The following is a 56,335-nucleotide window of genomic DNA, read 5'->3' as shown; positions in this document are numbered from 1 at the left end:
CGCCGAGCTGCGGGGCGGGCGCGAAGCGGGAGACCTCGGCGAGCTTGGCGTCGGCGCCGATCAGACCGCCGAACCAGTAGCCGTTGCAGCTCATCGCCATCCGCTTGGCCTGGTAGGTGGGGCCGTCCCAGCCGTCCGGGTTGGGGTTGACGACGCTGGGGCCTATGTCGGCCTTCGCGTAGTCCAGGTACCACTGCAGTGCCTTCCGCGCCTCCGGCGAGGAGAAGTCCACCGTGGCCAGGTCCTCGGCGAACAGGCTGCCGCCGGCGGAGGCGGTCATACCCATGAGCTGCGGGAAGACGCCCATGCCGGTGGCGTTCAGGCCGTACACCTTGACCTTGCCCAGGCGGCGCTTGACCAGCTGCTTGCCCAGGTCGAGCCACTCGTCGTAGGAGATCGGTTCGGTCGCGCTGGGCGCGTCCAGCTTGGCGGCCTCGAACAGGTCGGTGCGATACCAGAACATGGAGTCCTGGGAGTAGTCCTTGGCCATGCCGTAGCGCGGGCCGGCGCCCTGCTTCTTGCCGTCGTAGCGCCACAGGTCGTTGACCGGGTCGAGGTCCGAGGCCTTCAGCACGGAGCTCTTGGCGAAGTACGGGTCCAGGTCGGTCATCAGGCCGCGCGCGGCGTAGTAGGAGGTCTCGGTCGCGCCGAAGCCGCGGACCACGTCCGGCGCGTTCTTGGCGGCCAGCATGGCGTTGAGCTTGGTGGGGTCCCAGATGATGACGTTGATGTTCATCCCCAGCGCCTCTTCGGCGGCCTTGAGGGCCGCCTTGTCCGGCCACTCGTTCTCCACCGTCATCACGGTGAGCGTCGTCTTGCCGCTCCCCGATCCGCCCGTGCTGTTGCCGGCGGTGCCGGCGCAGGCGGACAGACCGGTCGCGGCGAGCGCGGTTCCGGCGGAGAGGGCGAGGAAGCGACGTCTGTCAAGAGATGTCGTCGTTGACACGGGCATGCTGGTGGCCTTTCGTGGCGGACGTACGCGGCTACGGGACGTACGACGGGGTCCATGGCGGCATGAGGGATTGCCGCGATGAGCGAACGGAGAGGTACGGCGGCCGGTGGAACACCGGCTCGCTCGGCAGTGGTGTCGATGCCCTGGACCGAGCGCATCCGTCTGCATGGACGAGTGCGCGCACCAGTTCAGCGGACCGCGGGTGCGACGGTGGTCGCGTCGGCGGTGAGCCCGGGCATCCATCGGCCAGCTGACTCCACGTCAGATCTGGCCGATAGCTAGCGGTGTTGTTATGACCGGTTGCGATGGCTCTGCGTAGACCTATCGCATATTTCCGTCTGGGGAAACCGGTTGACTGAAACTTTCGCGAACGTTAAGTTGCGTTTCCAGAACGTGTCAAGAGCTACGAACAAGTCACTCTCGGCCCGCACCAGTGGACCAGGGCGACACCTACGGGAGGGGGAGCGCGTGCCGGAACAGCCCGTCCGTGCCAGGCTCGTGGATGTGGCACACGCGGCCGGGGTCTCCAAGGCCACCGTGTCCAAGGTGCTCAACGGCCGGCAGGACCTGTCCGTGCGGCCGGAGACACGCCGACGCGTCCATGAGGCCGCCGAGGAACTCGGCTACCGGCCGCATTCCGGGGCCCGGGCCCTGGCCGGAGCCAGCACCCACGCAGTGGCCCTGCTGATCCCCGCCCTCGCCAACCCCACGTACGTCACCATCGCCCGCGGCGCCTATCAACGTGCCCGCGAGCTGGGCTACCTCTCCCTGCTGGCGGAGGACTTCGACGGTCAGGAGGCCGACGGCTCCTTCAACGACCTGGTGCAGGAGGGCAGGGTCGACGGGCTGCTCATCGCCTCCGCCCGCCCCGGCCACCCCCTGCTGGAGACTCTGAGCCACAGCACGGTCCCCCACGTCTTCCTCAACCGCTCCGTGGAGGGATCCGGCCGCAACGTCACCATGGACGTCGCCCGCTCCAGCGTGACCGCGCTCGACCACCTGCATGGCCTCGGCCACCGCAGGGTCGGCCACATCGCGGGTCCTGCCGGGATCACCCCCAGCGAGGTCCGAAAGGAGGCGTTCGTGCGCCACTCCGACGCGCTGGGGCTGGACGCGGCTCCGGTCGCGTCCGGGGACTTCACCGAGGACGGCGGCAGCTTCGCCGCGCGGGAACTGCTGCGTCCCACCGCCGGGAGCGCGCGTCCGCCGGTCACCGCCCTCTACACCAGCTCGCTCGCCCAGGCGATAGGCGCCATGGCCGCGATCAGGGACCTGGGCTTCAGGATCCCGCAGGACGTCTCCGTGGTGGGCAACGACGACCTGCCCGTGGCCGCGCACCTCCATCCCCCGCTGACCACCGTGGCGATGCCCCTGTACGAGCTGGGAACCGCCGCCGTGGACGCCCTGGTGGCCACCATCGAGGGCAGGCCGGTGGGAGACGTCGTCGTACCGACCGAGCCGCGGCTGGTGCTGCGGGGCTCCACGGCCAGACCGGCAGGACCAGGAGGAACGCCATGACCGTCGCCGCCGCACCGGCACGTTTCACCGGCCGGACGGCCCTGCTCACCGGGGCCGCCTCCGGCATCGGCGCGGCCACCGCCCGCCGGCTGGCGGCCGAGGGGGCGTCCGTCCTCGTCACCGACGTGGACGCCGAGGCCGCCCATCGCGTGGCCGAGGAGATCCGCGCCGGGGGCGGGCGGGCACAGGACCGCAACCTCGACGTCACCTCCCCGGGTCAGTGGGCCGCGGCCGTCGCCGAGGCCGAGTCCTGGACCGGGCGTCTCGACGTGCTCCACCTCAACGTGGGCCGCAATCTGCCCGGAGCGGCACACGAACTCGACGACGCCGCCTGGCACGACCAGCTGCGGCTCTGCCTCGACTCGGTGTTCTACGGCGTCCGGGCCGCGGTACCCCTCCTCGGGACGGCCAGGGGCGCCGTGGTGATCACCTCGTCCGTGCACGCGGTCATCGGCTTCAAGGGCTTCCCCGCGTACGCGGCGGCCAAGGGCGGGATCGACGCCCTCGTACGCCAGCTGGCCGTCGAGTACGGGGGTCGGATCAGGTTCAACTCCGTCCTGCCCGGAGCCGTGGTCACCGCCCTGTGGGCCGAGGTGCCCGAGGAGTACAAGGCGCAGACCGCCGCGCGCACCCCCGTCGGCAGGCTCGGAGTCCCCGAGGACGTCGCCGCCGCCGTGGCCTTCCTCGCCTCGGAGGACGCCTCTTTCGTCACCGGCCAGAACCTGCTCGTGGACGGTGGCCGCAGCATCAGCTCCCAGGAGTAGGCCACCGGCCTCGCCGGACCTCGCCCGTCCCGGGCGACCGGCCGCCCCGCCCCCTCCGAGAACGACCCGAGCGCCGCAACACCCCGAGCGGACACCCCGCCGCACGCGCCGCACAACAAGCCCCCTCGCAACACCCCTCCTCTCTCCCCCGAGAGGGCATTCCCCCGCGCAAGGCCGCACACCGCACAGGACCCGGAGGTCCACAACATGAAGATCACTGGATACGAGCTCTTCCTCGTCGAACCGCGCTGGCTCTTCCTGCGCGTCGACACCGACGAGGGCATCTCCGGCTGGGGCGAGCCCATCGTCGAGGGCAAGGCCCACACCGTCGCCCGCTGCGTCGAGGAGATGTTCGACTACCTTCTCGGCCAGGACCCGGCCCGGATCGAGGAGCACTGGCAGGTGCTCGCCAAGAGCGGCTTCTACCGCGGCGGCGTCGTCCTGAACAGCGCCCTGGCCGGAATCGACCAGGCGCTGTGGGACATCGCGGGCAAGACCCACGGTGTCCCGGTCCACCAGCTCCTCGGTGGTCACGTGCGCGACCGCGTGCGCGTCTACGGCTGGGTCGGCGGCGAAACCCCCGAGGAACTGGGCGAGTCGGCGGCCGCGCAGGTCGCCAAGGGCATGACGGCGGTCAAGCTGAACCCCTGCGGCCAGCTGGAGCCGCTCGCCACACCCGCCGCGATCGATGCCATCGTGGCCGGCGTGACCGCGGTCCGCGAGGCCATCGGGCCGGATCGCGACCTGGCGCTGGACTTCCACGGCCGGTTCAGCGGCGCGATGTCCCGCCGTGTGCTCCCCTTCCTGGAGCCGCTCCTGCCTCTCTTCGTCGAGGAGCCCGTGCTGCCCGAGTTCTCCCGGGACCTCGGCGCCGTGGTGCGCTCCACCTCGATCCCCATCGCCACCGGCGAACGGCTGTACTCGCGCTGGGACTTCCGCTCGGTGCTCTCCGACGGCATCGCCGTGGCCCAGCCCGACATCAGCCACGCCGGCGGCATCTCCGAGACCCGCCGGATCGCCGCGATGGCCGAAACCTACGACGTCCTGGTGGCACCGCACTGCCCGCTCGGCCCGATCGCCCTCGCCGCCAGCCTCCAACTCGACTTCGCCATCCCCAACTTCCTCATCCAGGAACAGGCACTGGGCATCGGCTACGGCGACAGCAGCGGCCTGCTGGACTACCTCGCCGACACCACACCCTTCACGTTCCGCGACGGCTACATCGACCGCCCGACAGCGCCCGGTCTCGGCATCACCATCGACGAGGACGCCGTCCGCGCCGCCGCCGAACGCGGCCACCGCTGGCGCAATCCGCTCTGGCGAAACACCGATGGCTCACTGGCCGCCTGGTAACCGCACCCAGCACCACCAGCCGGCCCGACGTTGCTCGACACCTCGAAGCGTGAAAAACGGCCGTCCTGCTGTCTCACGAACAAGCCGGGATCAGCAGGTCAGGTGACCCGGCGAGGTTGAACAAAAGGCTTAGAGCTCCGAACAAAAGTGGAGCCCGGCTCGCGGCGTCTGGCACGCACGCTCGCCGCGTTGCCGAAAGCCCCTAGTAGCTCTGCTACGAGGAGCTTTCGGCGCCTTGCGATCGCACGCACCAGACGCCGCGAGCTGATCGGACTCCACTTTTGTTCGGAGCTCTAAGCCCGGACGCTTTCCCAGTGCCGTGTCAGGGCGGCGGCGACTTCCCGCGGCTGCTGGAGTTGCGGCCAGTGACCGCTGTCCAGCAGGACAAGGTTCGTGGCCCTGACGCTCTTTGCGAGACCGTCGGCGTACTCCACCGGCTGGTACTGGTCGTCTCTGCCCCAGAACACGAGGGAAGGGCTGGTGACGTTCGCCAGACCGGGCTCCCACTCCGCCCCCGTATGGATTCCCGAGCGGACAAGGCGAAGGAGACTGTCCGTGGTTTCCATGGGTTGCTGCGGGTCGGGCTTCACCGCGGAGATCGCCGACGGCCAGGCGCCTGCCGGGAGACCATCGGCGAAGGGCGGCGGGACGCCTGCCGCCCTTCGCCGAAGCCATCGCGGCCGCGGTCGGCGTCCTTGCTCACCGGCGCAACCGCTCGGCCGGCTCCTCTGCCGCTTCCTGTCAGCCCGGGACCACCGGCAGGACGATGCGGGAGGGCCGGGCGGAGTAGTGGAAGACCTGCTGGCGGGCCACTCGGGCGGTGGTCGCGCTCTCCTCGGGTTCACCCGTGTTGAGGTTGCGGTCCCAGCGCGGGGTGACCGCGGCGGTCTCGGGAGGCTTACGCCACCGCGTTCAGCAGGTCGGCCAGCACGTCGGGCCGTTCCAGGGCGATGAAGTGGCCGGCCTTGGGCACCTGTGTGAAGTCGGCGGCCGGCAGCAGCTTCTTGTTGGCCTGCCGGTCCGAGGGCCGGGACCAGTCCTTCTCGCCGTAGACGAGGTGGATGGGAGCCTTGACCTCGGGGTAGCGCGAGCGGGCCGCGATGAGACTGGGCAGGGCCTGGTACACGCCCCGGGCGACGGTCGGGTAGCCGGGGCGCTGGCCCACCTGGAGCAGCTCGTCCACGTAGTCCTCGCGCAGTGCGCTCTTGTCGCCCAGGCCGCCCTGAAGGATCTTGCTGAGCGCGGGCTTGGGCTCCACCCCGGCGATCACCGGGCCCACCCCGGGCATGAGGACACCACTGACCACCACGCGGGCGAGGAGGCTGGAACGGGCGATCCCACCGCGGAAGTCGTACGTGTTCACCGCGACGACGCGCCGTACCCGCTCCGGGAGTTCGGCCGCGGCGGTCAGGGCGAGCACCGCCCCCATGGACTCCCCGACCAACGTCACGTCGTGGAGGTCGAGTTCGGTGAGGAGCCGCTCAACGCCCGTGCGCATGGCCGACTCGTCGTACGACGCGCCGGGCACGATCTCGGAGTAGCCCATCCCCGGCAGATCGAGGGCGTACACGGTGTACCGGTCCGCGATCAACGGGATGAGGAGCCGGAAGTGCTCGGCCTGGGTGCGCACGGTGTGCAGCAGGATCAGGGGCGCACCGCTGCCCGCCTTGAGGTAGCGCAGCGTTCCCTCGCGGCTGTGTCCCGCCCGCGGGGCGATGGTGTGACTGGTGGTCCCCGCGATGTGAATCGTGGGACGTGATTCCTGACTGGGCATCTCTCTGTGTCTCCCTGTTCTACTTGGCCAGCTGTGGGTACAGGCCGGCCAGGTCGCCGGCGAGGCCCGCCTTGACCTGCCGTGTGAGGTCGTCGCCGAGGACCTCGTGGGCGCCGGTTTCGATGCCGTCGAGGGCGAGGGTGGCGATGTCACGCGGGTCGGACTTGGGTGCGTCGACGCCCGCGGTCAGGTCCGTGTCCACGTATCCGACGTGCAGTCCGGTGACGGAGATGCCGCGCGGCTGGAGTTCCAGGCGCAGGGAGTTGGTCTGCGACCACAGGGCGGCCTTGGAGGCGCTGTAGGAGTTGCCCAGGGCCAGCCAGGAGAGCACGGAGTGCACGTTGAGGATGTGGCCGCCCCCGTTGCGCTCGATGACCGGCACGAAGGCCCGGGCGAGAAGCAGCGGGCCGTAGAAGTTGGTCTCGAACTCCCGGCGTACGTCGTCGACCGGGGAGCCGAGGAAGGAGGCGCCGACCGACGCACCCGCGTTGTTGATCAGCACGGTGACGTCGTCCGCCTGCGCGGCGGCCGCCGCCACGGACGCCGGGTCGGTGACCTCCAGCGCCACCGGGACCGCGTCGGGGTGCGTCACCGTGCGCGGGTCGCGGGCCGTGGCGTAGACCTTGGCGGCACCGCGCACGTACAGCTCTTCCACCAGCGCCTTGCCGATGCCCCGGCTGCCGCCGGTGACGAAGACGTTTGCGCCCTTCAAAGCGGTCATGACTGCCTCACAAGAATCAGAAACCGATCGGTTTCCATCACAGTAAACTGATCGGTTTCCTGGCGCAAGCTCATCGCGGGAACCAGTCGCGTGGGGCCGGCTTCAGGGTGTCGTTCCGTATCCGTGGATCCCCGGGATTGTGAGCGCGCCACCTGTCTGTCCGGCCTGGTCGATGTCGGTGTCGTTCAGGCTGAGTTGGAGCTTGAGGCCGAGTTTCCCGACCGTGTCGAAGAGCCACTCCGGAACGGTGTCGGGGGTGAGACGGAGGCGGAGGACGGGAGGCAGGGGAATCCCTTCGGCGCTGGAGAGGGTGCCCGTCAGGCTCTCGACGTACATGGTGATGCGGTCGCCTCGCAGCGTGGACGTCGAGCCGGGCGCTCCGTCGATGTGCTGGATCTGCGGGCCGACAGGCACGGCCATCTTCAGGTCGCGGATCGTGACACCGGCCGCGGAGAACTTGAGCACCCGCTTGGGGCCGGCCGCCGTGTCCACGGTCACCACCCCGCCGAAGACCACATCGCGCAGTTCGAGACGGCTTCCCTTCATGTTCCACGACTCGGCGGCGAATCGACCTGCGCTCTTGTCCTCGGGGGCCGCGAGATCGCTGATGTCGCAGGTGCGGTCGGTTCCCCGGGGTGACTCCGTGGACTGCGGGTGGGGTGATGGGTCGGTGGTCCGTTGGCCGGGGGAGGGGGATACGTGGGGACTGGCCGGTGGCAGGTCCGAGGGTTCCGTGGCCGTTGGCGCCGGAGCGGCCGAGGTCGGCGAGGGACTCGCGTCGGGTACCGGACTCTGCTGATCGGTGTAGCCGTGGAAGAGGGGGCCGAGGAGGCCCGCAAGGCCGGTGGAGGAGGAGGTCGCGCTCGGAATGGCGGAGTGCGCGCTTGGCGATGCGGTCGGAGCCGGGGTGAGGCTCGTTTCCTCGTCGGTCATGTGCTCCGACGGTTTGACGGACTCGTCGCTCGTAGGGGCACTGGGCGTGCTGCGAGCGGCGGACGGCGTCGGCGCTGCGGCAGGAGCCGACGGGTCGTCGGAACGGGCGCAGTCGACCCCGTCGTCGGCCGCCTCTTCGGGAACGGAATGCGCCGCGGTGGCACTCGTGTCGACGGCGGGCGGACGCTGACTTCCGAGGACGAGAGCGGTCGGTAGCGCCGTCAGTGCGAGCGCCTTCCCGAGCGGCAGGCGCAGGCGGGTCAGCGCGGACGTACGGGGAACCGCGTGTCGGCCCCTCGACTGCCGCACGAAGCGGGCTTCTACGGCCTCGCCGCGGATGTCGGACGACGGCTCAGACATTCCCCGGCTCTCCCTCCGAGCCGACGGTGCCGCCGGGCAGGTCCGCATCCACCGGGCCCCATGCCAGAGCGAGGAGTCCACCCGTGGCCGCGAACAGGGTGCCGACGAAGAATCCGCCGAAGTTCGAAATGGGAAGCGACAGCACGCCGAGGAAGACGGCGACGCATCCGGCGAAGAACCTGATGATCGGCTGGAACCAGAGGAGTCCGCCGAGCACGATCAGTGTCAGGCCGATGGCCAGGGAGCCAGCGCCCGCGGTGGTGGACATCGCCACGGACAGGGCGCCCAGGGAGAGGTTGAAGTACGGGAAGTAGGTGATCGGCGCGGCGGCCAGGAGCACCAGGAGGCCCGCCCAGAAGGGGCGGGTGCGCCGCCAGGCCCGGAAGGCCCGGCGGGCGTTGGCGAAGCCGCTGTCACTGTGGGGGTGCGCGGGTGCGCCGGCACTCGTCATGGGGAAGCTCCCAGATCGTGAACGGGTGGGGGAGGGGTGGGAGCGAGGGTCAGAAGCAGTCGTGGCGGCCGGCCGCGATGTTCATGTGCAGGCCTGCCAGTTCGAACGTCCCGGCAGAGGTGGCCCAGACCCTCTGGTGGGCGTCGATGATCTCGATCGAGTCCGCCTGCTGGGCATAGCCGTCGGGATCGACGTGATCCTTGGGGTTGACCTGGCCCTTCGTGATGGAGCCGGTGGCGACGCCGATGTCGACGTTCTTGAATGTGCCGGACTTGGCCTGGAGATCGGTCATGTCGATGTACAGGTCCTTGGCCTTGACCGCCGTACCCGACCCACCGGCCTTGAGCGTCATCGTGTAGGTCCCGAGCACGGGAATGTCCACCGGCACGGACTGGCACATGTCGGTGATCTTCGCGTTCTCGAGGGCCGAGACGGTGACGGGTATGTGCTTGCCGTTCTTGGCGACGTCCACCGTGGCGTAGTTGGCGAATCCGCTGCCGCTCAGGGAGCCGGCCGAGACCTTGAAGTCGGAACCGGAGATGCTGAACGAAGCGGCCAGCGCGCCCTGAGCCATCGAGACGGCGACCGCCGCCGTGGCGGCCACCGTCGGCACCGCACCCACGGCGAAACGCTTCCAGTGGGTTTTGCCGATTCGCTGGGACATGCGTGGTCCTCCGTTGTCGAGGCGTACGAGGGGAGAGGCCGGGTGCGGAAGAGGGCACACCGGGGCTGAACTCGATAGCTCCACTATCGAGTGCCCGATAGTGGCACTATCGGGCTCGGTGGGGCAACCCTCGGTAACGCGATACTGGAGGGACAGTCGAGCGTGAGGGAGTGCATGAGGATTTCAGAGCTCAGCCAGCGGTCCGGGGTGCCGGTGGCGACCATCAAGTACTACCGGCGGGAGGGGCTGCTCCCCGAGGGGCGTGCGCTGAACCCGACCACGGTCGAGTACGACGAGGAGCACATCCAGCGGCTCCGTCTGATCCGTTCCCTCATCCAGCTCGGCGGGCTGTCCGTCGCCCGCACCCGTGAGGTGCTCGAAGCCGTCGACTGTCCGCTGGACGCGTTCGAGACCCTGGGCGTCGTTCACCACGCCCTGCCCGTTCCTTCCGCGGAGACGAACGAGAAGAAGGACGAGCAACTGGAGGGCGCCGTCGGCGAAGAGGCGTCCTGCGGAGCCGCCGTGAGGGTCGAGGCTCTCATCGAGAACATGGGCTGGCAGATCTCCGACGCCTCACCGCACCGCCCTGCACTCGCCCAGAGTCTCGCGGCGCTGAGCCGCCTCGGTACGGACTACACGGCCGACGACCTCATCCCCTACGCACGGCTCGCCACCGCCACCGCGGACCTGGACTTCGCGCAGTTCGAAGGGATCGAGGACCGCATCGCCCTCGCCGAGCGGGCGGTGGTCCTCACGGTGCTGTTCGAGCCGGTCGTCAGGCTGCTGCGGCGCCTGGCCCAGGAGGACGCGAACCATCGTCGGCATGATCGCCGTGCCTGCGGGCGGGGGGAGCAGCCCGGGGAGTGAGTCCCGGAGCGGCTGGCGGCGTGAGTCCCCGGCGGGGTGCCCGTGCGCCCACCGGCACCCGGCTCGCGGCAGTCAGCCCGGCGGCGACGGGGACCGGCTTGGTCGTACTGCTCCTGCATCCAGGACACCAGGATTGCCTCGTAGTCCATGGAGAGTCCGAAGATCAGCGCGAAGAGCATGGTCGGCATCATGCAGAATCCGTGCTCGCGGCGGTCCGTCGTCATCGGCTGGCAGCAGAAGGGCCTCAGAGTCGAACGCCGTACGTTCCGGTAGACCGGCGGCCATCAGTTGATCGTCGCTGCCGAACAGCTGGTATGCCCAACGCGTTGACGCCCCGGCGGCGCGGCACGACGTGTCGACGCCGATATGGATGTCCTGTTGGCAGAACAGCTGCGCGGCGACGTCGAGCACCCGGTCGCGCGTTGAGGCAGCACCGGCGGTCGGCGCGGGCGTCGGCGTTGTCGGGTCACTCACAGGCCAGAGGCCAACCCGTTCACTTGCGCCGTGGAAACCGATCTGTTTTCCTAGGGGGAAACAGATCGGTTTCCGGCCGGTGTTCTGCCTATGACCAGCGATAAAGGGAAAAGATGACTGCCACCTTCGACCGTGGGGCGCCCGCCTCCGGGAAAACAGACTCGGGCCGGCGCGGCTCGCATGCCGTGCGCTGGTGGGTGCTTGTCGTGCTGGGCACGGCGCAGCTCATGGTCACGCTCGATGCGACCGTCGTGAACATCGCGCTGCCCGCGGCGCAACATGACCTCGGTTTCAGTGACGGCAGCCGGCAGTGGGTCATCACGGGCTACGCCCTGGCGTTCGGCAGCCTGCTGCTGCTCGGTGGCCGGCTCGGTGACCTGTTCGGCCGGCGCAACACCTTCCTGCTCGGCCTGATCGGTTTCGCGGGCGCATCCGTCGTCGGTGGCGCAGCGGGCAGTTTCGACATCCTCGTCGCGGCACGCGTGGCCCAAGGTCTCTCCGCCGCGCTGCTCGCGCCCGCAGCACTCTCACTGGTCAGCGTGACGTTCACCGAACCGGCCGAGAGGGCGAAGGCGTTCGGCATCTTCAGTGCGTTGTCCGGTGCGGGCGGCGCGGTCGGGCTGCTGCTCGGCGGCATGCTCACGGAATGGATGTCGTGGCGCTGGGTGATGTACGTGAACGTCGTCTTCGCGGCCTTCGCGCTGGTCGGTGCGGTGCTGCTGTTGGCCAGGCAGGCGGTCACCGAGCGGCCCAAACTCGATATTCCGGGCACGATCGTGGTGAGCGCTGCGCTGTTCGCCATCGTCTACGGGTTCGCGCACGTCGAATCCACCAGTTGGACCAACCCGGTCACCCTCGGCTCCATGATCGCCGGCGCGGTGCTGCTCGCGGTGTTCGCATGGCTGGAGCTCAGGGTCGCGCATCCGCTGCTGCCGCTGCGAGTCGTGCTGGACCGGACCCGAGGTGGTTCGTTCCTGGCCGTGTTCGTCATAGGCATGGGAATGTTTTCGATCTTCCTGTTCCTGACCTACTACCTTGAGGCCAGCATCGGTTACTCGCCGATCAAGGCCGGTCTGGCGTTCCTGCCGATGGTCGGGGGAATCGTCACTGCGGCGACCACGGCGCCTTCGCTGCTGCTGCCCAGGGTCGGCCCGAAGATCGTGATCAGCGCCAGCTTCCTGGTCGCCGCATCCGGTATGGCCCTGCTGACTCAGCTCAGGCTGGACAGCACCTACGTCGCCCACATCATGCCCGGCATGATCCTGCTGGGGCTCGGCCTCGGTGGAGTGATGACCATCGCGTTCCAGGGCGCGACGGCCGGCATTCATCACGAGGATTCGGGCGTCGCCTCGGCGCTGATCAACACCGGCCAGCAGGTGGGTGGATCGGTCAGCACGGCGCTGCTGACCACCGTTGCCTCATCGGCCGCGACCGACTACCTGTCCTCGCACAAGCCCGGGGCGCTGACCGTGGCGCAGGCCGGAGTCGAGGGCTACACGGCCACCTTGGCGTGGGGTGCCGGGTTCTTCGTGGTCGGTGCTGTGCTCGCGGCGTTCCTGATACCGAACGCGGCTCTGGCGCCGTCGGAGGGCGAGCCGGTGATCGCCCACTGAGTCTGAACCCACCGCGGATGCGCGGTGGATCACAACGAGCGGACAGTGAGAAATGCCCTGCTACCTGCGTTGACTGGTGTTCTCGAGGCGCAAGTCAGCGAAGGAAGACAGGGCTTCTCCGGGATCGTGCGTACTTCTACGGGCGCGATCCGTCCTCAGTAAACTGATCATCGCTGGTACCGGGCACCCGCAGTGTGGTCTGAATTTCCGAGGCTCGCGGGTGTGCTGGTCATGGCGGCCACGGTCGGCCTCACGGGGATGGACCACGAGCATGGGCGGCGTCGAAGATCACTCCCCGACAAGCGCCGTAAACCGATCGGTATTCAGTTGGCGGGATTCGAGTTAACCTCACAATATGGCCACCGAGGCGAAGTCAAGTCCCCGAGAGCGGCTGCTGGAGGCAGCGGCCATGCTCACCTACCGAGACGGGGTCGGCATCGGCGTCGACGCGCTGTGCAAGGCGGCTGGGGTGTCGAAGCGTTCCATGTACCAGCTTTTCGAGAGCAAGGACGAACTGCTGGCGGCAAGCCTGGAGGAACGCGCCTCCGCCTACGTGGCGACGCTCCTGCCTCCGGCGGACGACAACCGTTCACCCCGCCAGCGCATCCTGCACGTCTTCGACCAGTTGGCATCACAGGCGGCTGCGCCCGACTTCCAGGGCTGTCGGTACCTGGTTGTGCAGATCGAGCTCAAGGACCAGAACCACCCTGCGAGCCGGGTGGCCCACCAGGTCAAGGAGAACCTGACAGGTTTCTTCCGTGCCGAGGCCGAACGGGGAGGCGCGAGCGACCCGGATCTGCTGGCCCGACAGTTGATCCTGGTCTTCGACGGCGCCAGCGCCCGCGCGGGAATCAAAGCCGACATGCCGACAGGACTGGTCGCTCCCACGGTGACCACCCTGCTCGATGCGGCGGGCATGCGCTGACGCATCACGTTGGCGAGCAGTCTCGGTGGGCGATGCGCTCCACGAGTCGCTGCCGGCCTCCGGCGGCCCGGGCACGGCTGCCCCTTCCTTGCCGCGCAGATCGAGCTCAAGGACCAGAGCCACCCCGCGAGCCGGACGTCGGGGGCAGTTAGACCGTCATGCAAAAAGACGGGCGGGGGTGTGGCGCGGTCGTTCGGGTTCAACCGCGCCGTACGCGATGAGCTGTTGCGATGGAGAGGGCGCTTGGAAGGCGCTTGAGCGGACCATCGGATGGGCGGGCCTGACCTGGCCCTTTCCGGGCGGGGAGTTCGGACGTTCGGCGACCTCGACATTCGACAGACGAGGATGCGAACGTGCGTCGACTACGCCCGCGCACCCCGGGTGCATCGGATGTCAGCGGAACAGCTGTGGCACTGGGCAGGCGTCCAACGGTTCCTCCGGCCGGTCGGCCCAGCCCCACCAGACATGCCGACCGGCACACCTCCAGAGCGACCGGCAGACCCGCCGGCCGTCGTCCTCCCGCCTGGACAGTACAAAGCCACCGGACTCCATGGGCTGGCTGCAGTCAGGGCAGACCGGGGCGTCGTTGGTCATGCGGCGCACCCTAACGCAGCGACCGCTTCGTCCCGAACAAACCTTGTTGGGCGCTTTACCCCGTGCTGGTATTTCTCTCACCTGCTGCGACGGTCCGCAGGCGTCCGCGGTTGTTCGCCGCTGTTCGTCGGCGTTGTCACGCAGTTGGACACTCACTCGGCTGACGAGTCATCCCGCACATGTCCCGAGACGTGGCGCTCACGTAGTCGGTGCGCGGCCAGGACCACTCGGATCAGCCTTCCTCCCGGCTGAATTCGTGCGTGCACCCCCCAGTCACGTCCCGAGTGAAGCAGGCGATGAAGGAACCCGGGGAGCCGTAGAAGGCCAATTTCATGTCCTCGCAGTCCACGCCGTCGAAGGTGACCGTGCCATACGTTCCGGAGGGAGACCAGGTTCCATGTTGCCGGTCGGCGAACCCGGAGCACCCCCAGCCAACGACGTCCGCCTTGTCCAAGCCCTTGGCCGTGAACGTGCCGTCGTCCTTGAACTCAACTGTCGCCCCGGTCCAGTCCGACCACACGCCCGTCAGCTGATCAACGGTGTTGACCTCGACTGGGTAGACGGAACAGGAGGCCAACAGGAATGTCACCGCACATCCCAACGCAGCGCCCATGAATGCACGTCGTATCCGCTGATGCTGGTTGGCAGCCATACGGCCCTGCCTCTCGTGTCTCGCACATGCCCGGGAGCGACGCCTCAAGGAAGCGGCGAACATCATCTTGAACGTGTTCAAATCCTGGTGTCAATGGGGCCGGGGCGCGCTTCCGCGATTACGGTCCGTGCGCCTGACAGCGAAGGTCGGCATGGAGAGACTCTGGGCGGGAGCTGCCATGGTCCGAGGGCCTGCATCTTCGCTGACCTGGGTCGGAGCCTTGCTGTCCCCGTGGTTCCCCCCAGCTTCCCGACGGATCGGGCACGCGAGGGGCACGCACCCCAGCCACAGCCTGCCCCGCTGTCATCCCGTGTGCCGTCGACCCACACGTATGTGGAGCGGGCGCGGGTCCTGGCGTCCAGGTGGAGCGCGCCACTGTACGAACGACCTGCACGCCAGGAAAGACCCTGTGCACCGCGCGCCGGCGCTTCCTTCCCGTTCGGCAGCAAGCAGTGATCATGTGGACGGGCCCCGCTGGAGGTGATGTGGGCCTCGTCGCCCCACCGCCGTGCAGCCGGGGGTGCCCGCCCTGGGGGCGCAGTGCAGTCGTCGTGAAGTCCACGCTGCTGCCGAGGAGGACGCTGGTCGTGCGTGACGCCGGCGAGCACGAACGACGGGTGCGCGACCTGCCGGGACCGAGACACGGATCGAGCATGGCTCGATCCGTCCGGAACCTATTGGTTACGGCAGGCACCCTTGATCATTTTCGGGAACCAGTTGGGGATCAGCGCACCTGACTGAAGTGAAGCGCACCTTGACCCGGTGGTGGGGTCGGCGCCACGACGGCGCGTGGGTCAACCATCTCGAGGTGTTCTGCCTGTCCGGGAACGTACGCAGGATGGCAGCGCATGCCGGCCGGTGAACGATGTCGGTAAGCCGTGTGCTCGAGAAGCGCATGCACACTTTGACGGGCGGGGGCTGGAAACGGAGCCCTCACAGGCGACCGCGCCAGTCCCCGAACCCACTGAAAGACGATCGCCCTCAGGAACCCTGGGGGCGATCGCTGTTCACATGTGCCTGCGGATCAGTCGCCGATCAGTCGATGCTGTCGCTCAGGCCCAGTACCTTCGGGTCGTCGCTGGGGAAGTCCCTGGGCATACCCCCTACGTGGATGGTGCGCCCGTACACACCGGCCAGGAACTCGACGGCACCGACCTGGAACTCCATCCAGTCGCCGTTGTCTCCGCGGACGACCACAGGCCATGCGTCCGGATCCGCGGGGCTCGTCCTCCAGTAGAAGGAGTCTCCCGAATTGGACGACGCCCATTCGATCAGGCCTCCCGGCTGCGGGTAGGGGACGTAGTCCTCGGTGTCGCCCATCTCGTACAGATCCTGAAGGATCTCGTCCTCTCTGGCCTCGGACGCCCACAACGCCTCGGTGCCGGGCCGGGGAACGGACACGCTCAGGAAGTCGTCGATGACCAGCGCCGGGTACGCCTCCGCCAGAGCGCGGAAGTCCGAGGGCAGCGCCGTCCCGAGGACCGCCTCAAGGGCGGCCCAGTCCACGTTGTGTCCCCCGCGCACACGCCACCGTGTCATCGACGGAAGCGCGGCCTCCAGCTCCTCGATCCTCAGCATGTCGTCTGCCAATCCGTGCTGTTCTGGACCACGACATTATTCACGGCGACGACGGACACCACTGTATGGATGAGGCAGCCCCGCTGCGGATTGCCAGCGGATCATGGACGTGGTGGGGCGGACTGATGGGCCGGTCTGGTCAAGCAGGTCTGCACCGAGCTGGGGATGTCCCCCGAGCCGGCCCGCACGGAGGCGATGCGGCGAAGCCGAAGCGGCTCGCCGAGCGGGGCCGGCCACGCGAGCTGGTCGACGGGAACCACCGGAAGTTGGCCCACGAGTAGGAACGACCGATCACCCGAAGAAGTCGGCACTGGGCTCTCGGGCTGGGGTCTGCCGACACAGGCAGACCCGCTGAACGCGTGCGTGTGACGCGTTGTGGCGACATGACTGCCCATGCCAGGGCCCGTCGATATCGGTGACAAGCGCGTGCGCCGTGCTGCCGGCTGAGAAAAACGCGTGGAATCCCCGGGTGCAGCCGCGGGACACTTCGATTCCTGGCCTCCCCGTACGCGCATGTCGGCGTCGACGTCGGCGCGAGCTGCGCGGGGGCTCCGTCGTCGCGCCCCGCGCGTGATGGGCCGGCGCACGACACCACGGGGTGGGGGATGGAATCGCCTGAATCGCGCGAGGTTCCGCGGAGCAAGGGCTCGGTGCTCCTCGCGCTTCGTTACTACGGACGGGAGTTGTCCCGGCTCCGGTGGCTGACGGTGCCCGCGATGCTGCTGCCGGCGCTGGGCACCACCGGCATCAACTACATCGCGCCGCTCGTCGTGGCGAAACTCGTCGGCCATATCGCCGGCGACTCCGGTATCACCCTCGGCTCGGCGCTGCCCTACGTCCTCGTTTTCGCCGGCGTCCTGCTGTTCGCGGAGACGCTGTGGCGCGTCGGCCTGCACTTCCTGAACCGCCTTGCCGCCTTCGGCGTCGAGCACCTCTACGTGATCGGCATGGACGAGCTGTTCGCCAAGGACGCCGCGTTCTTCCACGACAACTTCGCCGGAGCGCTGACCAAGCGGGTCCTGAGCTTCGCCTCCCGCTTCGAGGAGGCCGTCGACACGCTGACGTTCCAGGTCGTGGCCAGCCTCGCGCCGCTGCTGTTCGGCTCGGTGGTGCTGTGGCGCTACGAACCGCTGCTCGTCGTCGGGCTCCTGGTGATGATCGCGCTGACGGCGCTGTGCGTGGCCCCCCTCATCCGTCGCCGCCAGGCGCTCGTCGATCAGCGCGAGGAGGCGATCGCCCGGGTGTCGGGGCACGTCGCCGACAGCCTGATGAACATGGACACAGTCCGGGCGTTCGCGGCCGAGGAACGCGAGGCCGCCGAGCACCGGTCCCGCGTCGCGGAGTCACGGCGGCTCACGCTGAGGTCGTGGGACTACGGCAACCTGCGCATCGACACGCTGGTGGCGCCGATGTCCGTACTCACCAACGCGCTGGGCCTGCTGCTCGCGGTCGCGCTCGGAGGGGGCAGGCTCGGCGTGGAGGCGATCGTGGTCGCCTTCACGTACTACAACAACGCGACGCAGATCATGTTCGAGTTCAACCAGATCTACCGCCGCCTGGAGAGCTCGATGACGGAGGCCGCGCAGTTCACCGAGCTGCTGCTGACGCCGCCGACCGTGCTCGACCCGGAGTTGCCGGAGCCGCTGCTGCCCGGCGCCGCCGACGTCCGCTTCGAGCGGGTGACCTTCGCCCACGCGGGCGCCGACCTGCTCTTCGAGGGCCTCGACCTGGCCGTGCCCGGCGGGGCGAAGATCGGGCTCGTCGGCCGGTCCGGCGGCGGCAAGACCACGCTCAGCCGACTGCTGCTGCGGATGACGGACATCGACGCCGGCCGGATCCTGATCGGGGGTCAGGACATCAGCCGGTTGCGCCAGGCCGACCTGCGCAGTCTGATCGCGTACGTGCCGCAGGATCCGGCGATGTTCCACCGCACGCTGCGGGACAACATCGCGTTCGCCCGGCCGGACGCCACCGAGGCCGAGATCCGCCGCGCGGCCGAGGCGGCGCACGTCACCGAGTTCGCCGACGCGCTGCCGGACGGCTTCGACACCATGGTGGGCGAGCGTGGTGTCAAGCTGTCCGGCGGCCAGCGGCAGCGGGTCGCTCTCGCCAGGGCGATCCTGCGCGACGCGCCGATCCTGCTCCTCGACGAGGCGACCAGCGCCCTGGACTCCGAGAGCGAGATCCTCGTTCAGGAGGCGTTGTGGCGGCTCATGGAGAGGCGGACGGCGCTCGTGGTGGCGCACCGGCTGAGCACGGTCGCCACCATGGACCGGCTCGTCGTCCTCGACCGCGGACGGATCGTGGAGCAGGGCACGCACCAGGAGCTGCTCGCGTCGGACGGCGCCTACGCGAAGCTGTGGCAGCACCAGTCGGGCGGCTTCCTCGACGACAGCTCCGCCGACGACAGCCCCGCGCGGGCCGACCTGCACTGAACACGAGCCGTAAGGTGTGGCCCTGGGCCCGCCGGGCAGGTACGGGTTCGACTCGCCACTCCGTACCCTCGAGACGTTCGCCGCACACCGCGACACCCCTGGAGTACGCCATGCCCCGTTCCGAAGCCCGCGTCGTCACCGACCGGCCGCAGCGCTACGCCAAGCAACTCGCCTCCCACCTCGGCCGCCGCAGTGAGACCAGCTGGGACGAGGAGACCGGCGAGGGCCGACTCCTCTTCCAGAACGGCACCGGCGCGCTCACCGCCGTCGACGGCGCCCTGCTGCTCTCCGTGGAGTCGGAGACCGAACACCTCGACCTCCTCGAAGACGTCGTCGGCCGTCACCTGGTCCGCTTCGGCACCAAGGACGAGCTGGTCGTCGAGTGGCGACGCGACACGGGCGAGCCCGGCACGACCCAGCGCAAGGCCGAAGACCCGGAGTGACCTTGCGCGTCGGCCCGCACCGGCGACAGTGACCGACACGGCCGTCGGACCGCTCAGACCGAGCAGCCCACGTGCGCCAGTGCCTGCTTCAGCAGCACCCCGTGCCCGCCCGGCATCTCGCTCTGCATCGCGGGCGACAGGGCGTCCTGCGGGCTGAACCAGACCAGGTCGAGGGCGTCCTGGCGGGGGCGGCAGTCGCCGCTGACCGGGACGACGTAGGCGAGGGACACCGCATGCTGACGGGGGTCGTGGTACGGCGTGACGCCCTGGGTGGGGAAGTACTCGGCGACGGTGAAGGGCTGCAGGGAGGACGGGATCCGGGGCAGCGCCATCGGGCCGAGGTCCTTCTCCAGGTTGCGCAGCAGGGCGTCGCGGACCCGCTCGTGGTGCAGGACGCGGCCGGAGACCAGAGTCCGGCTGACCGTGCCGTCGGAGCCGATGCGCAGCAGCAGGCCGACGCTGGTGACTTCGCCGCTGTCGTCGACGCGCACGGGCACGGCCTCGACGTACAGGATCGGCATCCGGGCGCGCGCCATCTCGAGCTCGTCGGAAGTGAGCCAGCCGGGCGTGGTATCGGTCATGTCAGACATTGCTTGATCATACTTTCCGGGAATCGCGAACGCTCAGTCGCAGGGGCGGTCGGTGCTGGGCGGGTGGGTATCGGTGTCGGTCGGGGGGAGTCCGTAGAGGCGGCGGGCGTTGTCGCCGCCCGCCCACGCCGCGATCCGCAGCGCGTCCGGCAGACTCAGCTCGTCGGCGTCCACCCGCTCCTGGAGCAGGCCGGCCAGGCCCTGCCGGAAGGCCAGCGCGCCGAGATGGTAGAACTCGGCCACACCGTACGCGTCGGAGCTGTACAGCAGTTTGCGGAACGGCGTGATCTCCGTCGCCTCCGCCAGGACCGCCCCCGCCCGGGCGGGACCGACGTGGTGCAGGGTGAGCCCCACATCGAGGTACACCTGTTTGAACACGGCCGCCAGGTAGGCCGCCTGGCGCTGGTAGGGCCAGCAGTGCAGCAGGAGCACGGGGATCGTGTCGGCGGTCAGGTGCAGCCAGTCGGTCAGGTGGGTGGGGTCCACCCGGTGCAGACGGATGTCCGCGTCGCCGAAGCCGGTGTGCAGCTGGAGGGGCAGCCCCAGATCCACGGCGGTCCACAGCAGCTGCCGTACGAGGACCGGATCGGCCAGTCGGCCGCCGCCGTCGGCGAGCCAGCACCCGGCCGCCTCGGTGACATCCGCGTCCGAGGGCCTCGCCGGGTCCAGGTCGAAGCCGGTGCGGTAGGCGGCGACGGACTTCACCGCCACCACACCGGGCCGCCGTACGGCCTCCAGCGCGGCCGCGCGGAAGGTTTCGGCATACGCGTCGGGCTCTACCCCGCCGGCCGCCACCGCCTCGGCGACGGCCTCCAGACGTACCACCTCGTACGCCGTCCCGCCCGCGGCCTCGGCCAGCTCCCGCGGCGCGGTGAGCCGGTCCGGGGTGAACCCGGTGTCGACGCAGAACACCTCGGTGCCCGCGGCGGCGAGGAACCGGCGGTTCACCTCGCGCCCGCCCAGCTCTGCCCGCCGGGCCAGGTACTCCTCGGCGGGCGCGTGGCGCGGCAGGTCCAGGACGGGAGCACAGTGGCGGCGGACGGCCACGCCGGCCGGACTGTCGAACGGTGAGATCCCCGGCCACGCCTCGCCCTCGGTGAGCAGCGACTCGAAGCCCGCCCGGTCGAGGTCGGCGGTGACGACCCCGTGGCAGTGGTGGTCCACCAGTCGCAGGGCGGCGAGTGCTTCGTGCACGGGACCCGCGCCCATGTCAGTACGTCCAGCGGTACGCCGCCGCCACGCCCGCGTCGTCCAGCCCGGCGACGGCCGCGATCTCCCCCAGGCGTACGGCGATCACGGCGTCGGCGAGGACGGGTCCCAGCGCGGTCCGCGGCACCTCGTCGGCGCGGAACGCCTCGACGGCCTCGGACAGGGAGGTCGGCAGCCGTCGTACGCCCCGGGCCGCCGCCTGCTCGGCATCCAGTCGGGCCGGATCCCCGGTGATCTCCTCGGGCAGCGGCGCGGACGAGGTCAGGCCGTCCAGACCGGCGGCGATCAGGCAGGTGAGCGCGAGGTAGGGGTTGGCGGCCAGGTCGACCGGCTTGACCTCCAGGTTGGCGGCCCGGTCGCGGACGCCCGCGGTCCCGGTGATGATTCGTACCGCCGCTTCGCGGGTCTCCCTGCCCCAGGCGGTGAACACCCCGGCCCACTGGGACGGTTTGAGCCGCAGATAGCTGGCCGGGCTGGGCGCGGTCACCGCAGTGAGGGCGGGGAGGTGGGCGAGCACGCCGGCTGCGAACGACTCGGCGTCGGCCGTCATGCCGTATCGGCCGCCGCCCCCGGAGTGCAGGTTCACGCCGCCGCGCCAGGCGGAGAGGTGGATGTGGCCGCCGTTGCCGACGCCTTCGGCGAAGACCGCCGGGGCGAAGGAGACGACGAGGCCGTGGCGCCCCGCCACCGCCCGGATCGTCTGCCGGACCAGCACGCTGCGGTCGGCCGCCGCCACCGGGTCGAGCGCGCCCACCGAGACCTCGAACTGCCCGGCCGCGTACTCGGGATGGAGCTGCTCGACCTCCACGCCCTGCGCCGCGAACGCCGCCAGCAGGTCGGCGGTGTAGTCGCCGAGCTCCACCTGCCGGGTGGCGCTGTACGCCGGTCCCGTCGTCGCGGGCACGAAGTCCCCGTCTGCAGAGGGCCCTTGACCGACGGCCCACTCCACCTCGATGCCCGCTTTGAAGGTGATGCCGTGCCGCTCGGCGGCGTCCCGGACGATCCGGCGCAACACGCCGCGGCCGCACGCCGGATGCGGCTCGCCCTCCTGCGTGATCCGGTCGACCGGCGCCCACGCCCAGCCGGGCTGCCCGACCAGCGCCACCAGGTGGTCCAGGTCGGGATACAGCCGCAGATCGCCATCCGGCGAGCCGAGCACGTCCGTGGCGACGATCGAGTCGTCGGCGAGGAAGGTGTCGAACACCGGCGACATGCCGACGCCCCAGGTCACCGCCGCCGTCAGCCGCGCCGTCGGGACGGTCTTGACCCGGGTGACGCCCGCGGTGTCGACGTAGGAGAGGACGATGCCGTGCACGCCCCGCCCGGCCAGTTCGTCGGCGAGCGCGGCGGCCCGTTCGGGCTCTCCGGGACGTCCGCCGGGGACGGGGTCGGCAAGGGTGGTCATACGTCCTCCACGACGAGCTCGGCCGGATCGGCGCCTGCGTCAGGGTTTCACGGCCACCGCGCCGAACTGCGGTACCACGAGCGGGGAGTCGGGCTCGGCACGCCACTGAGAGCACGACACCAGGCCCGGCTCCAGCAGCTCGAGTCCCTCGAAGAAGGCGGCGATGTCCTCGCGGCTGCGGGCGCAGATCGGCGGCGTGGCGTTCTCGTTCCAGAACTTCATGGCCGGGATCTGGCCCTCGCCGCCGAGGTCGGCGTCGAACGTGGGGTGCGTCAGGGCGAGGTAACTGCCGGAGGGCAGTGCGGCCATGACGCGGTGCGCGATGTCCCGGGCCTCGGCGGCGTCCAGGACGAAGTTGAGGATGCCCAGCATCATGACCGCGACCGGCTCGCTGAAGTCGAGGGTCTGCGCGGCCCGTTCGAGGATGGCGTCCGGGTCGTGCACGTCCGCGTCGATGTAGTCGGTGACGCCGTCGGCGGTGCTGGTGAGCAGGGTGCGGGCGTGCACCAGGACGATGGGGTCGTTGTCGACGTACACGATCCGCGACTCGGGCGCGATCCGCTGGGCGATCTCGTGGGTGTTCTCCACCGTCGGCAGTCCGGTGCCGATGTCGAGGAACTGACGGACGCCCTGCTCCTCGGCGAGGAACCGTACCGCCCGGCCCAGGAACCAGCGGTCGGCGCGGGCGATGTCCCGGATGATCGGGAACATGCCGGCGACCTGCTCGCCGACCTGCTGGTCGACCTCGTAGTTGTCCTTGCCGCCGATCCAGTAGTTCCACACGCGCGCGTTGTGCGCCACACCGGTGTTCAGCCTCGCCGACCCGCCTGACGGGGTGTGGCTCTCGCTCACGTGACTGCTCCTTCTCGCGCCTGTGTCCGTCGTCGCCATTGTGCCGTCCGATGATCAGCTTGTCCCGGAAACGGCCGAGCCGAAAGGCGGTTCGCAGGGGGCGGGAGCAGGCGGTCAGTCGATCTCGCCGGGGTCCGCGGCCGGTGTCCGGCCCGCAGTTACGTCCTTCAGCCGCTGGGTACCCTGCTCGACCGCCCGCTCGACCGAGTCGGCCTCGCCCCCGTCGAGACCGCCGGCGGTGACGGTGATCGCGTCGGTGCCGACCCGCACGGCGGCGACGTCCAGGGTGAGGGTGGCGGGCGCGTCGGCGGCCGTGCCCTGCACGGTCACGTGCAGCCCCTGGCGGGCGTCGCCCACCTCGGGAACGGAGGTCTCGGTGACCTGTACCGTGCGCCTGGCTCCCGAGCTGTCGGTCGCCGTGAACTGGTCGCACTTGGTGGGCAGCGACTTCAGCCAGGTCAGGGAGTCGTCGAGGGCGGCTTTGTCGTAGGCGGCGACCTGATGGAGCAGACGGGAGTCTTCCTCCTCGAAGCCTCTGAGCGCGGACGCGCCGGACGGCTTGCCCAGAAGGTCGTCGCCGTAGAGGGCGTCGAGCAGCTTCTGGCAGTCGGCGGCGTTGGCCGCTTCCGTCTTGGCGGTGAGGAAGTCCGCGACGTCGACCTTGCCGATGAGGAGCCTGTCGCGCCAGGAGGCGGCGCCCTCGACCTGCGACCAGTTGTCCTCCAGGTCGGCCTCGGTGACCAGGGCGGCCCGGGCTCCGGCCGCGGTGAGACGGCCGGACGGCGAGGTGGTCGGCGACTTCGCGGCCAACGGCGAGGCGGCGACGTCCGCGGCTGTCGCACCGCCGTCGCCACCGCCGTCGGCGCCGTTGTCGTCCGAGCAGGCCGCGGCGGTCAGCAGCGCGCCCGCCGCCAGGGCCGAGGTCAGGACGCGGACAGGACGGGACGGACGAGGGGTCATCGCGGATGCCTCCTGAGGATGTGACACGTCTCCTCAGCGCACCACCAGCCCCCTCGGCACACCAGCGCACCGGCCTGTTCGGGTGACCGGCCGGGCGGTTCGAACGCCCCGCCCGCCGGAGCCACAGCGCGGCGGCGCGTTCTCGTTACCGGCGGGTACCCCGCCGTGTGATCCGTGTGATGCCTGAGGTACGGTCTCCCAGATCCGCAACCACTCACAGGCTGCAGGCCGCTACAGGCGGTGTCGAAGGGGCGGCAGAACAATGGAGTTCCACCTGGTGGACGAAGGGGAGTCGACGCCGGGCGGTGCGCGGCTGGAGGCCCTGGATCCCGAGCCCCTGCTGACCCGGGACTACGAGACACGTCCCGGGCTCGTCTACGAGCGGCTGCGACAGCGCCACGGACCGGTCGCGCCGGTCGACCTGCTCGGCGTGCCCGCGTGGCTCGTGCTGGGCTACCGCGAGTCGCTCGAGGTGCTGCAGGACGACGCCGGATGGCCGAAGGGCCTGGAGAACTGGCGGGCCCGGTCGGAGGGCCGGGTGCCCGCCGACTGGCCGCTCGGCCCCTCCCTCGAGGTCAACCACGTACTGATCCAGGGCGGTCCGGGCTACCCGGCGCTGCGCAGCGCCTGGGACGCCGCCCTCCGGCCGTTCCAGGATCCGCGGCACCCCCAGGCCAAGCGGCTGAAGTCGGCCGTCACGGTCTACGCCGACGAGCTGATCACTCTGCTCGCACAGGGTGGCGGTACCGGCATGGCCGACCTGTCGGCGCAGTTCTCCCGGCCGCTCCCGCTGATGGCGGCGAGCCACCTGCTCGGCTTCCCCGGCTCGCAGGGCGACGACGCCCTGATGGACATGTGGCGGGTGCTGGACGCGGGCCCGGACGCGGAACCCGCCCTGGAGCGGCTCCTGAAGACGCTCTCCGAGCTGGCCGCCGCCAAGATCGAGCGACCGGGGGACGACTTCCCCTCCCACCTGCTGGCCGCCCACCCGGACCTCTCGGTCGACGAGCTGGCCCGGGAGCTGTTCATGCTGCTCGGCATGACCTCCGACCACGTCGGCATCCTCATCTCCAACACCGTGGTCGAGGTGATCTCCGGGGAGCGCGAGGGCGGAGTGCGCAGCGCCCTGTCCGCGGGGATGGTCCGGGAGACCATGAACCGGGTGGTCATGCGCAAGCCGCCCCTGGTCAACTTCGTGCCGCGGTTCGCGGCCGCGGACACCCGGCTCGGCAACTACACCATCCACACCGGTGACCCGGTGTGGGTCTCCTCGGCCGCCGCGCACGCCGACCCCCTGTTCGCCGGGCAGATGTCACCGGGCGCCTCCACCATCAGCAGCCGGGCGCACCTGTCGTGGGGCGCGGGGCGTCGCCAGTGCCCCGCCCGCGAGCTGGCGTCGACGATCGCATCGGTGGCGGTCAGCCGCCTCTTCGAACGGTTCGGGTACCTGGAACTCGCCCTCCCGGTCGACCAACTGCCGTGGCGCTCCTCGCCGTTCATGCGGGGGCTGCGCTCGCTGCCCGTGCGCTACGAGCTCGCCGCATCGGCCGTACGGTACGTACCTCCGCCCCCGGAGGCCGATGCCTCGGCGGCGGACGTACCGGACCAGGCCGCCAAGCGCCGGTCGTCGCTGTGGCGGTACCTGACGGGGCTCATCCGCTCGGACGGCTGAGCGCCGGTCAGGATCGGGGCCCCACCTGCCCGTTCTGCCACGCCCAGGCCGCGATCTCCACCCGGTTCCGCGCCGCCGGCTTGAGCTGGACGCTGGACAGGTGCGTCTTGACCGTGGAGAGGGAGACGTACAACTCGGCGGCGATCTCGGCGTTGGTGCGGCCCAGGGCGACCAGGCGGACCACGTCGAGTTCACGGTCGGTGAGGGGTTTGGAGCTGCTGGCGCTGGAGTGTCTTCAAGAGTGTTCTGGTGAGCGGGAGTGAGTGCTGCTGGTCTGTGTCGTGTCGCGCGTCTTGGCCGTGGTGTCGGTGTCAGTGAGGAACTGACGTTCTCTCATCGAATGCGTGACCTTCATGGGTGGCGCTCGTTTCCCAGGATGACGGGATCTTCTGGGGAGGCAGGACGGGGTGGTGGGGTGGGTGAGCTGAGGAGCATCGCGCTGCCGTTCGTCGCGTCCGGCCCCAGTGGTGTGGCCATCCGGACCCGTCTCAAGCACCTGCCGCCGGGCGATGAGAAGGTTTTGCGGCTGGTGGGTGCGCATCTGGGTGCGCTGGCTTCGAAAGATCTCAAGGCGCGCTGCCGGGACGGCCTGGACCATTCCGGTCAGACGTGGGCGGTGCGCAAGCGGGAGCTGACGCCGGTCTCGTCGTCGCGGTGGGCGGGGAGTGTCACCAAGGCCTCGCATGACCAGTGGGCGCTGGCCCGGCGCGGCCAGGGGGCGTACCTCCAGAACTTGGAAGCGGGCGTCCGGACCCTCACGCACCGACTGTCCCTGCCGGTCGGGCAGAAGGGTGCCAAGGGGGTGCCCGGGGGTTACCGGTCGCGGCGGGAGTGGCATGCGAAGTCACGTCGGCTGCGGATGCTGGAGGACCGGCTGACCGCCGTGCGGGCCGACCGTGAGGCGGGCACCGTGCACGTTGTGCGGGGCGGCAAGCGGCTGGCCCGTGCCCGGCACCACCTGGAGGCGGCCCAGCTGACCGAGTGCGAGTGGCGTGGTCTCTGGGAGGCGGAGCGCTGGTTCTGTCAGGCGGACGGGGAGTCCGGGAAGCGGTACGGCAACGAGACGATCCGGGTCAGCCCGGATGGTGAGGTGAGCATCAAGCTCCCCGCGCCGCTCTCGCATCTGGCGAACGCCCCGCACGGACGGTACATCCTCACCTGTCGGATCTCGTTCGCGCACCGGGGGCAGGAGTGGGCCGACCGCATCGAAGCGAACCGGGCGATCGCCTACCGCATCCACTACAACACCGGCCGGAACCGCTGGTACCTGACCGCCGCCTGGCAGATCCCGCCCACCCCGACCGTCCTGATCGAGGCGGCTCTCGCCCATGGAGTGATCGGCGTCGACATGAACGCCGATCACCTGGCCGCCTGGCGCCTCGACGCCCACGGCAACCCGACTGGTGCCCCGCGCCGTTTCTTCTACGACCTGTCCGGCACCGCCGAGCATCGTGACGCCCAGGTCCGCCACGCCCTCACCCGCCTCCTGCGGTGGGCCCGCACCTGCGGTGTCAGGGCGATCGCCATCGAGGACCTGGACTTCACCGCGGAGAAGACTCGGGAGAAACACGGCCGCAAGAAGCGGTTCAGGCAGCTGATCTCGGGAATGCCCACCGGGAAGCTCCGCGCCCGATTGTCTTCGATGGCCGACCAGACGGGCATCGCGGTCATCGCCGTCGACCCGGCCTACACCAGCCGCTGGGGCGCCCAGCACTGGCAGAAACCCCTCACCACGAAGACTCATAAGACGACTCGCCATGACGCTGCTGCCGTGGCGATCGGAAGGCGCGCCCAGGGACACCCGATCCGGCGACGGACGACACCGCCCCCACACGACCAGAGCGATCGTGCGGGGCATCGGACCGCCCAGGCCGGACCGGGCGCCCTTGGGCGTGAGGGAACCCGCCCCCGCATTCCCGGACCACGGACACGATCCGTGCCGCCCGGACGCGGAGCGAACGCGGGCAACCAGAACGTCCAACACCGTCCGGGGCGTTCGGCTGAGCACGAGACCTGGCAACAGGGCTCACGCCTACAGGGTGTCCCCGAAAGGGGACCGGACTACTCAGTCTCTAGGAACGGTCTCGGTGACATGCCTGAGTGACCGAGGGGGAGACCAGGGAGTCGCCGGCCTCGGCCATGCGGACCGCCTCCGCCAGGAGCGTCGGCCCCGAGTCCTTGAGCAGGAATCCGCAGGCTCCGCCGCGCAGTGCCCCGTAGCGTACTCGTCCCGGTCGACCGTGGTGACCACGACCACCCGCATCGGGTCGGCGACGTCCGGCCCCGCCAGCATCCGGGTGGCCTCCAGCCCGTCCAGCTTCGGCATCCGGATGTTCAGCAGGCACACGTCCGGACACACCGTGCGGGCCAGCGCGACGGCCTCCTCGCCGTCGGCGGCCACGGCGCTGGGGGGCGACCTGCACGCGGGGCCGCGCGGCGGGTGCGGCTGGGAAGTGCGGGCGGTGTTCCCGGGCTGAAGGGGATCAGCCGGTGCGGAGGATCCTCGCGCAAGGCGGAGTGAACCGCTTGGTGTCAGGGCTTGAGGCCGGCCGCGCGTGTCAGGGCTTGAGGCCGACCGCGCCGTACAGCGACACAGGTTCTTCCCCGTCGGGGTTCTCGCCCGTCGCGGCGAGTTCCGGGTGCCAGTCGGAGACCGACACGATCCCGGGCTCCATCACCTCAAGTCCCTTGAAAAACCCGTCCATTTCGGTCTGTGTGCGGGCCACCAGCGTCACCCCGCCCGCCGCATAGGCGGCGATGCCCCGCCGTACGTTCTCCGGCTCGAAGTCCGCCGTCATCGCAGAGAGCACCAGGCAGCTGCCCGGTGCGAGGGCCTCGACCAGGGTGTCCACCAGCTCGTACGCGCCGTCGTCGTCCGCGACGAAGTGCAGCAGGGCGATCAGGGACAGGGCGATGGGCCGGTCGAAGTCGAGGATGCGGCGGGCCTGTTCGAGGATGCCGCGCGGATCGCGCGCATCCGCCTGGAGATACTCCGTCACGCCTTCGGGCGTGCCGTGGAGCAGTGCCTCCGCGTGGGCCAGGACGATCGGGTCGTTGTCGACGTAGACGACCCGGGCGTCCGGAGCGACGGACTGGGCGATCTGGTGGAGGTTGGGCTCGGTGGGTATGCCGGTGCCGATGTCGAGGAACTGGCGAATTCCCGCCTCCTGGGCGAGTCGGCGGGTGGCCCGCTGCATGAACCGGCGGTTGGCGCGGGCCGCCCGCGGGGCTCCCGTGTCGATCGCCATGATCTGCCGGCCGAGTTCCTCGTCGACCGGGTAGTTGTCCTTGCCGCTGAGGAACCAGTCGTAGACCCGGGCGGGATGGGGTCTGGTGGTGTCGATCCGGTTCGTGTCGAGCCGCTTCGTGTCGGTCCGGTGGACGGCCGGCTCGGTCACCCTGGTGCTCCTCTGCTCGACAAGGCCCGCGAAACGCTCGTCAGGCTGTTCGAGCAGTCTGACACGATCATGCGGTGTGGCAGAGGCGGTCTTCGGCCACCTGCCCGGCCGACGCGGCCCACCTCAACTCCGGGGCGGCCACGGCCGGTCGGGCGCTTCCGACGGGCTCACGGCTTGAGCGGGTCGTGGCCGATCGTCATCAGGCGCTGTCGGTGGGCCGTGTCCTCGGCCGCCGGTTCGTTCTCCATGTCCGTCTCTTCGGTGACGGTGTCGACGACCTCGTGCATCACCCTGATGTCGTCGTCGGTGAGATCCGTGCGCCGCTTCTGCAGGATCGCGAGGACGTGCTGCCCCGTGGGCGTGCCCGCGTTCTCCGGCAGCGGCTCCGCGTCCTCGTCGGCGTCGCGGACCCGCAGCCACGCGGCCAGCTCCTGCGAGGTCATGTTCACCACGCGGTGGAAGTCCTCCCACAGCGCGTCGAGTTCGAGGGCGTCAGTCATCAAGTGCCCCTTCGTCCGTATGGTCCGGGTGCCGGTCAGCCGTCCTTCGGCCAGTTCTCCGCGTCGAACATCCAGCGCTGCTTCTCGAGTTCGGCGGTGATCGTGATCAGCAGGTCCTGGGTGACCGGGTCTGGCTTCTCGGTCGCCTCGATGCGCTCGCGCAGTCGTCCGATCGCCGCCTCCAGGGCCTCGACCATCACCTCGACGACGTCCGAGTCGCGGACCCAGCCGTCCTTCGGGCCAGGCAGCGTGAACGCCGACGCGATCGTCTCCGGTCGGCCGTCGGGCGGCAGGCCGAGCGCCGAGGAGCGTTCCGCGACGGTGTCGGCGAACTCGCGTGCGGCCGTGACCACCTCGTCGAGTTGGAAGTGGATCGAACGGAAGCGCGGGCCCACCACGTTCCAGTGCGCCTGCTTCCCGATCAGGGAGAGCCCGAGAAGGTCCACCAGCGTGCTCTGCAGTGCGTTCCCGGTGACCTGACGGGCCTCCTCGGGAATCGTGCTCTTCACGACAGTCATACGGTGCTTCTCCTTGCGGCGTCGTCTCCGGTGGTGCGGAGTGGTGCGTCTCGCTCTTCCTCCTCACGGCGCGGCAACCACTCCATGGCGGCGCGGGTGCCCAGGGCGAACCGGTGCAAACGCCTCGCCGATCTCCCCGCTCTCGGCCCGGCGGGATCGACGACGTCCACTGGGGCGCCGCCAGCCGGCCGGCGTGCCGGCCGATCAGGTCGCTGCCCGGACAGGTCGGTGACGCGGGGCCGTGGCGGAGCCGCCTCCGGTCGATGCCCGCGCCAACACCGGCCATCTGGCGAGACGCTCCTACGCTCTGCGGTTACTTGCACATAGCATCGGTCCCCGCATGAACACGATGACCCTCTGGCACATCACCGGCTGGGAGTTCGCCGCCCTCGCCTCCGCCGCCCTGCTCGTCGGCTTCTCGAAGACCGCCGTGAGCGGGGCCAACACGGTCAGCCTCGCGATCTTCGCCGCCGTCCTGCCCGCCCGCGCGTCCACCGGCGTGCTGCTGCCGGTCCTGATCGCCGGGGACGTGCTCGCCGTGCTCACCTACCGGCGGCACGCCCACTGGCCCACGCTGTGGCGACTGTTCCCGGCGGTCGCGGTCGGCGTGGTCGCCGGCACGCTGTTCCTGGTGTGGGCGGACGACGAGATCGTACGGACGTCGATCGGGGCGATCCTGCTGCTGATGGCCGGGGTGACGGTCTGGCGCCGCCGCACGGCCGACACCGAGGAGGAACCCGACTCCGTCACCACCCGATCGGGCCGCATCAAGGCCCGCTCGTACGGCGTCCTCGGCGGTTTCACCACCATGGTCGCCAACGCGGGCGGCCCGGTGATGTCCATGTACCTGCTCTCCGCCGGCTTCCGCAAGCTCGGCTTCCTCGGTACCTCCGCCTTCTTCTTCCTGATCGTCAACGTGTCGAAGGTGCCCTTCAGCGCCGGGCTCGGTCTGATCGACGGCCGGTCCCTGCTTCTTGACGCGGCGCTCGTGGTGTTCGTCGTGCCCGGCGCGTTCATCGGCAAATGGGCTGTGAACAGGATCAACCAGCGTTTGTTCGAGCAACTGGTGATCGGGGCGACGGTCCTGGGCGGCCTACAACTTCTGCTGCGCTAGCCCCAGCAGGGCGGGCAGGTCCGCGAAGGACTCGATCACGTGATCGGGTGTGCCGCTCGCGGCCTCATGGGTCTCGGGCAGGTACTTGCCGGTCTTCACCAGCACCCCGGTGACTGAGACGCGCTGCGCCGCCAGTACGTCGGACTCGATGTCGTCCCCGATCATCAGCGCGTCCCGGGCACCGACCCCGAGGTGTGCCAGCGCCGCCGCGAAGAAGGCCGCCGACGGCTTGCCCGTGACCTCGGCCTCGACCCGCGCGGCCTGCTCCAGGCCGACCAGGAAGGCGCCGGAGTCGAGCCGCAGCCCGGCGTCGGTGCGCCAGTACAGATTGCGGTGCATCGCCACCAGCCCGGCGCCGCGCTGCAGATGGCCGAAGGCCCGGTCGAGCGCCGCGTAGTCGAACTCGGGACCGGCCCCGCCCACGACCACGACGTCCGGAACCCCGTCGGTGTCGTCCGTGTCGTTCGTGTCGAGGACCGTGACACCTTCCAGGTCCTCCCGGATGTCACCGCTGTTCAGCAGGGCGCACCGCGCCCCGGGCCAGTGCTCGGCGAGATACGCGGCCGTGACGGCCGGCGCGGTCAGGACGTCCCCGGCGGCCACCGGGAACCCCGCGTCGGCCAGCGTCGCGGCGATCGACGCCCGCGTCCGGGACGTCGTGTTGGTGACCAGGGCCACCGCGAGTCCGGCCTCCCGGATCTCCCGCAACGCCTCGACAGCCCCCGGCAGCGGCTGCCACGACACGGTGAGGACCCCGTCGATGTCGATCAGGACGGCGCGCACGGATTCCATGTCTGGACGATAACCACCCGGGCCCGGGAAGTCGGCCCGTACCCGGCGTTCTGTCCTCCGTCCGGGACTCGTAGGCTCGGCGCCATGCCTTCGCACGTCCTCATCCTCGGCGGCACCGCCGAGGCCCGGGAACTGGCCGCCGCGCTCGCGGCCCGCCGCGGTCTGCGTGTCACCACCTCGCTCGCCGGACGCGTGACGCGGCCGGGGGTGATCGCGGGGGACATACGGATCGGGGGCTTCGGCGGGGCGGAGGGGCTCGCCCACTGGCTGCGCGAGCAGCACGTGGACGCACTCGTCGACGCCACGCATCCCTTCGCCGCCAAGATCACCGCGAACGCGGCGGCGGCCGCGGCCGCGACCGGGATTCCCGCGGTGGTACTGCACCGCCCGCCCTGGCGGCCCGGCCCCGAGGACCGCTGGCACACGGTTTCCTCTCTGGACGCGGCCGCGGCTCTGCTGCCGCGGCTCGGTCGACGGGTGTTCCTGACCACCGGGCGGCTGGGCCTCGCCGCCTTCGCGCACCTGACGGACCTGCACTTCGTCGTACGGTCCGTGGAACTGCCCGAGCCGCCGATGCCACCGCACACCGAAGTGTTCCTGGCACGCGGTCCGTTCACCGTCGCCGACGAGTCCGCGCTGCTGTACGACCACTGCATCGACGTACTCGTGACCAAGGACAGCGGGGGAGAGGCGACGTCGGCCAAGCTGACGGCCGCGCGTGAACTCGCGCTGCCCGTAGTGGTCGTAGGACGCCCGCCGCTCCCGGACGGCGTGACGGCGGTCCCCGATGTGGCGGCGGTCCTGGCGTGGCTCGGCCTCAGCGAGCGGTGACGACCCAGGCGCGGAGGCGGTCGATGGTGCGCAGCACCTCGCCGCGGTTCTCGGCGCTCTTGATCCAGGCGGCCAGGCGGGCGACGTAGGTCATCTTCCGGCCGCGTTCGTACCAGGGTGCACGCTCCCGCAGCGTCGCGGCCACGAACCGCCTGAGCCGGTCCGGGTATCCGAGGTCGCACGCATGCCTGGGCGACCCGTGCCTCACTCCTGCCGATTCCGGCGCAGCAGATACGTGTCCATGATCCAGCCCTTGCGCTCGCGGGCCTCGGCGCGCAGCCGCTCGATGCGGGGGGCGGTCTCCGCGATCGGGCCGGCGGCGAGGATCTCGTCCGGTGTGCCTATGTAGGCACCCCAGTAGATGTCGATGTCCTGGTCCGCGTACTGCCGGAAGGTCTGGTGGGCGTCGAGCATCACGACCACGTCGTCCACACCCTCGGGGAGGCCATCGGCCAGCCGTCGGCCGGTCGTGATCTGGACGGGACGGGCGACCCGGTTCAAACCTGTCCGGTGCCGGGCGACGAGCGCCGAGACACTGCTGATCCCCGGCACGACGTCGTACTCGAAAGCCACCGCGCCCCGCTCGAGAATCTCCTCCAGGATGCCGATCGTGCTGTCGTACAGCGCGGGGTCCCCCCAGACCAGGAAGGCACCGCTCTCGTCCTCGCCCAGTTCCTCGGCGATCAGCCGGGCGTAGATCTCCGCCCGGGCACTGCGCCAGTCACCGACCGCGGGGGAGTACGCGGCCCCGCCGGCCGCCCGGTCGCGCTCCGGATCGCGCGCCTCGACGACGCGGTAGGTGCCCTCCGGTACGTGCGCGTCGAGCATGTCCCGGCGCAGCCGTACCAGGTCGGACTTCACCTCGCCCTTGTCCAGGACGAAGAACACGTCCGTACTCCGCAGCGCCTTGACCGCCTGCAGAGTCAGCTGGTCGGGGTCGCCCGCGCCGATACCGATCACATGAATCTCTCGCACGCCCCGAGTCTGCCGCACGGCACTGACAACGCGTACACCGCGTCCACACTGCCAACGCGTACACCCCATCCACGCCGGCCCCGCTCCTAGGAGGCGCCTTCGCCTCGCAGCCGGGGCGCCCGCGCCCGCGCGTCGACGGTCCGCTCGTCCCGCTCCACGCTGTCCGCGAGCTGCCGCGCCCAGCCCACGATCCCCGGCAGGTCCATGCCGTACGGTTGCTCCCGCCCTGCCGCCGACGCCCACTCCTCCACGGCCCCGGCGCCGCGCCGCAGCAGCCGGGCACCGCCAGTGACATTGCCCCGGGCCGCATGAGTGAGCCCCACGGCGAGCTGCGCCAGCCCGCGCCACAGACCGCGCTCGTCCTCCGGACCCGACTTCCAGGCGTCCTCGAACACCTCGTGGGCATGGAACGGCTTCCCCGCGTCCAACAGCTCCTGGGCCTCGGTGACGCTCTCGTCCGGCCTGCGGACGACGCCCTCCGGCTGCCGCTCCACTCCGTCCGAGCCGTACGGCAGCGGCCGCCCGAGCCCGTCCCGCGGCCGCGCGTTGCGCGCCCGCCCCTCGTCGTCCCGGTCCCGTGCGTCGGCCTGTCGTCCTGAGGATGCGCTGCCCATACGCCGATTGTCCCGCCCAGCACCCGCGCACCGCTCCTCGCCCCGTCCCTCCCGCCTTCGGCGAGGCCTCCGACGTGGGGTAAAGTGCCTTTCGCGCGATCACGCGGGTCACCGCGGGAGGGCACATCGGGACGTGGCGCAGCTTGGTAGCGCACTTGACTGGGGGTCAAGGGGTCGCAGGTTCAAATCCTGTCGTCCCGACGGTGTGAAGGGTCTTCGCAGGCGAGAGTCTGCGGGGGCCCTTTTCGTATGGGCAAACAGGCGATCCAGGCGCCCGACCGCTCCGGCTTCGTCGTCAACGCGCTCCTCGTGCCCTACCTGCTCAGCGCGGTCCGTATGGTGGAGTCCGGCGCCGCACGCCCCGACGACATCGACCAGGGCATGGAACTGGGCTGCGCCCACCCCATGGGCCCGCTCCGCCTGCTCGACCTCATCGGCCTCGACACCGCCCAGGCGGTGGCCGAGTCCATGTACGAGGAGTTCAAGGAGCCCCTGTACGCACCACCCGCCCTGCTGCGCCGCATGGTCGCCGCCGGCCACCTCGGCCGCAAGAACGGACGCGGCTTCTACACCTGCGACGCCTGAACCAATTGCTACCCAGCGGTTTCGACACGCGTAGGAGGCGTCGTGGCATTGTCCCTCGCTCTGTTTGTAGTGAGGGGCGCCAGGCTTCGCTCATTCTGCTGTTGGTGCGAATCGCAAGGGCCGGGGCGCAGCCGACCGTCGCCTTGAGCGGCAGCTCGGGCCACGGTGTCGACACCCTGTTGGCCTCGGCCGGCGACCCGGCTGCTGCCCCTTCGCGTCGGCCGGCGCTCCGCGAAGAATTCGCAGCGCCTGGCTGGAAGCAGGGCGGCCGCGCTCCACAGCGATCTCAGCGAACTCGAAAAGCATGCGTATCACGAGTCGGCAACCGGATCATGAAAGAGGTGGCCCAGCAGTGACCCGGCATGAGGCGCCATATCCCCTCATCGAGATGGTGGATCATGTGGACGGCGTCGGCGGGATCGACGCGGACGCCGACCTCCTTGTGCTTCGTTCGTTCAGCACCTGGAGGATGTGCCGGTAGGGTCGGCCGACGGCGCGGGTCATGCCGAGCTCGCAGGCGCGGTTGCACGACACGTGCAGGGTGGCGCCGGACTCCCGCACCTCGGCGGCCTGGCGGCGGGTTGCGCTGTCGGTGAGTTCCGGGCGCAGGAGTCCACGGTCGCCGGCGAACGCACAGCATCCCCATGAAGGCGGGATGAAGACATGTGCGCTGAGAGCGTCGGCGATGATCTTCAGACTGTCGTCAGTGTGCATGCGGACCGACGAACAGGTCGGGTGCAGAGCCAGCACGTCCAGGGTTCGCTCGATGTCCACCCGCGGCAGGATGGCGCGTGCGGTGAACTCGGTGGCGTCCTCGACACGCATCCCGGACGGCAGTGTTTTGCGAACTCCTTCGGTACACGACGACGCGTCGACAACGACCGGGACGGCGCCCTCGTCGCCGGCCTGCCGGAGCGCGGCGTGGAGACGGCGGCTCATCACCTCGGCGCCGTCGGTGAGTCCTTTGGAGGACCACGGCATTCCACAGCACAGACCAGCCACCTCGTCGGGCACGGCCACCCGGATGCCGGCTTTCGCGCACAGCGACAGGAACGCGTCCGCCGTGGACACGCCGCCGACGCTGCCGAACATCGACCCGGTGCAGCTGGGCAGGAACACGATGTCGGGAAGCGGCGTCGGACTGCCGGACCTCGCGCGGCCGCCGCGGGGCAGCTCGCGCGACCACTGCGGTACGGCTTCCGCCGGCAAGACCTTGCGCGCGGCACCGGTCGCCGCCGCGGACACGGTCGGCAGTCGGTGGGCGACGGTGAGCCCTGCCGCCGCGGCTTTTGTCGCGCCGGCCCAGTGGCGGGCGGCCGTGCGGCCGATCGCCTGGGCGGTCTTGCCGCGGCCTTCGGCGCGCAGCCGGCGGACGAGCGAGCCGGTGTCGATGTCGACCGGACAGGCTGTCTGGCACATCCCGTCCGCCGCGCAGGTCTGCACGCCGGAGTACTCGTAGGCGCGGGAAAGTTCCGTGGCAGTCGCATCGTCGCCGGCCTGCCGCGCGGCGGCGATGGCGCGGCGGGTGACGATGCGTTGCCGCGGGGTCAGGGTGAGGTCCTTGCTGGGACAGACGGGTTCACAGAAGCCGCATTCGACGCAGCGGTCGGCTTCGGCTTCGATCGGCGAGGTCGTTTTCAGGTGTCGCAGGTGGATGGCCGGGTCGTCTGTGAGCAGGACGCCGGGGTTGAGGATCCGGCGCGGGTCGCACAGGCTCTTGATCCGCCGCATCACGTTGTAGAGCTCGGCGCCGTACTGGCGTTGGACGTACGCCGCCATGACCCGGCCGGTGCCGTGCTCGGCCTTGAGGGTGCCGCCGCGTCCCAGTACCAGATCGACCATGTCCTCGGTGAAGGCCGCGTACCGGTCCACCCCGGCGGAGTCGTGGAACTCGGCGCTGAGCAGGAAATGGATGTTGCCATCCTTGGCGTGCCCGAAAATGACGCTGTCGTCGTACCCGTGCTTGCCGAAGAGCCCTGTCAGTTCCGCGCAGGTGTCCGCGAGGACGGAGGGAGGAACGGCGATGTCCTCCAGGAGAGCAGTCGTCCCGGCTGCCCGGGCGCCGGCGACGGCGGCGAAGAGTCCCTTTCGGATCTTCCACAACGCGGCCCGTGTCGCGGGGTCCGTCGTGAGCTCATCGCCCCCGCCCGAGGTCCATTCGAAGCGCGCTTCCGCCTCCTGGAGGAGGCTCTGCAGATGCGGGACCGAAGGCGCCTGGTATTCGACGAGGAGCGCGGCCTGTCGGGAGATGGGCAGGGCGCGCAGGCGTTCGGTGGCATCCTTGTCGGCGGCGGCGACACGCAGCGACTGAGCATCGAGCAACTCGATCGTCGCGGCGCCGCTGTCGATGAGGGCGGGCAGCACCGAGGCGGCCGACACCAGGTCCGGCAGAACCAGCAATCCGGTACCGGTGTGGGGAAGCACCGGCACGGTCATGAAAGTCGCCGAGGCGATGAAGGCGAGTGTGCCTTCGCTGCCCACGATGAGGTGGGCGAGGATGTCTGCGGCCGCGTCGAAGTCGAGGAACGCGTTGACCGCGTATCCCATGGTGTTCTTGATGGCGAACAGTTCCCTGATCCGGGCCACCAGCGCCGGGTTTTCGCGGACCTGGTCACGCAGCAGGAGCAGCCCCCGGTACAGATCCGGTTCGAGCGCGCGCAGGCGGGCGTCGGCGTCGGTGTCGCCGGTGTCGACGAGGGTGCCGCTGGGCATGACGAACCGCAGCGAACGAAGGGTGCGGTACGGGTTGGCATGCGTACCGCAGGTCATCCCGCTGGAGTTGTTCGCGACGATGCCGCCGATGGTGCAGGCGGACTCACTGGCTGGATCCGGGCCGAGCTTCGTGCCATAGGGCCGCAGAGCGGCGTTGACTGCGCCGACGGTGGCTCCCGGCTCCACCCGCACGGCGCGGCCGTCGTCGAGCACCTCGACACCCCGGAAGCCACGGCGGGTGTCGACCAGAACGGAGTCGGTCACCGCCTGTCCGGACAGGCTGGTCCCACCGGCACGGAATGTCAGGGCGACATCGGCCCGGCCGGCGGCGGTCATCAGCTCGGTGACGTCCTGCGTGCTCCCGGCGACCACGACGGCCTGTGGCGTGAGCAGGTAATGGGAGGCGTCATTCGCCTGGGCGACCCGGTCCAACAGACTGTCGCTGGCGCCGCCTCCCCGCCACCCGTGGGCGCGGAGACGATCGAGGGGCCTCACTGCGTCACCTCCTCGACCAGCAGCTCGAAGGTGACGGCGACGATGTTCTCCTCGTCGACGAACTCTCCGCGGTGGACGTTTCCGAACCGGTCGATCGCCACCCCGCTGATCCAGGAGAACGGTGCGGCGGGATCGCGCAGGTCGAACCGGCCGATCAGGGACGCCTCGGTGGCCGGCCCGTCGACGACGAACGCACCACCGTCGCGCCGGAGGACGGCACCGACCAGGCTGCCCACGCTGCCCGCGATCGACGCACGCTCGAACCCGTTCTCCCGCATCACGTCGCGGACGGATTCGGCAAGCCGGACCCCCGGTGCGACACGGGACATGGCCGCCCGCACCGCCCCGGGCCCGCTCACGCCGCCGGGCTGGGCCGGACGCGGCGTGAAGACGGGCAGCCGGGTCTCGGCGTCGGTGTCGCTGATGAGTTCGGCCTGATTCAGGGCATGCACGACGGCGTGGACGGGGCCAGGACCGATGACGGTCTCCGGCCACACGTGCCCGCCTCTGACCTCGCCGTACGCATCGAACCAGGCGGCGTGACAGTGGGCGAAACGCTGCCCGTGCCTGAACCCGACCGTGGCCGACCCGGCGATCAGGCGCGCGGGTGCCACGGCTTCCCTGGTGGAGCTGAAGGTCACCGCGGTCGTGCCGTCGTGGCACAACGCGGGGACGCAGTAGCTGACCCGGGACAGTGACCCGTCGAGCAGCTCGACCTGACCGGAGCTCGCACCCAGGGCCTCGATCTCGTGGGCCATGGCGTCGACCAGTCGCATCCCGGCGGGCAGGGTCACCCGGGCCGGTGTGCTGGTGGTCGGCACGGAGACGCGGCGTTCCGCCGCTACGGCTCCGGGATGACGGAGGGGCTGTGCCCAGCGACCCGACGTCATGACGGCCAGCCCTGCTCGATCAGCCGATCGCGGACGGTGCGGCGCACGATCTTGCCGTACCCGGACCGTGGCAGCTGGTCCCAGAACACGACATGCCGCGGCACCTTGTAGCGTGCCATGCGGTCGGTCAGCCACTGCCGGATCTCCTCACCGGTCACGGACGAGCCGTCGGCGAGGACACACACGGCGACACCGACCTCACCCCATGTCGCGTCCGGCATGCCGAGCACGATCACCTCGCTGAGCGCCGGGTGGCCGAGGATCTTCTCCTCGATCTCACGGGGGTGGATGTTCGATCCACCGGAGATGTACATGTCGGACAAGCGGCCGGTGATGTAGAGAAAGCCCTGCTCGTCGAGCATCCCGACATCGCCCGTGTGGAACCAGCCGTCGCGGAAGGCGGCCTCGTCCGCCTCCGGGTTGTTCAGGTATCCCCGGAACACGGCTGGTCCCGCGGCGCAGATTTCCCCGCTCTCGCCCGCGGCGACCTCGTTGCCCTCCGCGTCCTGGATGCTGATCTGCATTCCGGTACGCGGATAGCCACAGGTGCCGTACGCGACATTCGCCGGGGGCTCGTGGTCGTGCTGATGCGGCGGCAGGACGGTGATGTTGCCCGTCACCTCGGCCAGCCCGTAGTACTGCACGAGGATCTCTCCCAGCGTCGCCCGAGCGTGCTGCTGATCCCGGCGGGGCATCGGGGCGCCGGCGTAGACGACGTAACGCAGCGACGAGTGGTCGCGTTCATGCACCGAGTCGTGTTCGGTGAGGCGCTTGAGGATGGTCGGGACGGTGAAGAGGTTGGCGATCCGCTCGGACTCCACGAGCTGCCACACCTCGGCGGGATCCAGGCTCGCCGAGACCGGGATGACGGTGGCCGCCCCGCGCGCGACCTGGGGCAGCAGGTGTACGCCCGCGCCGTGCGACAGCGGAGCCACGACCAGGGACCGGTCGGCCTCGGTCGTGCCCGGCATCAGATCGGCGATGTGGTTGGTGATCACGTAGCCGAGCTGGTCGTGGGTGAGCACCGCCGCCTTCGGGGAGCCACTGGTGCCCGAGGTGAAGAAGTACCACGCGGCGTCCCCGGCCCAGACCCCGTGATCCGGCACGTCCCGCTCCGGGTCGGAGAACGAGCCGATCTCCTCCAGCCACAAGGTCACCAGCCCAGGACCGGCCACCGATTCGACCGCGCTCACGTGCGAAGCGGCCGACTTGTGCGCGATCATCACGACGGGCTCGCACACCGAGGCGATGGGCACGAGTTCGCTGTCATGCGAACGCGCGTTGACCGGTGCGAGCACCGCCCCGACACGCCAAACGGCGAACATGGCCTGCATGTACTCCGGCTGGTTCGGGCCGTCCAGCAGCACGCACTGGCCGGGCCGGACCCCGAGCGCGAGCAGGCGCGCGGCCAGCGCCGAAACCCGCCGGTCCAGCTCCCGCCACGTCCAGCGCGTTGGACCGTGCACCAGCGCACAGGCATCGGGAGAACGGCGGGCGGTCTGAGTCAGCAGGTGGGCGAGATTGACCGCCCGGTGCCGCAGTGCCCCGGCCTCGCCGATGAGTCCTGTGTTCTTTCGTGCATCGGCGATGGTCATCGTGCCCGCTCCAGGACGGTGGCGTAGTTGGCCACGGCGGCACCGCCCATATTGAACACGGCCACACGGTCAACGGTGGACAGTTGCATGTCGCCGGCTTCGCCGACGAGCTGCATGGCGGCCATGACGTGCTGGGACACACCGGTGGCGCCCAGCGGATGTCCTTTCGCCTTCAACCCGCCGGACACGTTGACGGGCAACGATCCGTCACGGTGAGTGGCGCCGCGCGCCAGTACCTCGGCGGCTTTGCCGGGCGTGGCGATACCGAACGCCTCGTACTGCAGCAGTTCGGCGATGGTGAAGCAGTCATGGGTTTCGAGCAGATCGAGCTCCGCCAGCCGGGTTCCGGCCTCGTCCAGCGCACCGTGGAACGCCGCGGCAGCCCCGACCAGGGCAAGCGGATCGGGCCGCGCGGCGACCGCCAGGTGGTCGTTGACGTGGCTGCGGCCACGCACCTCGACCGCACGGTGCGCGGTGCTCGCGAGGTCGGCGTCGGCGACGACCAGGGCGGCCGCGCCGTCGGACACCATCGAGCAGTCGGTGCGCAGCAACCGTCCCACGACGCGCGGGTTCCGCTCGGACTCGGTGGCGCAGAAGTCGAACCCCAGATCCTTCCGCACGTGCGCCAACGGGTTGGCCACCCCGTTGCGGTGATTCTTCGCCGCGATCTCGGCCATGGCGTCGTGCGGGTCGCCGTACCGCTCGGCATAACGATCAGCCAGTCCCGAGAAGACCCCCGCGAAACTGCCCGCCGCAGCCTCGGTACGCCGGTGGGAACCACTCAGCAGAATGTCGTTGATCTCTGATCCCGGTACCGACGTCATCTTCTCGGCGCCTATGACGAGCACGGCGCGAGCACGTCCGGCTTCGATCCGGTCCAGGGCCGCGAACAGCGCCGCCGACCCGGTGGCACACGCGTTCTCCGCCCGGGCCGCAGGCACGGACGCCAGAGCGGGCACGCCGGCACCGACCAGCGCGGCCTCGAAGCCCTGCTTCGAGAAGCCGTTGTTGAACACTCCGACAAAGATGGCGTCGATGTCGCCGGGTTCCAGCCCGGCGTCCTCGACAGCCGCGCCACTGACCGTGGCGATCAGCCTTTCGATGTCATGGTCCGGATGGCGGCCGAACGGGGTATGGGCCCATCCGATCAACTGCGGTGGCTTGGTCATCGAGCACCTTCGTCTTTGAAGTCGGCGGGGAATCACTGCCCGAGTACGCCCCGGTCGGCTGCTCACCATGCCGCTCGGACGCGCCGCCGGACACCGTCTCGCGACGAGGAAACGTGACCGCCTTTCCTCTCTCTGTAGAATCCATGGGTGTCCGACAACGAGATCCAGCCCATCGTCGACCGGCTCGCCCAGCAGCTGCGGCGGTCAGTCGTGATCGTCGATCCGGCTGTACGCATGCTCTACAGCAGCGCCCACTTCGGCGACGAGGACCAGGTCCGTGTCCAGGCGATCCTCCATCGCGACGCCGGCCCCAAAGCCATCGGTCACGTCCTCGCCCAGGGGGTGTCGGCCTGGACCACCGCCGGCGTCATCCCTCCCTACGAGGAGATCGGGATGAAGGCCCGTGTCGCGGTACCCGTCCGATGGCGCGGCGATCTCCTCGGCCTGCTGCTGGTGATGGACGCCGAAGGTTCCCTCACCAGCTCCGAGTTCGCGACGATCAGCGAAACGGCACAGATCGTCGCACCGATGCTGGCGGGCCAACGTCTTGGTGACGAAGGCGTGGTTGCCCGTGAACGAGCCGTCCGGGACCTGGTCAGCAAGGAACCCACAGTGCGTCGCCGCGCACTGGCCGACCTCGGCCCGGGCGACGAGCTCAACCGGTTCACGCACGTCACAGCCATCGACGTAGGGGTGGTACCCGTCGCGGAGACAGTGAGCGCGTCCCATGTCGAGATGGCACTTCGCGACGCCGTGACTCTCAGCCGCCCGCCGGGCTCGACGGCCGAACTGCACGCGGTCACCGCCGACGGTGCGTTGCTGCTGCTCGGCGGCTCCGCCTCCCTCGCCGACAACGTCAGCCGCGGCCACGCGCAACGGATCGTCGAGCGTGTGCAGGACATGGCCGCCGGCCGCTTCACACCGGTGGCCGGAGTCGGATCCGCAGCCGAGGGCCTCGACCGCGCCGTGGAGACAGCGGACCAGGCCCGACTGGCCCGCCGCGCCGCCTCGTCGGTACTGGGCACGGACGTCGCTGTCTGGGCCGACGTCGGACCCTACGGCCCTCTGCTGCGCATACCCGCCGACGAACTCACCGCGAGCGCGCTGCCGGTCGAGCTCCGCCGCCTCCTCGACATCGACCACGGCCGCCAGCTCACCGAGACCCTGCGCGCTTACCTGGACAACGCATGCTCAGGTCCCGCGACATCACAAGTGCTGAACATCCATCGCACCACCCTCTACTACCGTCTCGGTCGCATCAGTGAGCTCACCGGCCTCGACCTGGCAGACGGCCGCACCCGGCTCGTGCTCCACATCGGCCTCACGATGATGGACCTCATGAACGCCAGGGTTCGACAATAAGAGGAAAATCGGCGTTCGCATTCCAACGTCCCGCTGTAGTGGCACACGGCTGCAGAGGCGCATCCTGCTCCGGACCGACCACCCAGCCACTCAGGGATGTGACATGAGCACCGTTCGCCCTATCGTCGAGGCGACGCGAGCCGGAACCGACCCGTTCGACCTCACAGGGCGAGTCGCACTGGTCACCGGAGCCGCCCGTGGAATCGGCCAGTCGATCGCCGTGGAACTGGCCCGGCGAGGCGCCCATGTCGTGGTCGCCGACATGCGCGACCCGAGCGAGACGGTGGCCCTGCTGCGTGACGGCTTCCCCGCCGGGACCCACGAAGGCAAGGCGGTCGACGTGCGCGAACGCGAGCAGGTCGAGAACGTGGTCTCCGACACCGTCGAACACTTCGGGCGCCTGGACATCCTCGTCAACAACGCCGGGACAGCCACCCGGGCAAGTCTGACCGGGATCACCGACGACGAATGGTTCCGCGACATCGACACCAACCTCCGCGGCACCTTCCTGTTCTGCCGCGCCGCCATCAGCCCCTGGATGAGCGAGCAGCGCGCCGGCGCGATCATCAACATCAGCTCGATCAGCGGCATCATGGGCGGTCCCTCCTCGGGCAGTGCGGACCAGGTACGCTCCGGGCCCGCGTACGCGGCCTCCAAGGGCGGCGTCATCGCCCTCACCAAATGGCTCGCCAAAGAGGTGGGCGCCCTGGGGATCACGGTCAACTCGGTGGCACCTGGTCCGATCGCCACGACACTCACCGAAAACGTGGCATACGACTTCAGCCAACAGATCCTCCCGCGTATGGGCAAGCCCGAGGAGATCGGCGCGGCCGTGGCCTACCTCGCCTCGCCCGCGGCCGCGTACGTCACCGGGCAGGTGCTGCGCGTGTGCGGCGGCGCAGCGCTCGGATAACGGCTCCCGCTCAGTCCCCCTCAATTGAGCCCGCAAAGGAGCAGGCCCAATGCATCAAGAAAATCCCCAGACACTCCCCGACGCCGTCCAGGCATGCATCGTCCGCAAGGTCGCCCTCCGCCTGATCCCGTTTCTTGCGGTCGCCTACCTGCTCAACTACCTGGACCGCACCAACATCGCCTTCGCCAATCTGACCATGAGCAAGGACCTCGGGCTCAGCGAAACCGGGTACGGTCTCGCGAGCGGTCTGTTCTTCGTCGGCTACGTGTTCCTCGAGGTGCCGAGCAACCTCGCGCTGCACCGATTCGGCGCGCGACGCTGGATCGCCCGGATCATGGTCACGTGGGGAATCGTCGCGATCGGCATCGCGTTCGTGAACAGCCCGGCCACGCTCTACACCGGGCGAATCCTGCTGGGCGTCGCCGAAGCCGGATTCTTCCCCGGCGTCATGCTCTATATGACGTGGTGGTTCCCACGAGCGGTCAGAGTCCGGCTGATCGGGCTGTTCATGATCGCACTGCCGGCCTCATCCGCACTGGGCGCCCCCTTGTCGGGCGCGATCATCGAGTACCTGCACGGATTCCTCGGCCTGGCCGGATGGCGGGTCATGTTCCTCATCGAGGGCGCGCCCACGGTGGCACTCGGAATCGTCGCCTGGTTCTACCTCACTGACCGCCCCCGCCAAGCCCAATGGCTCACTCCCGACGAACGCGAATGGCTGGACACGACCATGGCCGCCGAACAAACGGCCACGGCGGAAGGCGGCCACACCTCCGTACGCCAGTCCCTGCGGGATGCCCGGGTGTGGGTACTGGGATTCGTCTACTTCGGTCTGGGTTACGGCCTGTTCGCCCTGTCCTTCTTCCTGCCGACCATCGTCGCCGGGTTCGCGAAGAGCTTCCACACCGACTTCTCGATATTCCAGTCGGCACTGATCGTCGCCATCCCCTTCACCGTAGGCGCGATCGCCCTTGTCATCTGGGCGCAGCACTCCGACCGGACCGGCGAACGCATCTGGCATGTCGCTCTGCCCACCCTGCTCGCCGCGATCACCGTTCCGGTGGCGTTGTACATGCAGTCCCCGGCCGGGGCGATGGCGGTCATCAGCCTCACCGCCATCGGGATCTACGCCGCGTTCCCCGTGTTCTGGTACCTGCCGTCGACATTCCTCACCGGCACGGCCGCAGCCGGCGGCATCGCCGTAGTCAACACGATGGGTGCCGTCGCGGGTTTCGCCGCTCCCTACATCACCGGCTGGCTCCTGGACCTCACCGGCACATCAAAGGCGGGCCTCTGGGTTGTCGGCGTAGTAATGTCCGCCTCAGCGATCGTGCTGCTGACCTTCCGCAGGCGGTTCCGCCCCCGAACGGCGGACGAGGCGCAGCCCGCGGACGCGTCCTCGACCCCTCGGACAGCCCCGCTGCCGTCGCCTTCGAAGTACTCGTGATCGAGGACTACCCCGCGACGTCACGAGGCGCCTGACTGTTCCATCCGTTTTCTCCCCCCAGAGCATCCAGATCGGCGCCGCGTCACCCAGCGGCGGGTTCGACCGGACTCCTGGCACCCCAGCGGCGCGCCCGCCGCCCACAGCAAAGGCAGGACACCACACCATGAGCGGAACCGGACTGATGTTCACCACCTCCGACGGCGTGCGAATCTGCTACGACGACGAGGGATCCGGCGCACCGGTCCTGCTCGTCCATGGCTACTCCGCCAACCGCGGATACTGGCCCTTCCAGCGGCGCGCGCTGCTCGACGCCGGCTACCGCGTGATCAACATCGATCAGCGCAACCACGGCGACTCCGACCACGCCGCGTTCGGTCAGCGGATGTCTCGGCACGGCCTGGACCTGCGAGAGCTGATGGACGGTCTGCAGCTGACCGACGTCAACCTGATCGGGCACTCGATGGGTGCATCGGCGTCGCTGGCCCTGTTCAGCCTTTACGGCACGCGCGACGTGAGCCGCTTCGTCGCCATCGACCAGTCGCCGAAAATCGTCAACGACGAGACCTGGAAGTGGGGAGTGTTCGGCGTCGAATGGCCTCATGCGTGGGAGCAGGCCAACATGCGTCACCCCTGGGGCGAGCTGGACCGTGAGCCGGACACGCCGGAGGCAGTCGCCCGCGAACTCGCCAAGTTGGCGCACCATCACGACCACTATCCGCACGAGCAGGTCACCCAGCTCCTGCTGGACCACTTCGTCGCGGATTGGCGGGACGTGCTGCCGCGGATCGACATCCCCACCTGGGTCGTCACTGGCCGGCGCAACCCCTATTACCACGCTGAGGGAATGGAGTGGTTCGCCCAGCAGGTCCAGCGCGGCAGCTACTCGATGTTCGAGAACAGCGGTCACGAGCCGCACATGAACGAGCCCGACCTTTTCAACGAGCGGCTGCTCCAGTTCCTGAAAACCACTGGGTGAGCCGGCACCGCCGCATGGTTCCCGCCGGCCGCGCCGCACGCTGCCTGACGAATGCGGCACACAGATGATCAAAGCCGTTCTTCTTCGCGGCGGCGGTGCTGATGCTGTGGTCGCGGTCCTCACTGTGCATGAACCGTCGCACGTGAACCGTATGGCTCGGCTACGGGATGATTCTCGGCGCGATGAACCCGTGCTTCCACCTGGCGCTCGCCCGGCTCCCGCTGGGCGTCACGGTCACCGACATCGAATTGCTCGGGCCGCCGAAGATGGCCCTCATCGGCCTCGTCGTTTTGCGGGAGTCGCCGCATTGCGTCGCAGTGGACCGCCGTCCTGTGCGTGGTCGTCGCATCGGCGGTCGCCGCACGCGGCACCTGCCCGGAGGGGTGACCGCCGCCAGTTCCGGTTCGCCTCATCGAGTTCCGGAGAACGCTCGCCCGAGAGCACATAACCACCGAAACCGGTGGTTCGCACGACTGTTGGCAGACGAGATGTACCGGTGAATCACGCTCGGAGAGAGGTCTGATGAGCAGCGTTGGTTGGACATACACATCGTTTGACTTCGAGGTGCTGTTCCCTGAGATGGACCGCATCGAGGCGGGTGTGGTGCGGTGAGCACGGTGCACGAACTCAGCGGCCGGGTGGCCGTGGTATTCGGAGCGGGGTCATCGGGTGTCGGACTCAGCAACGGCGAGGCAGCCGCCCGGGCGTACGCTGCGGCCGGAGCGCTCGTCGCCGTGGTGGATCTGGTCGCCGGTGAGGCCGATCGGGTCGCCAAGAAGATCACCGCTACCGGCGGCACCGCCCTCGCTGTCACCGCCGATGTCACCGAAGAGGACCAGGTCGCGGCCACGGTGCGCACCGTGGTCGCGGAACTCGGCGTGCCGCATGTTCTCCACAACAACGTGGGCGTTGCGCGCACCGGCTCCGTGCTCGAACTCGGGCTGGACGACTGGGAGGCGGGATTGCGTGTCAATCTGACCAGTGCCTATCTCACGACACGCCACGTGCTGCCGTCGATGCTCGAGGCCGGGAGGGGTGTCATCACGAACGTCTCGTCCGTCGCGAGCATTCGGGACACCGGCTACGTCTACCCGGTCTACAGCGGGGCCAAGGCCGCGGTGAATCAACTGACCGTGTCGTTGGCTCTCACCTACGCCGCCAGCGGCATCCGCGCGAATGCCGTATTGCCCGGCCTCATAGACACCCCTCTGGTCACCCAGCAGATCACTGACGATCCAGAGGCTCTTGAGGCCCGTCACGCTGCCAGTCCGACCGGACGCATGGGTAGCCCATGGGATGTCGCGCATGCGGCTGTGTTCCTGGCCAGCGACGCGGCGGCGTACGTCAACGGTGTCTGCCTCCCAGTCGATGGCGGCCTGTCGGCGCGGTGCCGGTGAGGTCGAGAAGTCCGGTGGCGTCGCCCCGCCCAGGAGAGTGCTGATGCCGTCCCCCCGGGCCGGGTCTGAGGGGATCACGCCCTTCCTGGCCGCGGGAACCGCCTGGCATCTGATGTCGAAGGTCAAGTTCCGTGAGCGTCCACATTCTGCGATCGAGGTCCGGAAGTGTCACGGCTCACGCCCGGCAAGTTAGGTGGATCTCCAGTACCGGCCCTCATGCCACGGCACCTACCGTCCTGTCATCCGGCCGGAGCCCGACCCCGTCCGCACACCTCTCGCGCAGGCACTCCCTCCTCATGCGCGAGTCCCTTCGCCGACGCCGAGCGGTGGCGCCCTGCCCGGCAGCAGCTCAGGACCCCGGAAGCGGACAGGGCAAGGGGCGGTCGCCGCCCACGTCGCACAGTAAGCGAACACCCCGGAGGAAAAGTGGACTCAGGCAGCACAGCCGCACAGGACGCGTACTGGACGTCGGCCGTCAGCAGGGTGACCGAGGACAAGGTCTACGTCCGCGGCTACGACCTCGAGGATCTCATCGGCCAGATCCCCTTCACCGCGGCGATCTACCTCATGGTGCGGGGACGGGTGCCGACGCCCCGGGAGACGTGCGTCCTCGACGCCGTCCTCAGTGGTGTCCTTGACTACGCGCTCGAGAAGCCGGGCACCGTGGCCGCGCGGTACGCGGTCTCCGCCAACCCCAGTATGGCCATCGGTATGGCAGCAGCCTGTATGTCGGTCGGTGCGCACACTCTTGCTACCGAGGACACGGGGCGCTTCATCGTCGCGACACACCGCGAGTATCTCGACTCGGCCCTCGCACTCGACGAGTTCGCCGACGCCAAGGTCGCCCGCATGCGCGCGGCGAAGCAGCGTGTGCCGGGGCTGGGGCATCCCGTGTTCAAGAAGGTCGATCCGCGAGGTGCCCTGCTCAAGGGAATCGCCGTCAAGGAGGGCCTGTGGAGCGAGGCCGCGGAGGTCTATGAGGCGGTCCACCGGGCCTTCACACGGCTCCCCGGCAAGTCGGACATCCCGATCAACGACGTGGGTGTGATGGCGGCGGTGCTGCTCAGCTTGGGCTTCACCCCGGAGGAGGGCACAGGCCTCGCCGTCCTGTCGACACTTCCGGGCGTCATCGCGCACGTCTCCGAGGAACTGGCCGCGGCCAAACCGATCCGGATCGTGTCGAGGGATTCCGTCGCCTACACGGCCGGGACCACGGGAGACTTCGCCGCCGCCCGCGAGGCGGCCGGCTGGGACGAGCGATGGCGCGAGTTGGCCCAGGGATGACGCCGAATGCCCTGCGCTGTTCGTTCCTGAGCACCGTCCTTTGCGTCCTGGCCATCAGCCACGTCTGTGACAACGACCGGTATGGGGCCGGCAAGCGTGGACCGGAGCAGGGATCTGAGGGCGGCACGGTGACGCACGCACCACGCTGCACTCACCCCGCACCTCGGGTGATGAATGGTGGGCCGCGGGCCTTCCTCTTTCTTATCAGTACACTGAAGCCCCTCTGGGAAAAGCGCCAAATTCAGCCACTTGTCTCGGCGTATCCCCAATTCCTGTGGGGGCAACAGGACTGGCAGCCTTCAGTCGCCCAAACCAGCTTCACACTTCGGGCCTGACAAACCGAACTGCCACTTCGTCGAAGCGGATCATGCGCGCGGTGGGTCCGTGCAGCTGCGAGGCGGCCCGGCCACGGGCTGCGGCTCCGTCAGTGATGGTTACCTCCAATGAAAAGGGCTGCGAATGAGCACAGCAGAAAAAGTGGTCTCCGCTGACGCCGGACCACGCCTGGGTGGAAACCTCGGGGCTCTGAATCTCTTCTTCAGTGTCATGGCCTTCAACGCCCCGCTGGTCGTCGTCATCGGTGTTCTTCCGATCATGCTGGCGATCGGCAACGGGGTGGGAACGCCGATGGCGTTCTTTGCGGCTGGCCTCATCGTCGCGGCCTTCGCCGTTCCGTTCACCAGGATGGCGAGAGTCTTCCCGAACCCCGGCGCGTTCTACGTGTACATCACGGCGGGCCTCGGAAGGGCAATCGGCCTGGGATCCGGGTTCCTGGCCCTCGTCGGCTACCTCAGCGTCAACATCGGCAGCTACGGGTTCGGCGGCGTGGTGTTCCAGTCGATGGTTCGTGACACGTTTCACGGACCCGACGTCGACTGGTGGCTGTGGGGAGCCCTGCTCTGGGCCGCCACGACAGTACTCGGCTACCTCAAGATCGACCTGTCGGCGAAGGTGCTGACCGTCTTCCTGTTCCTGGAGCTCGCGGTCATCGTCGTGTACGACGGCGCTGTGATGTTCAAGGGAGGAGCGTCGGGCCTGTCCGCGGCACCCTTCGCGCCCAGTCACTGGTTCGACGGATCCTTCGCGGTGGGACTTCTGTACGGCCTCGGCATGTACGGCGGCTTCGAAGTCGCCGCGCTCTTCCGGGACGAAGTGCGCCACCCCACTCGTACGGTTCCCCGGGCGACCTTCGGGGTCATCGCCGTGGCGATGGTCCTGTACGGGGGCACGGCCTGGCTCTACATCAGCTCCCTCGGAGTCGACAAGGCCGTGTCCATCGCCAGCGCGGATCCCTCGGGGTCGATCCTGGGAAGCATCGAGACCTTCGGGGGACACGTGCTGTTCGATCTCGCGACGGTGATGGTCACCACCAGCACGTTCGCCGTCATTCTGGCAGCCCACAACATCAGTGCCCGATACGTCTTCAACCTGAGCGCGGACGGGATCCTGCCCCGCCGACTGAGCGGAGTGCACGCCAAGCACGGATCCCCTCACATGGCCTCTCTTGCCACCAGTGGCATTGGTCTCGCCGTCCTTGCTGTCACCGTGCTCAGCGGGTCTGATGTCATTGCCTTCTTCACGGTGTCGCTCGGACTGGCCAGTTTCACGGGTGTCGCCGCCATCTCCCTGGCGAATCTCGCCATCGCTCTGTACCTGCGCAAGCATCACAAGGACGAGTTCAGTGTCTGGAGCACTGTCGTCATGCCGGTGCTCGCGGGGATCGGACTGACCGTCGAGCTGGTGCTGACAATCCAGAACTTCCCTCATCTGGTCAACACTTCCACAGGCGTCGCGGCGCTCCTGCTGGCCGCGCTCATCGGCGTGTTCGTCGTCGGGGTCATCATGGCCCTCGTCTTCCGGCGTACTCGGCCTGAGGCCTACAGCAAGATCGGTCGCCAGTAAGTCCACGGCCACGGTCTCCCAGCAAGACCGTGGTACGCGGCACGAGACAACGAAAACGCCTTCCGCACTGGAATGACGAGGCTCCTCCAAAGGCGCCTTCAACCCTGGCGGAAGGCACTTCTCTGCCTGCGTCCCCAGCCACGTCCCCGGCCGTCTCCGCATCCCTCGCTGTCAGCCGCGCCGAACCGACTTGCCCCTCCCGACGCTTGGAAGCCCTACGAAACCAGAGCGCCGATTTCGAGTATCCGCCGATGCGACACTTCCCGGGCCGGAGGCACAGTCGGGCGCGATACCGAGGACGCAGACGCCTTGTCGGCCCGGCCCCGCACTGTCGGGACGGCTGGAGATTCCGAGGAGATTCTCGATGAAATTCGGTTTGTGCTACTTCCCCACGGACTACGGCATGGGGCCTGCCGAAGTAGCCGCGGCCGCCGAGGAACGCGGTTTTGAGTCGCTGTTCTTCTGCGAGCACACCCACATCCCGGCCAACAGGCGATCGCCGTACCCGCTCGGCGGCGAACTCCCCAAGGAGTACCTGCACACCTACGACCCCTTCGTCGCGTGCACCGCGGCCGCGGCGGCGACGAGCAGCCTGAAGATCGGCACCGGGATCTGCCTGGTGGTGCAGCGGGACCCGATCACGACGGCCAAGGAAGTGGCCAGCGTCGACCGCCTCAGCGGCGGCCGGTTCCTCTTCGGCGTGGGGGCCGGCTGGAACCGCGAGGAGATGGCCAACCACGGCACCGATCCGCGCACCAGGATGGCACTGATGACTGAGCGGCTCGCGGCGATGCGACAGATCTGGACCACCGACGACGCGGAGTACCACGGCAGGTTCGTGGACTTCGACCCGATCTGGTCGTACCCGAAGCCGCTTCAGTCGCCGTTGCCGGTGCTCGTCGGCGGGATGGGCCCGACTGTGGAGGACCGCATCCTGTCCGTCGGGGACGGCTGGCTGGCGGAGAGTGTGCCGCTTGAGGAACTCGACGAGTTCGCCGCTCGCGTGGCCAGGTTGCAGCAGCGTGCGGCCGAGGCCGGACGGGGCCGCATCCCGGTCACGATGTTCGACGCGCCCTCCGAAGCGGGCATGGCGGAGCGCTACGAGGCCGCTGGTGTCGACAGGTTCCTCTTCCAACTGCCCAACGGCGACACCTCGGAGGTCGCCAGGGACCTCGATCGGCTGGCGGACCGTATCCACTGACGCCGACGAACCTTTCCCCGATCCTCGCAGAACCAGGCGTGGGTCAAGCCCCGCACCATCACAGGAGAACCGGCATTGGCAGGTGCCGTGATCGAGTACGAGGTTCCCGTCCTCAAGCGCGACACGCGTCGTACTCACTCCAGACGTCTCCCGTCCCGCGGGCGAGGGGCCGTGGCCCGTGATCGTCGCCCGGACTCCCTATGACGTGAGGGCAAAGTCGGCGGGCGGGAGCCGGTGCTGATCAACCCGGTCGACGCGGGGGAGCGGGGCATCGCCTCGGGCGACGTGGGCCGGCTGTGGAATGCCAGGGGCGCCTGCCTCGCCGGAGCGGTCGTCACCGACGAAGTCCGCCCCGGCGTGGTCGTCCTGGCGACGGGTGCCTGGTTCGACCCCGAGGAGCCGGGCGTGTCCGGCTCACTGGAACGGCATGGCAACCCCAACGTCCTCACAGCCGACATCGGAACCTCACGGCTCGCAAGCCGGTCGTCGTCCACTTCCCGAGACGGTGCCCGTGCCCTCGCAGCGCGGGCAGGCGCCCTCGCTGTTGAACGCGTACGACTCCGCGCTCGGCGGCCCGAACACCACACCGCACTCCGGGCAGGTCAGCGGCAGTCCGGGGCGACGTCCATGGTCGGCTCCAGTCGGTGCCCGCCCGGGCACCGGTGTCGTCCGAGCCGCGAGTAGATCATCCGCAGGCCGTTGAGCAGCTCGGTCGAGGTGCCGAACGTGCTGCGCACGCCGGGAATATGCGGCCGCTGGCGCAGCGCGAGCGCCGCCGGGACGTGCTCGGCGCTGTCCACCGCCGCATGGGCGGCCTGGGCCAGGCGGCGGCGGGTGTAGGTGGACAGAGCCTCCAGGTACCGGCGGGAGCCTTCCGTGTAGAGCACGCCGAGCGACAGTGACGACTTCCCCGAACCGGACACCCCGGCGATCGCCACCAGCCGGCCCAGCGGCACTGTGACGTCGACGTCCCTGCGGTTGTGCACGCGCGCGCCGCGCACCTCGATCGCATTCGGCGCGGCGGGCTGCCGGGCGGTATCGCTGGCGTTCATGTCTCGGGTTCCTTTTGAAGGTCGTCATGAGGAGCCCCTGCCGGCGACACAAGGGGCACGCACGTGGCTTGGCGTCCCTTAAACCCTTCTGGTCAGGACGCGACCGCTTCTGTCGCGGTCTGAGCGAACGCCCAGTGGGAGTGAACGATGCGCCACTCGCCGTCGATCAGCCGGTAGGCCTCGGTGGCGTTCCACGCACGGAGCCGCTGCTCATTGCCGCTGTCGTCGAGCACGTACGTGTCGAGGTTGTAGGCCAGGACCGTGAAATCACCACTGTCGCTGACGTTCACGGCGGGGTTGAGGTACTCGTTCCGCACTATGTGCGGGTTCGAGTAGATCGACTCGATGTGAGCGATGACCGCGTCGCTACCCACGATCAGTTCCTTCAGAACCGGATCGAAGTAGCTGATCTCCTCGGCGTAGTTGTCGAGGTACCCGCGGTTGTCGCCGACGCTCCACCGCTCGTTGAAGGACTTCTCCAGCTCAAGAACGGTCTTGCCGATCTCTTCCTTGTTGACGCTCATTCCGTTTCCCTTCATGGACGCTGTGGCCGGCCGCATCGACGCGGCGCACGTGTTCATTCCCGGCGCCGAGCGGCGCCAACGGCCCGGCTGTGCGGGCCTCACCAGCAACTGTTCCCCAAGGCCGGGCAATTCGGGTCGTAGCCAACAGACATGAGGTGGTCAGCAGCGGACAGTGGAAAGCGGGCAAGGCCAAGCCATCCGTCTTCTCTTCGGGGGCGCACCCACCCTGCTGTACGGCCGGCAGATCACCCGAACCGGATTGAGCCGCCCTTCCTGCCGTCGTACTCGCCGGAGCTGGCCTGGCGAGCTACCTGCAGACGAAGAACGTCTGCATCGGGTTCGGGAACCGGTCATGAGATACCGCCCGCTCGGAGAGCGAGGCCCAACCGTCTCGGTGGTCGGGGTGGGCGGCAACAACTTCGGCGCCCGCCTCGACGAGGACGGCACGAAGGCCGTCGTCCACGCCGCCCTCGACGCGGGGATCACCCTGTTCGACACCGCCGACATATACGGCGGGTCCGGGGAACGGGGCGGCTCGCGCGGCGACGGTGAACGGCTGCTGGGCGCGGCCCTCAAGGGCAGACGTGACGAGGCCGTGCTGGCCACCAAGTTCGGCATGGAGATGGGCCGGGACGCGGACCTGTACGGTCCGCGCGGGGCCCGTGCCTACCTCCGGTACGCGGTGGAGGCGTCACTGCGCCGACTCGGCACCGACCGGATCGATCTGTACCAGTACCACGAGCCGGACGGCGTGACTCCGCTGGCAGAGACCGTCACTGCCCTGCGGGAGCTGGTGGACGAGGGCAAGATCCGGTACATCGGCTGCTCCAACCTGCCGGCCGACGACCTCACGGACGCCTTCGTGTCGGTCCAGGCCCGCTACCACCTGCTCGACCGCGCTGTGGAGAAGGACCTCGTCCCCGCCTGCATCACCCACGGCGTCGGCCTCCTGCCGTACTATCCGCTGGCCAACGGCCTGCTCAGCGGAAAGTACCGGCGCGGTGAGCAGCCCCCGCCCGGCAGCCGGCTGTCCTGGCGGCAGGGCTGGCTCACCGACGCGGCCCTCGACAGGGTCGAGGCGCTCACCGAGTACGGCGCCGACCGCGACCTGACCCTCCTCCAGGTCGCGGTCGGCGCTCTGGCGGCCCTGCCCGCCGTCGGCTCCGTCATCTGCGGCGCCATGACCCCCGAGCAGGTCACCGCCAACGCGGCGGCGGCCGACTGGACCCCGAGCCCGGCCGACCTGCCCGCACTGGACGTGATCGTCGCCCCCGGCGAACGCGTCGTCTGAAGCCCCACCCCACCCCCTGGATAATCCGGAACCCGCGAGACTGAGGCGACTACCATGCGAGAGATCGTCACCTTCGACGCCTACGCAACCCTGATCAACTTCGAGCTCGGCCCCACGACCCTGAAGGTCCTCGAGGACCGGCTGGACCTGGACAACCTGGACGTCGACGAGTTCCTCGACGACTTCCGCGTCATGCGCTTTCAGGCCGTCCTGGAGGCGTACCGCCCCTACCACGAGATACTGCACTCCAGCCTGCGCAACGCCATGCGCCTGCACGGCCTGGAGTACCGCGACTCCGACGGCGACGCCCTCGTCGAGGCCGTCCCCACCTTCGGCCCCTTCCCGGAGGTCCCGGACGCGCTGCGCGCCCTGAAGAGCAAGTACGAGATCGCCATCATCTCCAACAGCGACGACAACCTGATCGCGCGGAACGTCGAGAACATCGGCGTCGAGTTCGACTACGTCATCACCGCCCAGCAGGCCGGCGCCTACAAGCCGGACCGGCAGACCTTCGAGCATGCCTTCAAGACGATGGGCGTCGAGCCGTCGCAGGTCATCCACACCGCCCAGGGCTGGGAGTACGACCACATCCCCACCCGCGACCTCGGCCTGAAGCGCCGGGTGTGGATCAACCGCTACGGGCGCCCGGGCAGCGCCGACTACCAGCCGTACGACGAGCTGAGCGACCTGTCGGGTCTGCCGAAGCTCCTCGGCTGCTGAGGCTACGGCGCACCGGCGAAACAGGACTGAGAGACGCAGAGGACGCACGCCATGAAGCAGATCCCCTACTGGCTGGACACAGCCCCCGCCTTCCCCGACCGTTCCGGAAAGGACCTGCCCGACGAGGCGGACGTGGTGGTGATCGGCGGCGGCCTCACCGGCCTCTCCACCGCCTACCACACCGCCCGCAAGGGTGCCCGGACCGTCCTCGTCGAGAAGGACAAGGTCGGCTCGGGCGCCTCCGGGCGCAACGGCAGCATGTGCACCCAGGGCATCACCATCAGCCCCGCCGAGGCCCGCAAGCGCTTCGGGCAGGAGC

General features: G+C 69.3%; 51 protein-coding genes, 1 tRNA gene and 4 pseudogenes (2 of these 56 only partly in view). 27 read left to right on the top strand and 29 right to left on the bottom strand.

The genetic code is table 11. The features are described from left to right. Positions 1–952, bottom strand: the 5' portion of a protein-coding gene (locus tag ACFYO2_RS37030; RefSeq protein ID WP_388358335.1) for an extracellular solute-binding protein. 404 nt of this gene lie to the left of the window's left edge; only the first 952 of its 1,356 coding nucleotides appear in the window; the start codon lies at positions 950–952; its stop codon lies beyond the left edge, outside the window. Positions 953–1,420: 468 nt separating this feature from the next. Here ACFYO2_RS37030 and ACFYO2_RS37025 point away from each other — a divergent pair, with 468 nt between their 5' ends. The 3 genes from ACFYO2_RS37025 to dgoD all read left to right on the top strand — a co-directional run bounded on the left by ACFYO2_RS37025 (position 1,421) and on the right by dgoD (position 4,587). Beyond that, complete coding sequence (locus ACFYO2_RS37025) at positions 1,421–2,470, top strand: LacI family DNA-binding transcriptional regulator (RefSeq protein ID WP_388358333.1); 1,050 nt, start codon at positions 1,421–1,423, stop codon at positions 2,468–2,470. Continuing rightward, on the top strand, positions 2,467–3,234 hold the full coding sequence (locus ACFYO2_RS37020) for an SDR family NAD(P)-dependent oxidoreductase (protein ID WP_388358330.1): 768 nt from the start codon (positions 2,467–2,469) through the stop codon (positions 3,232–3,234). The genes ACFYO2_RS37025 and ACFYO2_RS37020 overlap by 4 nt, the downstream gene beginning before the upstream one ends. A gap of 207 nt (positions 3,235–3,441) precedes the next feature. Then, the gene (gene dgoD / locus ACFYO2_RS37015) at positions 3,442–4,587 is read left to right on the top strand and encodes a galactonate dehydratase (RefSeq protein WP_388358328.1); all 1,146 of its coding nucleotides are present in this window, start codon (positions 3,442–3,444) and stop codon (positions 4,585–4,587) included. Between the two features lie 293 nt (positions 4,588–4,880). On the opposite strand, the gene ACFYO2_RS37010 is transcribed toward dgoD, so the two are convergent. From ACFYO2_RS37010 to ACFYO2_RS36985, 6 genes are all read right to left on the bottom strand, one after another. Beyond that, on the bottom strand, positions 4,881–5,054 hold the full coding sequence (locus ACFYO2_RS37010) for an alpha/beta fold hydrolase (RefSeq protein ID WP_388358325.1): 174 nt from the start codon (positions 5,052–5,054) through the stop codon (positions 4,881–4,883). 431 nt (positions 5,055–5,485) lie between these two features. Further along, complete coding sequence (locus tag ACFYO2_RS37005) at positions 5,486–6,361, bottom strand: alpha/beta fold hydrolase (RefSeq protein WP_388358322.1); 876 nt, start codon at positions 6,359–6,361, stop codon at positions 5,486–5,488. 19 nt (positions 6,362–6,380) lie between these two features. Continuing rightward, a complete protein-coding gene (locus ACFYO2_RS37000; RefSeq protein ID WP_388358319.1) occupies positions 6,381–7,082 on the bottom strand; it encodes an SDR family oxidoreductase in 702 nt (233 codons plus the stop codon). A 102-nt stretch (positions 7,083–7,184) separates the two neighbouring features. Then, positions 7,185–8,375 carry a hypothetical protein gene (locus ACFYO2_RS36995; protein ID WP_388358317.1) on the bottom strand — a complete coding sequence of 397 codons (1,191 nt, stop codon included), beginning with the start codon at positions 8,373–8,375 and terminating at the stop codon, positions 7,185–7,187. Further along, positions 8,368–8,826, bottom strand: coding sequence for a DUF6114 domain-containing protein (locus ACFYO2_RS36990; protein WP_388358314.1), 459 nt, complete (start codon positions 8,824–8,826; stop codon positions 8,368–8,370). The genes ACFYO2_RS36995 and ACFYO2_RS36990 overlap by 8 nt, the downstream gene beginning before the upstream one ends. Before the next feature lie 49 nt (positions 8,827–8,875). Then, entirely contained in the window at positions 8,876–9,490 is a 615-nt protein-coding gene (locus ACFYO2_RS36985; protein ID WP_388358312.1) for a DUF6230 family protein, read from the bottom strand. Between the two features lie 174 nt (positions 9,491–9,664). Here ACFYO2_RS36985 and ACFYO2_RS36980 point away from each other — a divergent pair, with 174 nt between their 5' ends. The 4 genes from ACFYO2_RS36980 (at position 9,665) to ACFYO2_RS36965 (ending at position 13,369) form a co-directional block, all read left to right on the top strand. Beyond that, positions 9,665–10,357: a MerR family transcriptional regulator gene (locus ACFYO2_RS36980; protein WP_388358310.1), complete on the top strand. Its 693-nt coding sequence runs from the start codon at positions 9,665–9,667 to the stop codon at positions 10,355–10,357. 147 nt (positions 10,358–10,504) lie between these two features. Continuing rightward, positions 10,505–10,630, top strand: coding sequence for a hypothetical protein (locus tag ACFYO2_RS36975; RefSeq protein ID WP_388358307.1), 126 nt, complete (start codon positions 10,505–10,507; stop codon positions 10,628–10,630). A gap of 314 nt (positions 10,631–10,944) precedes the next feature. After that, the gene (locus tag ACFYO2_RS36970; protein WP_388358304.1) at positions 10,945–12,444 is read left to right on the top strand and encodes an MFS transporter; all 1,500 of its coding nucleotides are present in this window, start codon (positions 10,945–10,947) and stop codon (positions 12,442–12,444) included. A 355-nt stretch (positions 12,445–12,799) separates the two neighbouring features. Further along, complete coding sequence (locus tag ACFYO2_RS36965) at positions 12,800–13,369, top strand: TetR/AcrR family transcriptional regulator (RefSeq protein ID WP_388358301.1); 570 nt, start codon at positions 12,800–12,802, stop codon at positions 13,367–13,369. Positions 13,370–14,195: 826 nt separating this feature from the next. On the opposite strand, the gene ACFYO2_RS36960 is transcribed toward ACFYO2_RS36965, so the two are convergent. Continuing rightward, complete coding sequence (locus ACFYO2_RS36960) at positions 14,196–14,615, bottom strand: hypothetical protein (protein WP_388358299.1); 420 nt, start codon at positions 14,613–14,615, stop codon at positions 14,196–14,198. A 1,035-nt stretch (positions 14,616–15,650) separates the two neighbouring features. Beyond that, positions 15,651–16,193: an SMI1/KNR4 family protein gene (locus ACFYO2_RS36955; protein ID WP_388358296.1), complete on the bottom strand. Its 543-nt coding sequence runs from the start codon at positions 16,191–16,193 to the stop codon at positions 15,651–15,653. 605 nt (positions 16,194–16,798) lie between these two features. Between ACFYO2_RS36955 and ACFYO2_RS36950 the strand changes: the two genes are divergently transcribed. Beyond that, positions 16,799–18,628 carry an ABC transporter ATP-binding protein gene (locus tag ACFYO2_RS36950; RefSeq protein WP_388358293.1) on the top strand — a complete coding sequence of 610 codons (1,830 nt, stop codon included), beginning with the start codon at positions 16,799–16,801 and terminating at the stop codon, positions 18,626–18,628. Positions 18,629–18,738: 110 nt separating this feature from the next. Further along, positions 18,739–19,071 carry a DUF2218 domain-containing protein gene (locus ACFYO2_RS36945; RefSeq protein WP_388358290.1) on the top strand — a complete coding sequence of 111 codons (333 nt, stop codon included), beginning with the start codon at positions 18,739–18,741 and terminating at the stop codon, positions 19,069–19,071. Between the two features lie 53 nt (positions 19,072–19,124). Here the strand turns inward: ACFYO2_RS36945 and ACFYO2_RS36940 are convergent, their stop codons facing one another. The 5 genes from ACFYO2_RS36940 to ACFYO2_RS36920 form a co-directional block, all read right to left on the bottom strand. Next, entirely contained in the window at positions 19,125–19,661 is a 537-nt protein-coding gene (locus tag ACFYO2_RS36940) for an NUDIX hydrolase family protein (protein ID WP_388358287.1), read from the bottom strand. A gap of 33 nt (positions 19,662–19,694) precedes the next feature. Beyond that, on the bottom strand, positions 19,695–20,870 hold the full coding sequence (locus ACFYO2_RS36935; RefSeq protein WP_388358285.1) for an amidohydrolase family protein: 1,176 nt from the start codon (positions 20,868–20,870) through the stop codon (positions 19,695–19,697). A gap of 1 nt (position 20,871) precedes the next feature. After that, entirely contained in the window at positions 20,872–22,275 is a 1,404-nt protein-coding gene (locus ACFYO2_RS36930; protein WP_388358283.1) for a glutamine synthetase family protein, read from the bottom strand. 39 nt (positions 22,276–22,314) lie between these two features. Continuing rightward, complete coding sequence (locus ACFYO2_RS36925) at positions 22,315–23,127, bottom strand: SAM-dependent methyltransferase (RefSeq protein ID WP_388358281.1); 813 nt, start codon at positions 23,125–23,127, stop codon at positions 22,315–22,317. A 114-nt stretch (positions 23,128–23,241) separates the two neighbouring features. Beyond that, positions 23,242–24,087: a hypothetical protein gene (locus ACFYO2_RS36920; RefSeq protein WP_388358278.1), complete on the bottom strand. Its 846-nt coding sequence runs from the start codon at positions 24,085–24,087 to the stop codon at positions 23,242–23,244. A 262-nt stretch (positions 24,088–24,349) separates the two neighbouring features. Between ACFYO2_RS36920 and ACFYO2_RS36915 the strand changes: the two genes are divergently transcribed. Continuing rightward, entirely contained in the window at positions 24,350–25,759 is a 1,410-nt protein-coding gene (locus ACFYO2_RS36915) for a cytochrome P450 (protein ID WP_388358275.1), read from the top strand. Between the two features lie 7 nt (positions 25,760–25,766). Here the strand turns inward: ACFYO2_RS36915 and ACFYO2_RS36910 are convergent. Next, positions 25,767–25,973 (bottom strand): annotated as a pseudogene (locus ACFYO2_RS36910) (response regulator transcription factor); the annotation flags it as partial. A 201-nt stretch (positions 25,974–26,174) separates the two neighbouring features. Here ACFYO2_RS36910 and ACFYO2_RS36905 point away from each other — a divergent pair. Next, positions 26,175–27,863 (top strand): IS200/IS605 family accessory protein TnpB-related protein, encoded by a 1,689-nt coding sequence (locus ACFYO2_RS36905; RefSeq protein ID WP_388358272.1) that lies wholly within the window; start codon positions 26,175–26,177, stop codon positions 27,861–27,863. On the opposite strand, the pseudogene ACFYO2_RS36900 reads toward ACFYO2_RS36905, so the two are convergent. The 4 genes and pseudogenes from ACFYO2_RS36900 to ACFYO2_RS36885 form a co-directional block, all read right to left on the bottom strand. Beyond that, a pseudogene (locus ACFYO2_RS36900) lies at positions 27,859–28,163 on the bottom strand (response regulator transcription factor); the annotation flags it as partial. The gene ACFYO2_RS36905 and the pseudogene ACFYO2_RS36900 overlap by 5 nt on opposite strands. A gap of 154 nt (positions 28,164–28,317) precedes the next feature. After that, positions 28,318–29,157, bottom strand: a complete 840-nt coding sequence (locus tag ACFYO2_RS36895) for an SAM-dependent methyltransferase (RefSeq protein WP_388358270.1) — start codon at positions 29,155–29,157, stop codon at positions 28,318–28,320. A gap of 167 nt (positions 29,158–29,324) precedes the next feature. Continuing rightward, entirely contained in the window at positions 29,325–29,657 is a 333-nt protein-coding gene (locus ACFYO2_RS36890) for a DUF3140 domain-containing protein (RefSeq protein ID WP_388358267.1), read from the bottom strand. A gap of 35 nt (positions 29,658–29,692) precedes the next feature. Beyond that, entirely contained in the window at positions 29,693–30,175 is a 483-nt protein-coding gene (locus ACFYO2_RS36885; RefSeq protein ID WP_388358265.1) for a Dps family protein, read from the bottom strand. Positions 30,176–30,515: 340 nt separating this feature from the next. Here ACFYO2_RS36885 and ACFYO2_RS36880 point away from each other — a divergent pair, with 340 nt between their 5' ends. Beyond that, positions 30,516–31,289 carry a sulfite exporter TauE/SafE family protein gene (locus tag ACFYO2_RS36880; protein WP_388358263.1) on the top strand — a complete coding sequence of 258 codons (774 nt, stop codon included), beginning with the start codon at positions 30,516–30,518 and terminating at the stop codon, positions 31,287–31,289. Here the strand turns inward: ACFYO2_RS36880 and ACFYO2_RS36875 are convergent. Beyond that, positions 31,269–32,081: an HAD-IIA family hydrolase gene (locus ACFYO2_RS36875; protein ID WP_388358260.1), complete on the bottom strand. Its 813-nt coding sequence runs from the start codon at positions 32,079–32,081 to the stop codon at positions 31,269–31,271. The genes ACFYO2_RS36880 and ACFYO2_RS36875 overlap by 21 nt on opposite strands. Positions 32,082–32,165: 84 nt before the next feature. On the opposite strand from ACFYO2_RS36875, the gene ACFYO2_RS36870 reads away from it, so the two are divergent. Beyond that, on the top strand, positions 32,166–32,912 hold the full coding sequence (locus tag ACFYO2_RS36870; RefSeq protein ID WP_388358257.1) for a cobalt-precorrin-6A reductase: 747 nt from the start codon (positions 32,166–32,168) through the stop codon (positions 32,910–32,912). Here the strand turns inward: ACFYO2_RS36870 and ACFYO2_RS36865 are convergent. From ACFYO2_RS36865 to ACFYO2_RS36855, 3 genes are all read right to left on the bottom strand, one after another. Beyond that, entirely contained in the window at positions 32,899–33,057 is a 159-nt protein-coding gene (locus ACFYO2_RS36865) for a hypothetical protein (protein ID WP_388358254.1), read from the bottom strand. The two genes, ACFYO2_RS36870 and ACFYO2_RS36865, sit on opposite strands and share 14 nt — an antisense overlap. A 59-nt stretch (positions 33,058–33,116) precedes the next feature. After that, positions 33,117–33,887 (bottom strand): precorrin-6A synthase (deacetylating), encoded by a 771-nt coding sequence (gene cobF / locus ACFYO2_RS36860; protein ID WP_388358252.1) that lies wholly within the window; start codon positions 33,885–33,887, stop codon positions 33,117–33,119. An 86-nt stretch (positions 33,888–33,973) separates the two neighbouring features. Further along, complete coding sequence (locus ACFYO2_RS36855; protein WP_388358249.1) at positions 33,974–34,501, bottom strand: DUF309 domain-containing protein; 528 nt, start codon at positions 34,499–34,501, stop codon at positions 33,974–33,976. Positions 34,502–34,628: 127 nt separating this feature from the next. On the opposite strand from ACFYO2_RS36855, the gene ACFYO2_RS36850 reads away from it, so the two are divergent. Beyond that, positions 34,629–34,702, top strand: a tRNA-Pro gene (locus ACFYO2_RS36850). A gap of 45 nt (positions 34,703–34,747) precedes the next feature. Continuing rightward, positions 34,748–35,086 (top strand): annotated as a pseudogene (locus ACFYO2_RS36845) (3-hydroxyacyl-CoA dehydrogenase family protein); the annotation flags it as partial. 396 nt (positions 35,087–35,482) lie between these two features. Here ACFYO2_RS36845 and ACFYO2_RS36840 read toward each other — a convergent pair. The 4 genes from ACFYO2_RS36840 to ACFYO2_RS36825 form a co-directional block, all read right to left on the bottom strand. After that, the gene (locus tag ACFYO2_RS36840; RefSeq protein WP_388358246.1) at positions 35,483–38,293 is read right to left on the bottom strand and encodes an FAD-binding and (Fe-S)-binding domain-containing protein; all 2,811 of its coding nucleotides are present in this window, start codon (positions 38,291–38,293) and stop codon (positions 35,483–35,485) included. Next, positions 38,290–39,114, bottom strand: coding sequence for a hypothetical protein (locus ACFYO2_RS36835; RefSeq protein ID WP_388358245.1), 825 nt, complete (start codon positions 39,112–39,114; stop codon positions 38,290–38,292). Before ACFYO2_RS36835 ends, ACFYO2_RS36840 begins: the two co-directional genes overlap by 4 nt. Before the next feature lie 65 nt (positions 39,115–39,179). After that, positions 39,180–40,778, bottom strand: a complete 1,599-nt coding sequence (locus ACFYO2_RS36830) for an AMP-binding protein (RefSeq protein WP_388358242.1) — start codon at positions 40,776–40,778, stop codon at positions 39,180–39,182. Continuing rightward, positions 40,775–41,947: a thiolase domain-containing protein gene (locus tag ACFYO2_RS36825; protein ID WP_388358239.1), complete on the bottom strand. Its 1,173-nt coding sequence runs from the start codon at positions 41,945–41,947 to the stop codon at positions 40,775–40,777. Before ACFYO2_RS36825 ends, ACFYO2_RS36830 begins: the two co-directional genes overlap by 4 nt. Positions 41,948–42,094: 147 nt before the next feature. On the opposite strand from ACFYO2_RS36825, the gene ACFYO2_RS36820 reads away from it, so the two are divergent. The 9 genes and pseudogenes from ACFYO2_RS36820 to ACFYO2_RS36780 all read left to right on the top strand — a co-directional run. After that, entirely contained in the window at positions 42,095–43,309 is a 1,215-nt protein-coding gene (locus tag ACFYO2_RS36820) for a PucR family transcriptional regulator (RefSeq protein WP_388358236.1), read from the top strand. A gap of 103 nt (positions 43,310–43,412) precedes the next feature. Further along, positions 43,413–44,222: an SDR family NAD(P)-dependent oxidoreductase gene (locus ACFYO2_RS36815; RefSeq protein ID WP_388358233.1), complete on the top strand. Its 810-nt coding sequence runs from the start codon at positions 43,413–43,415 to the stop codon at positions 44,220–44,222. A 49-nt stretch (positions 44,223–44,271) separates the two neighbouring features. Further along, positions 44,272–45,669, top strand: a complete 1,398-nt coding sequence (locus ACFYO2_RS36810) for an MFS transporter (protein ID WP_388358230.1) — start codon at positions 44,272–44,274, stop codon at positions 45,667–45,669. 163 nt (positions 45,670–45,832) lie between these two features. Then, positions 45,833–46,645 carry an alpha/beta fold hydrolase gene (locus tag ACFYO2_RS36805; protein WP_388358227.1) on the top strand — a complete coding sequence of 271 codons (813 nt, stop codon included), beginning with the start codon at positions 45,833–45,835 and terminating at the stop codon, positions 46,643–46,645. Positions 46,646–47,253: 608 nt separating this feature from the next. Next, on the top strand, positions 47,254–48,042 hold the full coding sequence (locus ACFYO2_RS36800; RefSeq protein WP_388358224.1) for an SDR family NAD(P)-dependent oxidoreductase: 789 nt from the start codon (positions 47,254–47,256) through the stop codon (positions 48,040–48,042). A 426-nt stretch (positions 48,043–48,468) separates the two neighbouring features. Next, entirely contained in the window at positions 48,469–49,326 is an 858-nt protein-coding gene (locus ACFYO2_RS36795) for a citryl-CoA lyase (RefSeq protein ID WP_388358222.1), read from the top strand. Positions 49,327–49,785: 459 nt separating this feature from the next. Further along, positions 49,786–51,228: an APC family permease gene (locus ACFYO2_RS36790; RefSeq protein ID WP_388358219.1), complete on the top strand. Its 1,443-nt coding sequence runs from the start codon at positions 49,786–49,788 to the stop codon at positions 51,226–51,228. Between the two features lie 364 nt (positions 51,229–51,592). Then, a complete protein-coding gene (locus ACFYO2_RS36785) occupies positions 51,593–52,429 on the top strand; it encodes an LLM class F420-dependent oxidoreductase (RefSeq protein ID WP_388358216.1) in 837 nt (278 codons plus the stop codon). A gap of 225 nt (positions 52,430–52,654) precedes the next feature. Next, positions 52,655–53,113: pseudogene (locus tag ACFYO2_RS36780) on the top strand (molybdopterin dinucleotide binding domain-containing protein); the annotation flags it as partial. Here the strand turns inward: ACFYO2_RS36780 and ACFYO2_RS36775 are convergent. After that, the gene (locus tag ACFYO2_RS36775; RefSeq protein ID WP_388358213.1) at positions 53,032–53,481 is read right to left on the bottom strand and encodes a hypothetical protein; all 450 of its coding nucleotides are present in this window, start codon (positions 53,479–53,481) and stop codon (positions 53,032–53,034) included. The pseudogene ACFYO2_RS36780 and the gene ACFYO2_RS36775 overlap by 82 nt on opposite strands. A gap of 92 nt (positions 53,482–53,573) precedes the next feature. Next, the gene (locus tag ACFYO2_RS36770; protein WP_388358210.1) at positions 53,574–54,005 is read right to left on the bottom strand and encodes a YybH family protein; all 432 of its coding nucleotides are present in this window, start codon (positions 54,003–54,005) and stop codon (positions 53,574–53,576) included. Positions 54,006–54,357: 352 nt separating this feature from the next. Here ACFYO2_RS36770 and ACFYO2_RS36765 point away from each other — a divergent pair, with 352 nt between their 5' ends. The 3 genes in view from ACFYO2_RS36765 to ACFYO2_RS36755 are tightly spaced (at most 54 nt apart) and all read left to right on the top strand, a layout consistent with a single transcriptional unit that may run on beyond the window. Then, complete coding sequence (locus tag ACFYO2_RS36765) at positions 54,358–55,296, top strand: aldo/keto reductase (RefSeq protein ID WP_388358207.1); 939 nt, start codon at positions 54,358–54,360, stop codon at positions 55,294–55,296. Positions 55,297–55,350: 54 nt separating this feature from the next. Further along, positions 55,351–56,016 carry a haloacid dehalogenase type II gene (locus ACFYO2_RS36760; RefSeq protein ID WP_388358205.1) on the top strand — a complete coding sequence of 222 codons (666 nt, stop codon included), beginning with the start codon at positions 55,351–55,353 and terminating at the stop codon, positions 56,014–56,016. A 51-nt stretch (positions 56,017–56,067) separates the two neighbouring features. Then, positions 56,068–56,335, top strand: the beginning of a protein-coding gene (locus ACFYO2_RS36755; protein WP_388358202.1) for an NAD(P)/FAD-dependent oxidoreductase. Its footprint extends 1,016 nt past the window's final position; only the first 268 of its 1,284 coding nucleotides appear in the window; the start codon lies at positions 56,068–56,070; its stop codon lies beyond the right edge, outside the window.

It is taken from the genome of Streptomyces sp. NPDC006602 (assembly GCF_042870385.1).
In the GTDB taxonomy this organism is placed as follows: Bacteria; Actinomycetota; Actinomycetes; order Streptomycetales; family Streptomycetaceae; genus Streptomyces.
This window is presented reverse-complemented; position numbering and strand designations above follow the sequence as displayed.

Excerpts from the sequence above, each read along its gene's own strand:
- ACFYO2_RS36945 (WP_388358290.1), top strand. The coding sequence starts at position 18,739 with ATGCCCCGTTCCGAAGCCCGCGTCGTCACCGACCGGCCGCAGCGCTAC.
- ACFYO2_RS36870 (WP_388358257.1), top strand. The coding sequence starts at position 32,166 with ATGCCTTCGCACGTCCTCATCCTCGGCGGCACCGCCGAGGCCCGGGAA.
- ACFYO2_RS36785 (WP_388358216.1), top strand. The coding sequence starts at position 51,593 with ATGAAATTCGGTTTGTGCTACTTCCCCACGGACTACGGCATGGGGCCT.
- ACFYO2_RS36890 (WP_388358267.1), bottom strand. The coding sequence starts at position 29,657 with ATGACTGACGCCCTCGAACTCGACGCGCTGTGGGAGGACTTCCACCGC.
- ACFYO2_RS36975 (WP_388358307.1), top strand. The coding sequence starts at position 10,505 with ATGGAGAGTCCGAAGATCAGCGCGAAGAGCATGGTCGGCATCATGCAG.
- ACFYO2_RS36880 (WP_388358263.1), top strand. The coding sequence starts at position 30,516 with ATGAACACGATGACCCTCTGGCACATCACCGGCTGGGAGTTCGCCGCC.
- ACFYO2_RS36980 (WP_388358310.1), top strand. The coding sequence starts at position 9,665 with ATGAGGATTTCAGAGCTCAGCCAGCGGTCCGGGGTGCCGGTGGCGACC.
- ACFYO2_RS36955 (WP_388358296.1), bottom strand. The coding sequence starts at position 16,193 with ATGCTGAGGATCGAGGAGCTGGAGGCCGCGCTTCCGTCGATGACACGG.
- ACFYO2_RS37000 (WP_388358319.1), bottom strand. The coding sequence starts at position 7,082 with ATGACCGCTTTGAAGGGCGCAAACGTCTTCGTCACCGGCGGCAGCCGG.
- ACFYO2_RS36810 (WP_388358230.1), top strand. The coding sequence starts at position 44,272 with ATGCATCAAGAAAATCCCCAGACACTCCCCGACGCCGTCCAGGCATGC.
- ACFYO2_RS36855 (WP_388358249.1), bottom strand. The coding sequence starts at position 34,501 with ATGGGCAGCGCATCCTCAGGACGACAGGCCGACGCACGGGACCGGGAC.
- ACFYO2_RS36805 (WP_388358227.1), top strand. The coding sequence starts at position 45,833 with ATGAGCGGAACCGGACTGATGTTCACCACCTCCGACGGCGTGCGAATC.
- ACFYO2_RS36875 (WP_388358260.1), bottom strand. The coding sequence starts at position 32,081 with ATGGAATCCGTGCGCGCCGTCCTGATCGACATCGACGGGGTCCTCACC.
- ACFYO2_RS36815 (WP_388358233.1), top strand. The coding sequence starts at position 43,413 with ATGAGCACCGTTCGCCCTATCGTCGAGGCGACGCGAGCCGGAACCGAC.
- dgoD (WP_388358328.1), top strand. The coding sequence starts at position 3,442 with ATGAAGATCACTGGATACGAGCTCTTCCTCGTCGAACCGCGCTGGCTC.
- ACFYO2_RS36760 (WP_388358205.1), top strand. The coding sequence starts at position 55,351 with ATGCGAGAGATCGTCACCTTCGACGCCTACGCAACCCTGATCAACTTC.
- ACFYO2_RS36990 (WP_388358314.1), bottom strand. The coding sequence starts at position 8,826 with ATGACGAGTGCCGGCGCACCCGCGCACCCCCACAGTGACAGCGGCTTC.
- ACFYO2_RS36965 (WP_388358301.1), top strand. The coding sequence starts at position 12,800 with ATGGCCACCGAGGCGAAGTCAAGTCCCCGAGAGCGGCTGCTGGAGGCA.
- ACFYO2_RS36985 (WP_388358312.1), bottom strand. The coding sequence starts at position 9,490 with ATGTCCCAGCGAATCGGCAAAACCCACTGGAAGCGTTTCGCCGTGGGT.
- ACFYO2_RS36915 (WP_388358275.1), top strand. The coding sequence starts at position 24,350 with ATGGAGTTCCACCTGGTGGACGAAGGGGAGTCGACGCCGGGCGGTGCG.
- ACFYO2_RS36950 (WP_388358293.1), top strand. The coding sequence starts at position 16,799 with ATGGAATCGCCTGAATCGCGCGAGGTTCCGCGGAGCAAGGGCTCGGTG.
- ACFYO2_RS36825 (WP_388358239.1), bottom strand. The coding sequence starts at position 41,947 with ATGACCAAGCCACCGCAGTTGATCGGATGGGCCCATACCCCGTTCGGC.
- ACFYO2_RS37005 (WP_388358322.1), bottom strand. The coding sequence starts at position 6,361 with ATGCCCAGTCAGGAATCACGTCCCACGATTCACATCGCGGGGACCACC.
- ACFYO2_RS37020 (WP_388358330.1), top strand. The coding sequence starts at position 2,467 with ATGACCGTCGCCGCCGCACCGGCACGTTTCACCGGCCGGACGGCCCTG.
- ACFYO2_RS36940 (WP_388358287.1), bottom strand. The coding sequence starts at position 19,661 with ATGTCTGACATGACCGATACCACGCCCGGCTGGCTCACTTCCGACGAG.
- ACFYO2_RS36960 (WP_388358299.1), bottom strand. The coding sequence starts at position 14,615 with ATGGCTGCCAACCAGCATCAGCGGATACGACGTGCATTCATGGGCGCT.
- ACFYO2_RS36830 (WP_388358242.1), bottom strand. The coding sequence starts at position 40,778 with ATGACCATCGCCGATGCACGAAAGAACACAGGACTCATCGGCGAGGCC.
- ACFYO2_RS36765 (WP_388358207.1), top strand. The coding sequence starts at position 54,358 with ATGAGATACCGCCCGCTCGGAGAGCGAGGCCCAACCGTCTCGGTGGTC.
- ACFYO2_RS36790 (WP_388358219.1), top strand. The coding sequence starts at position 49,786 with ATGAGCACAGCAGAAAAAGTGGTCTCCGCTGACGCCGGACCACGCCTG.
- ACFYO2_RS36970 (WP_388358304.1), top strand. The coding sequence starts at position 10,945 with ATGACTGCCACCTTCGACCGTGGGGCGCCCGCCTCCGGGAAAACAGAC.
- ACFYO2_RS36930 (WP_388358283.1), bottom strand. The coding sequence starts at position 22,275 with ATGACCACCCTTGCCGACCCCGTCCCCGGCGGACGTCCCGGAGAGCCC.
- ACFYO2_RS36920 (WP_388358278.1), bottom strand. The coding sequence starts at position 24,087 with ATGACCCCTCGTCCGTCCCGTCCTGTCCGCGTCCTGACCTCGGCCCTG.
- ACFYO2_RS36885 (WP_388358265.1), bottom strand. The coding sequence starts at position 30,175 with ATGACTGTCGTGAAGAGCACGATTCCCGAGGAGGCCCGTCAGGTCACC.
- ACFYO2_RS36935 (WP_388358285.1), bottom strand. The coding sequence starts at position 20,870 with ATGGGCGCGGGTCCCGTGCACGAAGCACTCGCCGCCCTGCGACTGGTG.
- ACFYO2_RS36995 (WP_388358317.1), bottom strand. The coding sequence starts at position 8,375 with ATGTCTGAGCCGTCGTCCGACATCCGCGGCGAGGCCGTAGAAGCCCGC.
- ACFYO2_RS36775 (WP_388358213.1), bottom strand. The coding sequence starts at position 53,481 with ATGAACGCCAGCGATACCGCCCGGCAGCCCGCCGCGCCGAATGCGATC.
- ACFYO2_RS36770 (WP_388358210.1), bottom strand. The coding sequence starts at position 54,005 with ATGAGCGTCAACAAGGAAGAGATCGGCAAGACCGTTCTTGAGCTGGAG.